Origin of the sequence: Micromonospora sp. DT44, assembly GCF_049841635.1 — a bacterium.
GTDB lineage: Bacteria > Actinomycetota > Actinomycetes > Mycobacteriales > Micromonosporaceae > Micromonospora.
Genome location: NZ_JBNCKS010000053.1, coordinates 1 through 47,346 on the forward strand (window position 1 = coordinate 1; position 47,346 = coordinate 47,346).

General features: G+C 71.8%; 42 protein-coding genes. 22 read left to right on the forward strand and 20 right to left on the reverse strand.

Features of this window, described 5'->3' with window-relative positions; translation table 11 throughout:
• Nucleotides 1-86: 86 nt before the first annotated feature.
• Nucleotides 87-944 carry a DUF1028 domain-containing protein gene (locus ACLQ25_RS25695; RefSeq protein ID WP_425733361.1) on the forward strand — a complete coding sequence of 286 codons (858 nt, stop codon included), beginning with the start codon at nt 87-89 and terminating at the stop codon, nt 942-944.
• A gap of 19 nt (nt 945-963) precedes the next feature.
• On the opposite strand, the gene ACLQ25_RS25700 is transcribed toward ACLQ25_RS25695, so the two are convergent.
• On the reverse strand, nt 964-1,851 hold the full coding sequence (locus ACLQ25_RS25700; RefSeq protein ID WP_425733400.1) for a phosphatase PAP2 family protein: 888 nt from the start codon (nt 1,849-1,851) through the stop codon (nt 964-966).
• 82 nt (nt 1,852-1,933) lie between these two features.
• Between ACLQ25_RS25700 and ACLQ25_RS25705 the strand changes: the two genes are divergently transcribed.
• Entirely contained in the window at nt 1,934-2,623 is a 690-nt protein-coding gene (locus tag ACLQ25_RS25705; protein WP_425733362.1) for a DUF3159 domain-containing protein, read from the forward strand.
• 284 nt (nt 2,624-2,907) lie between these two features.
• On the opposite strand, the gene ACLQ25_RS25710 is transcribed toward ACLQ25_RS25705, so the two are convergent.
• A complete protein-coding gene (locus tag ACLQ25_RS25710) occupies nt 2,908-5,814 on the reverse strand; it encodes a glycoside hydrolase family 48 protein (RefSeq protein WP_425733363.1) in 2,907 nt (968 codons plus the stop codon).
• An 841-nt stretch (nt 5,815-6,655) separates the two neighbouring features.
• Between ACLQ25_RS25710 and ACLQ25_RS25715 the strand changes: the two genes are divergently transcribed.
• Nucleotides 6,656-7,999, forward strand: a complete 1,344-nt coding sequence (locus ACLQ25_RS25715; protein ID WP_425733364.1) for a GH1 family beta-glucosidase — start codon at nt 6,656-6,658, stop codon at nt 7,997-7,999.
• A gap of 77 nt (nt 8,000-8,076) precedes the next feature.
• On the opposite strand, the gene ACLQ25_RS25720 is transcribed toward ACLQ25_RS25715, so the two are convergent.
• The 3 genes from ACLQ25_RS25720 to ACLQ25_RS25730 form a co-directional block, all read right to left on the reverse strand.
• Nucleotides 8,077-8,499 carry a roadblock/LC7 domain-containing protein gene (locus ACLQ25_RS25720; RefSeq protein WP_053652618.1) on the reverse strand — a complete coding sequence of 141 codons (423 nt, stop codon included), beginning with the start codon at nt 8,497-8,499 and terminating at the stop codon, nt 8,077-8,079.
• Nucleotides 8,496-11,039: a sensor histidine kinase gene (locus ACLQ25_RS25725; RefSeq protein ID WP_425733365.1), complete on the reverse strand. Its 2,544-nt coding sequence runs from the start codon at nt 11,037-11,039 to the stop codon at nt 8,496-8,498. The genes ACLQ25_RS25720 and ACLQ25_RS25725 overlap by 4 nt, the downstream gene beginning before the upstream one ends.
• Nucleotides 11,040-11,138: 99 nt before the next feature.
• Entirely contained in the window at nt 11,139-12,551 is a 1,413-nt protein-coding gene (locus tag ACLQ25_RS25730; protein ID WP_425733366.1) for an FGGY family carbohydrate kinase, read from the reverse strand.
• A gap of 263 nt (nt 12,552-12,814) precedes the next feature.
• Here ACLQ25_RS25730 and ACLQ25_RS25735 point away from each other — a divergent pair, with 263 nt between their 5' ends.
• Complete coding sequence (locus ACLQ25_RS25735; RefSeq protein WP_425733367.1) at nt 12,815-14,728, forward strand: anthranilate synthase family protein; 1,914 nt, start codon at nt 12,815-12,817, stop codon at nt 14,726-14,728.
• 97 nt (nt 14,729-14,825) lie between these two features.
• Here the strand turns inward: ACLQ25_RS25735 and wrbA are convergent, their stop codons facing one another.
• From wrbA to ACLQ25_RS25760, 5 genes are all read right to left on the reverse strand, one after another.
• Nucleotides 14,826-15,443: an NAD(P)H:quinone oxidoreductase gene (wrbA, locus tag ACLQ25_RS25740; RefSeq protein WP_425733368.1), complete on the reverse strand. Its 618-nt coding sequence runs from the start codon at nt 15,441-15,443 to the stop codon at nt 14,826-14,828.
• A gap of 339 nt (nt 15,444-15,782) precedes the next feature.
• Entirely contained in the window at nt 15,783-16,151 is a 369-nt protein-coding gene (locus ACLQ25_RS25745) for a DUF3037 domain-containing protein (RefSeq protein ID WP_357128287.1), read from the reverse strand.
• Nucleotides 16,148-16,906, reverse strand: a complete 759-nt coding sequence (locus tag ACLQ25_RS25750) for a HipA family kinase (protein ID WP_425733369.1) — start codon at nt 16,904-16,906, stop codon at nt 16,148-16,150. Before ACLQ25_RS25750 ends, ACLQ25_RS25745 begins: the two co-directional genes overlap by 4 nt.
• A 26-nt stretch (nt 16,907-16,932) precedes the next feature.
• On the reverse strand, nt 16,933-17,523 hold the full coding sequence (locus ACLQ25_RS25755) for a TetR/AcrR family transcriptional regulator (protein WP_425733370.1): 591 nt from the start codon (nt 17,521-17,523) through the stop codon (nt 16,933-16,935).
• A 185-nt stretch (nt 17,524-17,708) separates the two neighbouring features.
• Nucleotides 17,709-18,101 carry a DUF4190 domain-containing protein gene (locus tag ACLQ25_RS25760; protein WP_425733371.1) on the reverse strand — a complete coding sequence of 131 codons (393 nt, stop codon included), beginning with the start codon at nt 18,099-18,101 and terminating at the stop codon, nt 17,709-17,711.
• 124 nt (nt 18,102-18,225) lie between these two features.
• On the opposite strand from ACLQ25_RS25760, the gene ACLQ25_RS25765 reads away from it, so the two are divergent.
• Nucleotides 18,226-19,329, forward strand: a complete 1,104-nt coding sequence (locus ACLQ25_RS25765) for a winged helix DNA-binding domain-containing protein (protein WP_425733372.1) — start codon at nt 18,226-18,228, stop codon at nt 19,327-19,329.
• A gap of 60 nt (nt 19,330-19,389) precedes the next feature.
• On the opposite strand, the gene malQ is transcribed toward ACLQ25_RS25765, so the two are convergent.
• The 5 genes from malQ to ACLQ25_RS25790 form a co-directional block, all read right to left on the reverse strand.
• The gene (gene malQ, locus ACLQ25_RS25770; RefSeq protein WP_425733373.1) at nt 19,390-21,384 is read right to left on the reverse strand and encodes a 4-alpha-glucanotransferase; all 1,995 of its coding nucleotides are present in this window, start codon (nt 21,382-21,384) and stop codon (nt 19,390-19,392) included.
• Nucleotides 21,385-21,600: 216 nt separating this feature from the next.
• On the reverse strand, nt 21,601-22,788 hold the full coding sequence (locus ACLQ25_RS25775) for an ABC transporter ATP-binding protein (RefSeq protein ID WP_425733374.1): 1,188 nt from the start codon (nt 22,786-22,788) through the stop codon (nt 21,601-21,603).
• Nucleotides 22,789-22,798: 10 nt separating this feature from the next.
• Nucleotides 22,799-23,635, reverse strand: coding sequence for a carbohydrate ABC transporter permease (locus ACLQ25_RS25780; protein ID WP_425733375.1), 837 nt, complete (start codon nt 23,633-23,635; stop codon nt 22,799-22,801).
• A gap of 1 nt (nt 23,636) precedes the next feature.
• Nucleotides 23,637-24,620 carry a carbohydrate ABC transporter permease gene (locus ACLQ25_RS25785; RefSeq protein ID WP_425733376.1) on the reverse strand — a complete coding sequence of 328 codons (984 nt, stop codon included), beginning with the start codon at nt 24,618-24,620 and terminating at the stop codon, nt 23,637-23,639.
• Nucleotides 24,617-25,909, reverse strand: coding sequence for an ABC transporter substrate-binding protein (locus tag ACLQ25_RS25790; protein WP_425733377.1), 1,293 nt, complete (start codon nt 25,907-25,909; stop codon nt 24,617-24,619). Before ACLQ25_RS25790 ends, ACLQ25_RS25785 begins: the two co-directional genes overlap by 4 nt.
• 209 nt (nt 25,910-26,118) lie before the next feature.
• Here ACLQ25_RS25790 and ACLQ25_RS25795 point away from each other — a divergent pair, with 209 nt between their 5' ends.
• The gene (locus tag ACLQ25_RS25795; RefSeq protein WP_425733378.1) at nt 26,119-26,442 is read left to right on the forward strand and encodes a hypothetical protein; all 324 of its coding nucleotides are present in this window, start codon (nt 26,119-26,121) and stop codon (nt 26,440-26,442) included.
• Nucleotides 26,439-26,837: a hypothetical protein gene (locus tag ACLQ25_RS25800; protein ID WP_425733379.1), complete on the forward strand. Its 399-nt coding sequence runs from the start codon at nt 26,439-26,441 to the stop codon at nt 26,835-26,837. The genes ACLQ25_RS25795 and ACLQ25_RS25800 overlap by 4 nt, the downstream gene beginning before the upstream one ends.
• A 160-nt stretch (nt 26,838-26,997) precedes the next feature.
• Here ACLQ25_RS25800 and ACLQ25_RS25805 read toward each other — a convergent pair whose 3' ends face one another.
• A complete protein-coding gene (locus tag ACLQ25_RS25805; RefSeq protein WP_425733380.1) occupies nt 26,998-27,252 on the reverse strand; it encodes a flavin reductase in 255 nt (84 codons plus the stop codon).
• A 221-nt stretch (nt 27,253-27,473) separates the two neighbouring features.
• On the opposite strand from ACLQ25_RS25805, the gene ACLQ25_RS25810 reads away from it, so the two are divergent.
• The 5 genes from ACLQ25_RS25810 to ACLQ25_RS25830 all read left to right on the forward strand — a co-directional run bounded on the left by ACLQ25_RS25810 (nt 27,474) and on the right by ACLQ25_RS25830 (nt 30,384).
• A complete protein-coding gene (locus ACLQ25_RS25810; RefSeq protein WP_425733381.1) occupies nt 27,474-28,274 on the forward strand; it encodes a helix-turn-helix domain-containing protein in 801 nt (266 codons plus the stop codon).
• Nucleotides 28,262-28,450, forward strand: coding sequence for a DUF397 domain-containing protein (locus ACLQ25_RS25815; protein ID WP_425733382.1), 189 nt, complete (start codon nt 28,262-28,264; stop codon nt 28,448-28,450). The genes ACLQ25_RS25810 and ACLQ25_RS25815 overlap by 13 nt, the downstream gene beginning before the upstream one ends.
• 248 nt (nt 28,451-28,698) lie before the next feature.
• Complete coding sequence (locus ACLQ25_RS25820) at nt 28,699-29,400, forward strand: VOC family protein (protein ID WP_425733383.1); 702 nt, start codon at nt 28,699-28,701, stop codon at nt 29,398-29,400.
• A 187-nt stretch (nt 29,401-29,587) separates the two neighbouring features.
• Nucleotides 29,588-30,019: a hypothetical protein gene (locus ACLQ25_RS25825; protein WP_355052779.1), complete on the forward strand. Its 432-nt coding sequence runs from the start codon at nt 29,588-29,590 to the stop codon at nt 30,017-30,019.
• A gap of 47 nt (nt 30,020-30,066) precedes the next feature.
• Nucleotides 30,067-30,384: a hypothetical protein gene (locus ACLQ25_RS25830; protein ID WP_425733385.1), complete on the forward strand. Its 318-nt coding sequence runs from the start codon at nt 30,067-30,069 to the stop codon at nt 30,382-30,384.
• A 363-nt stretch (nt 30,385-30,747) separates the two neighbouring features.
• Here the strand turns inward: ACLQ25_RS25830 and ACLQ25_RS25835 are convergent, their stop codons facing one another.
• A complete protein-coding gene (locus ACLQ25_RS25835) occupies nt 30,748-31,458 on the reverse strand; it encodes an HAD family hydrolase (protein WP_425733386.1) in 711 nt (236 codons plus the stop codon).
• Between the two features lie 442 nt (nt 31,459-31,900).
• Here ACLQ25_RS25835 and ACLQ25_RS25840 point away from each other — a divergent pair, with 442 nt between their 5' ends.
• On the forward strand, nt 31,901-32,317 hold the full coding sequence (locus ACLQ25_RS25840) for a hypothetical protein (protein ID WP_425733387.1): 417 nt from the start codon (nt 31,901-31,903) through the stop codon (nt 32,315-32,317).
• A gap of 17 nt (nt 32,318-32,334) precedes the next feature.
• On the opposite strand, the gene ACLQ25_RS25845 is transcribed toward ACLQ25_RS25840, so the two are convergent.
• A complete protein-coding gene (locus tag ACLQ25_RS25845; protein ID WP_425733388.1) occupies nt 32,335-32,910 on the reverse strand; it encodes a TetR/AcrR family transcriptional regulator in 576 nt (191 codons plus the stop codon).
• 186 nt (nt 32,911-33,096) lie between these two features.
• Here ACLQ25_RS25845 and ACLQ25_RS25850 point away from each other — a divergent pair, with 186 nt between their 5' ends.
• Nucleotides 33,097-34,299: a low temperature requirement protein A gene (locus ACLQ25_RS25850; protein ID WP_425733389.1), complete on the forward strand. Its 1,203-nt coding sequence runs from the start codon at nt 33,097-33,099 to the stop codon at nt 34,297-34,299.
• Between the two features lie 13 nt (nt 34,300-34,312).
• Here ACLQ25_RS25850 and ACLQ25_RS25855 read toward each other — a convergent pair whose 3' ends face one another.
• Complete coding sequence (locus tag ACLQ25_RS25855; protein ID WP_425733390.1) at nt 34,313-35,188, reverse strand: RNA polymerase sigma-70 factor; 876 nt, start codon at nt 35,186-35,188, stop codon at nt 34,313-34,315.
• Nucleotides 35,189-35,345: 157 nt separating this feature from the next.
• On the opposite strand from ACLQ25_RS25855, the gene ACLQ25_RS25860 reads away from it, so the two are divergent.
• Together ACLQ25_RS25860 and ACLQ25_RS25865 are read left to right on the forward strand one after the other, a co-directional pair.
• Nucleotides 35,346-35,729, forward strand: coding sequence for a DoxX family protein (locus tag ACLQ25_RS25860; RefSeq protein WP_425733391.1), 384 nt, complete (start codon nt 35,346-35,348; stop codon nt 35,727-35,729).
• 40 nt (nt 35,730-35,769) lie between these two features.
• Nucleotides 35,770-36,138, forward strand: a complete 369-nt coding sequence (locus tag ACLQ25_RS25865; protein WP_425733392.1) for a hypothetical protein — start codon at nt 35,770-35,772, stop codon at nt 36,136-36,138.
• 238 nt (nt 36,139-36,376) lie between these two features.
• On the opposite strand, the gene ACLQ25_RS25870 is transcribed toward ACLQ25_RS25865, so the two are convergent.
• The gene (locus ACLQ25_RS25870) at nt 36,377-39,082 is read right to left on the reverse strand and encodes an MGH1-like glycoside hydrolase domain-containing protein (RefSeq protein WP_425733393.1); all 2,706 of its coding nucleotides are present in this window, start codon (nt 39,080-39,082) and stop codon (nt 36,377-36,379) included.
• A gap of 42 nt (nt 39,083-39,124) precedes the next feature.
• Here ACLQ25_RS25870 and ACLQ25_RS25875 point away from each other — a divergent pair, with 42 nt between their 5' ends.
• From ACLQ25_RS25875 to ACLQ25_RS25900, 6 genes are all read left to right on the forward strand, one after another.
• Nucleotides 39,125-41,068: an amylo-alpha-1,6-glucosidase gene (locus ACLQ25_RS25875; protein ID WP_425733394.1), complete on the forward strand. Its 1,944-nt coding sequence runs from the start codon at nt 39,125-39,127 to the stop codon at nt 41,066-41,068.
• A 137-nt stretch (nt 41,069-41,205) separates the two neighbouring features.
• Nucleotides 41,206-42,540: a glycosyltransferase family 4 protein gene (locus tag ACLQ25_RS25880; protein ID WP_425733395.1), complete on the forward strand. Its 1,335-nt coding sequence runs from the start codon at nt 41,206-41,208 to the stop codon at nt 42,538-42,540.
• Nucleotides 42,541-42,623: 83 nt separating this feature from the next.
• On the forward strand, nt 42,624-44,357 hold the full coding sequence (locus ACLQ25_RS25885; protein WP_425733396.1) for a serine/threonine-protein kinase: 1,734 nt from the start codon (nt 42,624-42,626) through the stop codon (nt 44,355-44,357).
• Between the two features lie 118 nt (nt 44,358-44,475).
• The gene (locus tag ACLQ25_RS25890; RefSeq protein ID WP_425733397.1) at nt 44,476-46,119 is read left to right on the forward strand and encodes a serine/threonine-protein kinase; all 1,644 of its coding nucleotides are present in this window, start codon (nt 44,476-44,478) and stop codon (nt 46,117-46,119) included.
• Nucleotides 46,120-46,222: 103 nt separating this feature from the next.
• On the forward strand, nt 46,223-47,032 hold the full coding sequence (locus tag ACLQ25_RS25895; protein WP_425733398.1) for a metal-dependent hydrolase: 810 nt from the start codon (nt 46,223-46,225) through the stop codon (nt 47,030-47,032).
• Between the two features lie 85 nt (nt 47,033-47,117).
• A partial coding sequence (locus ACLQ25_RS25900; RefSeq protein WP_425733399.1) for a hypothetical protein occupies nt 47,118-47,346 on the forward strand: 229 nt, incomplete at its 3' end.

A 47,346-nucleotide genomic window follows, 5' to 3' on the forward strand; every position in this document is an offset into this window, starting at 1 on the left:
CAACAAACTACCTAAAATAGACAGAAAGCGATGGCCGCCACGCCAGTGGCAGCCATCGTTTAACACCAGTCACCTAGTCTCGGCGGGTGACCTTCTCCCTCGTCGCCCGCTCCGCCGACGGCCGCCGCTACGGCGTCGTCGTGGCCAGCAAGTTCCTCGCCGCCGGAGCGTTGGTGCCGGCGGCCGCGGCAGAGGTCGGCGCGCTGGCCACCCAGGCGCACGTCAACCTCGCCTACCGTCCGCAGGGGCTCGCGTTGTTGCGCACCGGGGTGGCCGCCGCCGACGTGGTGGCCGGCCTGGTCGCCGCCGAGCGGCAGCACCGGCAGCTCGCCGTGGTGGGCGTCAGCGGGCCGGGCGCGAGCTGGACCGGGCCGGCCTGCCACCCCTGGGCGGGTGGACGCGTCGGCGACGGCTGGGCCGCGCAGGGCAACATCCTGGCCGGCCCCGAGGTGGTCGACGCGATGGGCGAGACGTGGCAGGGGGCCTCGGCGCTGCCGTTCGCCGAGCGCCTGGTCGCCGCGCTGCGGGCCGGCGACGCGGCCGGCGGGGACCGGCGCGGCCGGCAGAGCGCCGGCCTGCTGGTGGTCGAGCGTGGCGGTGGGTACGGCGGCACCAGCGACGTGGTCGTCGACCTGCGGGTGGACGACCATCCGGACCCGGTCGCCGAGCTCGGTCGGCTGCTGGCCGTGCACACCATGCTGTTCAGCCGGCCCGACCCGGCGACGCTGCTCGACCTGAGCGGCGCGGTCGCCGACGAGGTGGCGGCGCTGCTCACCGCGCTGGGTCACCCGGTGGGCGACGCCGGGCCGGAGGCGGCGCTGGTCTCCTGGGCGGGGCTGGAGAATCTGGAGGAGCGCCTGGTGCCGGGGCGGATCGACCCGGTGGTGCTCACCCATCTGCGTGGCGTCGCCCCGCACGTGCCCGCGCCCCGCCAGGGCGCCTGATCACCGGACGCGCGCCGGGTCAACCCTTCACGCGGGGTACCAGCCGGTGCACGACGGTCAGCGCCAGCGCCATGACCACCGCCATCGTCCCGGCGATGCCGGCGGCGCTGCCCGCGTACCCGGCGAACAGCGGTCGGCGGGCCAACTCCTCCGGGCCGGTCCCGCGCAGATCCACCAGCCAGGTGAGCGCCAGCCCGGAAGCGATCAGGGCGAGCACTCCGGCGACACCGAGCACGGCGGCGGCGACGCGGTGCGCGTCGCCGGACTCGATCTGGGCCTGTTCCCGTTGGGTGATCAGCAGGAGCAGCCCGGCCAGCGCCGCCCAGACACCCACCACCAGATAGGCGGCGACCGCGTCACTGGGCCGGTGCCAACCGGCGGAGAGGGTGGCCACCCCGGCGACGGCGGCGTAGAGCGCGCCGACGAAGGCGCCGACGGCCCGCACCTTGCGGGGCAGGACGAGCATCAGCGCGACCGCCACCGACGCGGCCACGGCGGTGTGCCCACTGGGGAGGCTGTTGCCCACCGCGGCCCGCTCCGGGTCGACGCCGAAGTCGGGCCGGCTCAGCCCGTACTTGAGCAGTTGGGTGGAGACGTTGGCCCCGGCGATGAGCAGGGTCGCGGTGACGGCCAGGGCGATCCGCCCCCGGATGAGCGCGATGAAGCCGATCATCGCGGTGGCGGCGAGCAGCGACACCACCGACATCGCGTTCAGGATCCGGTCCACCGGTCCGTCGATGCGGTCGTGACCGATCTCGTTGCCGGTGAGGGCGACCGTGTCGACCCACTGACCGATCTCGGTGTGCACGGCAACCCGCCACACGGCGAGGAAGGCGGCCGCCTGGACGAGGGCCAGTACGACCAACCAGACCGCGGTCCAACCCCGTGCCGTCGCGCGCATCCGCACACCGTAGCGGCCGGACCGGACCGGTCGTTCGGTGCCCCACCGGCTGTCGGCGGTTAGGTTGTGGCGGGGTGAGGAGGTCGCGGTGAGCGACACACCGGAACGCGAGTCCGGCCAGGTCGAGCCCGGCCCGGCGCGGGAGGAGTCCCTGGCGGATCTGCTGGGCGGACGGCGGGGCGCGGTCGACGCCACCCTGCCGCCGGTGGCGTTCGCCCTGGGCTGGCTGATCGGCGGCGAGTCGCTGTGGGCCGGTGTGGGCGCGGCGCTCGCCGTCGGCGTCGTCGTGGCCGGCGTACGACTGCGACGGGGTGACCGGCCGCGCTCGGTGCTGATCGGTCTGCTCGCCGTCTGCGTCGCGGCGCTGATCGCGGTGCGTACCGGCCGGGCCGAGAACTTCTTTCTGATCCAGCTGCTGTCGAACGCCGCGAGCGCTCTGGCATGGGCCGTCAGCATCGTCGTGCGGTGGCCGCTGCTGGGCGTGCTGGTCGGCGCGGCGCTGGGCCAGCGCGCCCGATGGCGAAGGGATCCCGCGCTGCTGCGCGGGTACGGCCGGGCCAGTTGGGTGTGGACGGCGACCTACCTGCTGCGGGTGGCGGTGTTCGTCCCGCTCTACCTGAGTGGACAGGTGCTCGCGCTCGTGGTGGCCCGGGTCGCGTTGACTTGGCCGCTGGTCGCGGCGGCGCTGGCCGTGAGCTGGGTGGTGCTGCGCCGGTCGCTGCCACCGGAACACCCAGGCTTGCGCCACCCGGTCCCCGCACCGCGATTGCGGGCATAAAAGTGGAGAGGCCGCCACGGGGGGAGCGGCCTCTCCGGTGACGTACGTTACTCCGTCAACGTCCTTGGTGTGATCCCGTGACAGCCGGAATTTCTGGGCTTTTTCGCGGCAGTCTTCAGTCCGGGCGGTGGGGTGGGCCGGTCGACCCGCTGCGTTGACCAGATGACCGGCCCACCCCGGCCTGACCGTGGGTGTCAGGCCGTCCGCCGGCCGGGTCCCGTCGTTCCCCCGGACCCGGCCGAACCCCGGGGTGGGCAGGGCACTCCACCCACCCCGGGTCGCTGTCAGCCGTTCGGGAACAACGTCCCGTAGTCGGCGTACGCCATGGCCACATCGGCCTGCGCCCAGAAGCGGTGGTAGTTGAACGTGGGCTCCGGGCCACCGTTCAGGTACGCCTGCACCTTCGGCCAGTCCGGGTCGTTCTTGTAGAACGACCGGATGTCCAGGAAGCTCTTCCCGGCGGCGATGGCGTCGCCGTTGGGCATCTTCCCGGTCCAGCCCGGCGGGACGTAGAGGCCCTGACCGCTGGAGGCGTCGTAGACGTCGTCGAAGCGCTTGTAGTCGCCACGCGTCTCGGTGGTGGAAACACCCTTCGAGTCACTGGCGGCGTCCAGCGCGTCGAGCAGACCCTTGGCGGTGGTCTTCGCCGCCGCGTTGCCCGACTTGGCCGCGTACGCGATCAGGATCCGGGCGTAGGAGGCGGCGACGCCGACGTCCTGGCCCTTGCTGATCACCTCGACGTGCAGGTTGGTGTTGGGCTGCGGGCTGCTCGGGTTCCACGTGGTCGGCTGGCCGGTCCACTTCATGTCCGACGGGATCGACCAGTTGGTGCCGACCGTGGTGTTGGCGATCGCCCACGGCACCCACTTGTCCAGCAGCGCCTTGGCCTTCGCGTTGCCGGTCTGCAGGTACAGCTCGGCGATCCGCTGCATCGACCACGCCTGCATGCCGAACCACTGGTTCGACGGCGGGTCGTTGTAGACCGGGTCGACGTCGTAGAACATGCCGTAGAAGGTGCTCGTGCCCGCCGGCGGCTGGGCGTAGCTACCGTCCCAGCTGTTGGTCGCGCCGCCGGCGATGCCGCCCTCGGAGGACTGGAGCCAGGTGTAGAACTCCAGCTGCCGGTCGAAGCTCTTGGTCCAGTCGGAGACCGCGGTCGACGACTGCGGCTTGAGCTCCGGCGTGTTGGTCAGCGCCCAGGCCGCGAACGGGTTCTGGTAGCCGAAGTGGTTGTGGCTGGAGCCGATCCGCCAGGACCAGTTCTGGCTGGTGTCGTACGCGCCACCCCAGGCGTAGTACCAGGACAGCAGGTAGTGCGCCGAGTCCCGGCCGCTGCCGGCGGGGCAGGTGCTGGCCCCGACGCAGTTGCCGATCTTCTTGAAGTACTTGTCGAACATCGCGTACCGCAGGTAGTCGCCCATCTTGGCGGCCTTGGCCACGGTGGCGGCGACGTCGGCCTGCTTGCCCTGCGCCTTGGCCCAGGTCAGCGCCCAGTAGGCGGCCTGCACCGCACGGGCGTCGGCGTCCGGGGCGTTGGTGTACTTCCACTGCTTGGCGGGAGCGCCGCTGTCCTTGACGAACAGGTCGAGGTAGCCGTACTGACCGCCGTGCTTGAAGGTGTCACAGGACGGCTGCGGAATGGTCTCCCACACCGACTCCTGGGTGCCCCGCTGGAAGGTGTTGATGTACGCCGGCTTGGTGGTGCCGTCGCCGCAGCGGCCGAAGCCGTACGTGTTGTCGACGTCCATCAGCCAGTGCATGCCGTAGATGTCGCCGGTGCCGTAGGTGGACTGCAGCTCCGAGCGCAGCGGGTCCTGCCCGACCGAGATGTTCGGGTTCAGGGCCGACGGGTACTGGCTGGGCAGGTTGTACTCAGCGGCGTACTGCGGGGTGCCGGCGGAGCCCGCAGTTGGCTGGTCTGAATGATTCGGAATTATATATTTTTCCATCACCGTCCAGGCGTTGTTGAACGGCGCCCAGTTCTGGGTGACGCGACCGTACTGGGCCTCCAGCCAGATCCAGAAGCTGAACGCCTCCGAGGTGGTCTCGTGGCCGTGGTCGGGCGCCTCGACGATCAGCGTCTCGACCGAGTGGTACGGCACGCCCTCGGGGCTGAAGTAGCCCGAGTTCTTGATCTTGCCGTACTGGGCGAGGAACTTCTTGATGTAGGCGTTGTCGCCGCCGGGGGTGTCGTTGTCGATCTCGGTGGCGGCGACCGCCAGCGAGGCGAGACCGGTGGCGGCGGCGGTGATGGTGGCGCTACCGCCGACGGTGTCGGTGTCCTCGGCCGCGGCGATCGTGACGGTGACCCCGGTGTTCCAGTTGCTGGGGGTCAGCGTGACGGTGCTCGGCGAGACCGTGATGTCGCTGTCGCCCGAGGGGGTGAGGGTGACCGGCACACTTGTCGTCGGCGCGGCGCTGAGCTTCAGGTTGAAGGTGGACGTGCCACCCTCGTTGACGCTCACCGCGGACGGCGTGGCGACCAGCGTCGGGCCGCTGGCGGCGCCGACGGTGAACGACTTCTCGGCGACTCCGATGCCGTTGGCGTTGTCGTACGCCTTGGCCTGCACGGTGTAGCTGCCGGCCGGCAGGTCCTCCTGCGTGTAGGAGTACGGCGCGGTGGTGTCGGTGTTGATGAGCAGGCCGTTGCGGTAGAACTCGACCTTGCTGATCGTCCCGTCCGGGTCACTGGCGGTCGCGGTCAGCGGCACGTCGGCGGGCGCGGTGAACGGCCCGGAGGGCAGGCTGAGCGAGACGGACGGCGGCTGGTTGGCCGGGGTGCCGTTGCAGGGGGTGCCGTTCAGGGTGAACGAGGTGGGCTTCGGGTTGCTCCCCGTGTGGGAGCCGTTGAAGCCGATGGTGGTGGAGGCCCCGGTACCGAGGTTGCCGTTGTACGACTCGTTGGTCGCGGTGACCTCGCTGCCGGACTGGCTGTACCGGGCCGACCAGCCCTGGGTGACCCGCTGTCCGCTGTTCGGGAAGGTCCACTTGAGCGACCAACTGCTGATCGGGTCGCCCAGGTTCTTGATGGTCACGTTGGCCGTGAAGCCGGTGTTCCAGTCGTTGGTCGCGTAGACCACGTCGCAGGCCGGTGCGGCCTGTGCGGCGCCAGCGGGCAGCATCACCCCGCCGCCGGCGAGCGCGGCGGCGGCGAGGATCGCCACTCGACGGCGTCGTGCCAGATGTCTCATGTGCGCGGTGTCTCCTCGGACCAGGCCGGGTGGTTCCCGGCGAGGCGCCTGCCCGCAGGTGGTGGTGGTACGCGGGGGATTCGAGGCGCCCGGGAAGGTGGTAGCCCCGGGCCCGGCCGGGGTGCGGCGATGCGGCCCGCGCGGGAGGGGGTCCCGCCGGCTCGCTCGGGTGCCGTGACCGGAGGCGGTGCTCCGGCTGCCCTCGGCGGTCCCGCGCCCACGCGATCTGGCTCCTGTCGCGTTGAATCGACAGTGTGCCATGGAAGCGCTCCCACAACAAGCGCGGAGGGGCCGAGAACACCCACTTGTTTCGATCTCGTTTTGGGTCTTTCACAAAGGCGTGACGGGCGTTACAGTCGCAACATCGGTCGATGGGAGCGCTTCCATCGACAAAGGTTCCAACTGGAAGATCGCCGGGACCGTCCTCGTGGCGGGCCCGGGGAACCATCCGAAGGCCGACGGCGGGCCAGCCCGGACGCCGCCGTCAGCCATCATCCCGCCACAGGGAGGGAGGTGGAACCAGAGCCACTCGCGTGGCCCGGCTCCCGCGCGACACGCACGGCAGGACCCAATTCCGCCCGTGTGTGTGCAGTTACGGTGGGGACGGGGGTTGCCCTCCCCCGTCCCCACACTAAACCCCCGTACACGATGGGAAAAGAGGCCGACGGGACAGGCGCGAAGCGCCGCCCGGTCGGCCTCGTTCGCTGTCCGGGGCCCTCACCCGCCTCGACCCGCCATCGTCGGCCGCCGTGACGGCCGGCTCACCGGGTCGAGCGCTTCTGGCCTATCCTGGGAGCGCTCCCGAATCTCGGCGGTGGCCCCGTATCCACGAGGAGAATCCATGTCGATACCTACCGGGCCCGCCGGCCCACTGCGCTTCCCCCGCCACTTCGGCTGGGGCGCGGCCACCTCCGCCTACCAGATCGAGGGCGCCACCAAGGAGGACGGCCGCGGCGAGTCGGTCTGGGACACCTTCAGCCGCGTCCCCGGTCGTACCCGCAACGGCGACACCGGCGACGTGGCCGCCGACCACTACCACCGGTACGTCGAAGACCTCGACCTGATGCGTGACCTGGGTCTGCGCAGCTACCGCTTCTCCATCTCCTGGCCCCGCATCCAGCCCGACGGCAGCGGTGCGCCCAACCAGCGTGGGCTCGACTTCTACCGTCGTCTCCTCGACGGTCTGCACGAACGCGGCATCGCCCCGATGGCGACCCTGTTCCACTGGGACCTGCCGCAGGCCTTGCAGGACGCCGGTGGCTGGGAGTCCCGCGACACCGCCCTGCGCTTCGCCGACTACGCCAACGCCGTCTTCAGCGCGCTCGGCGACCGGGTGCCGGTCTGGCTCACCATCAACGAGCCCAAGACCGTCGTACAGAACGGCTACCTCACCGGCCACCACGCGCCCGGTCGACAGGATCCGGAGGCCGCCTACCTCGTCGCCCACCACCTGCAGCTCGCGCACGGCCTCGCGGTGCGCGCGCTACGGGCCTCGGACAGCACCGCCCGGATCGGCCCCGCGCTCAACCTGCACCCCTGCTACCCCACCGACGACTCCGCCGAGGCCGCCGCCGCCGCGCACCTCTACGACGGCTACGAGAACCGCCTCTACCTCGACTCGGTGCTCAAGGGCAGCTACCCGCAGGACGTCCTGGCCGACCTCGGCCCGCAGAGCCGGATGGTCCGGGGCATCCACGACGGCGACCTGGCGGTGATCTCGTCACCGGTCGACCTGCTGGCCGTGCAGTACTACACGCCCATCTACGTCGCCGCCGACGGCAGCACCGAACACCGCTGGCCCACCTCCGAGGCCGGCTGGCAGCAGATCTACCCCGACGGGATGTACGACGTCCTGACCCGGGTCACCCGCGACTACGGCCCGATCCCGCTCACCGTGACCGAGAACGGTCTGCCCACCCCCGACACCCTGGCCGCGGACGACACCGTCGACGACAGTGGCCGGATCACCTTCCTGCGCGACCACCTGGCCGCCGCGCACCGCGCCATCGCTGACGGGGTGCCGCTGGAGAGCTTCCACGTCTGGTCGATGCTCGACAACTTCGAATGGGACGAGGGATACGAGCAGCGTTGGGGCCTGGTCTACGTGGACTACGTGACCCAACGGCGCGTGCTCAAGCGCAGCGCCCACTGGTACCGCTCCGTCATCGCCGAGGGTGGCTTCTGAACTCCTCGCCCGGACAGCCGGGCCCGGACGGCTCGGCTCGGGTGAGCCGGTGACCGTCCGGGTCACGGCCGGAAGACTCAGCGAGGCAGCGCCTGCTGCAACTCCGCTCGCAGCGCCGGGGTGAGCATCTCCCCCGCCTGCTTCGCCAACCGCGCCATCTCGTAGCCCACCACGCCGATGTCGGCGTCCCCGGCCGCGAGCGTGGCCAGGATGGACCCGTCGCGCACCTGCATCACCAGGAAATAGCCCCGGCCCATCTCGACCACCGTCTGCTTGACGATGTCGCCGTCGAACATCTGCGCCGCGCCCGCCGTGATGCTCATCAGCCCGGACGTCACCGCGGCGAGCTTGTCCGCGTGGTCGCGGGGCAGGTGGTCGGAGATCGCCACCAGCAGCCCGTCGGAGGAGACCACCACCGCGTGCGCCACGCCCGGCACCCGCTCCGCGAACGCGCTCACCAGCCAGCTCAGGTCACGTGCCTCCTGGCTCAACGTCGTCACTGTCGTCCTCCTTCGTCGTGCCCCCACGAGGGTGGCACCGCTATCTCGGTGGTGTCCTCGGCCTCGGCACGCCGTACCCCGCTGTAGAGCCGGGAAAGCATGCCGCCGACCGCGTCCGGGTCGAGGTCGGCGCGCCGTGGCGACGACTCCGGCTGGGCGGGGCGGGTGACCGCGGAGAGCTGCGCCATGGGTACGCGTACCGGAAGGCCCCGCTCGTTCGTGCCGGCCGTCACCGGAGTCGCGGGCGGCACGGGCTGGACCGGGGCCGCCGGCGCGGACGGCCCCTGCCGGGACCACCAGCCGCCGCCGTCACCGGCGGAAGCGGCGGCCGGAGCCAACACGTCCTCGGCGCGTACCGGCACAGGTCGGGTCTGGCGGGGCACGGCGGCGGCCGGCGGACGACCGGCCACCGGAAGGTCCAGCGGCGCGGTCGCTGTTCCGTAAACGCCGCCGGACGGGGGCGCACCCGCCCCACGCTGCGCCGCGGCGCCCCGGGCCGCGTTTGACGCCAGCATCCGGGCGGGCGCGGGCGGATCCAACTCGACCGGGCCGCCGGGCGCCAGCAGGGTCGCCGGCAGCACGAGCCGCGCGAGGAGGCCACTGTGGCGCCCCTCGAGCTGCACGCGCACACCGAGCCGGCTCGCCAGGTGACTGACCACGAACAGGCCCATCCGCTCGACCGCCGCGACGTCCGCGGCCGGCGGGCTGGCCAGCACCGCGTTCGCCTCGGCGAGCGCGGACGGGCTCATGCCCAGACCGTCGTCGACGATCTCGATGAGCGCGCTGGACGCCTCGACCCGGGCGGTCACCACGACGAAGGTGTCCGGACGGGAGAAGGCCGTGGCGTTCTCCAGCAGCTCGGCCAGCAGGTGCACCAGCTCGCCGACCGCGTGCCCGACCACGTTGACGGCACCCATCGACTCAAGCCGTACCCGCTGGTACTGCTCGATCTCGGCGGCGGCCGCCAGCAGCACGGTGCCCAGGCCCACCGGGCGGTTCCACCGGCGGGTGGAATCCGTGCCGGCCAGCACCAGCAGGCTCTCGTCGTTACGGCGCATGCGGGCGGCCAGGTGGTCGAGCTTGAAGAGGTTCTCCAACTGGTCCGGGTCGCTCTCCTCACGCTCCAGGTCGTCGAGCAGCTCCAGTTGCCGCTCCACCAGCACCTGGCTGCGGCGCGCGAGGTTGACGAACATCGCGTTGACGTTGCGGCGCATCAGCGCCTGCTCGACGGCGACCGTCACGGCGCTGCGGTGCACCGCGACGAACGCCTCGGCCAGCTCACCGATCTCGTCGAGCGAGCGGACGACCGCCGGGGACACGTCGATGGTCGGCACGCCACCGGTGACGGTGCGCAGCCGGTCCAGCGCGTCGGGCAGCTCCACCTGCGCGATCCGCAGCGCCTGGCTGCGCAACAGGCGCATCGACCGGGCGACCGAGCGCCCGACCAGCAGAGAGATCAGCAGGGCGACCAGCAGCACCGCCACGACGCCGCCGACCACCAGCAGGGTGGTCCGGAACTGGCCGCTGCTCGCGTCGTCGGCCTGCCGCACCGCGTCGTCGAGCACACTCGCCTCGACCTGCCGTAGCAGCTCCTGGCGTTGCTGGCTCGCCGACCACCACTGCTCCGAGGGCAGCACCTCCGGCGCCGCGTCGCCGAGCGGAAGACTGCGCTCCTCCAGGCGGGTGGCGACCTGGAACCCCGGGTTCACCGAGGTCTCGTCGTACCGGCGGATCTGGTCGCTGGTGGCGGACACCCGGAACGCGCCGAGCGCGGTGAGCTGTTGGGCACGCAGGTCGGAGAGGATCACCCGGTCCTCGGTGCCGTACCGGCCGGCCCGGCCGGCGCCGTAGAGCTGCGCCCGGACCCGGGAGGACAGCTCCTTGACCCGGGCGATCTGGACGTAGCGCAGCACCGCGTCGCTCAACCCCGGTCGGTCCTGGCCCGGTGTCGGCTCGGCGAGCAGGTCCAGCAGCGAGTCGACCGCCCGGTGGTAGTTGCTCAGGATGGTGTCGTTGCTGAGCACCGCCGGCGGGATGGCCGGTCGGATGTCGACGACCTGGTCGTACGCCTCGAGCACCTCGGAGTAGGCGACCCGCCAGGAGGCGTCCGCGTCGGCCAACGGCTCGGCCGCCCGCCGGAGGTCCTCGACGGCGCGGTCGGTGGCCGACTGCAACGGCCGCAGGGCGGTGGCCGCCGCCTCGCGGTCGCCACCGCGGCGCAACTCGCCCAGCTCACCCGCCGAACGGTCGCGCTCCTGCTGGAGCTGGTCGACCACGGCGGTGATCTGCCGACCGATGCCGACCTGCCGGGAGAAGTCGTTCAATGTGGCCGTCCGACCGACCAGCGCGCTGGTCTGCACGCCCGCCAGCACCAGGAACGCCATCGAGGGCACCAGCAGCACGGTGGCGAGCTTGGTGCTCATCCGCCAGTCCCGCAGCCGGAACGGCGAGCGGCGTCGATGCGGAACGACCCGGACGTCGAAGCGACGCCGACGGTGGTTCGACACCGCACCGATCGACGGGTCGGGACCTGCCGCCACCCTGCCTCCTCCGTCCTGCCGCGTCCACCGCGACCCGGGGAGCGGAGTCCATCCAACCAGGCTCGGTGGCGCTGTCAACGGCCCGGGCAGGGCGAAAGTTCAGGAAGGATACTGCGGGTGGGAACGTCCTGTCGTGGTCGGTGAGACCAGTTCGTCCGTCCGGCCGATGTCGGCGAGCGCCGCCGCCGCATCAAAGTGACCCAGGGCCACCAGTGCCGCTCCGGTGGCACCGATCTCCGGGTTGCGTTGGTGGGACACCGGTCGCGGCGCGAGCGCGGCGGCGAACGCCTGCCGCCACCACACCGACGCGGCCACCGCGCCGCCGCCCAGCACCACCCCGACCGGCTTGTCGACTGTGGACTCCAGCACCGCGAGGTCCTCGGCGACCAGCTCACACAACCCCTGCATGAGCCCGGCCAGGATGTCCACCGCCGTGGTGCTGAAACTCAGACCGCGCAGCTCGCCGGTGCCCGCCGGGGCCAACCCGGGCGCCCGGTCGCCGCCGAACCGGGGATCGGCCGGCCGGCCACCGCCGACCGGCACCAGCGCCAGCGCCGCGTCCAGTTCGTCCCCGTGGGGCAGCCGCAGTTCCCGGTCCGCCCAGGCGAACAGGTTGCCACCGCTGGAGTACGCCGCCCCGGTCACCACGTGGTCGTGGTCGACCCGGTAGCGCCAGAGGCGCTCGGGCAGCCGCGGCAGCGGCTCGCCGGCCGGGATGCGCTGCATGAGGCGTACCGCCGCGGAGGTGCCCACCGTGACGGCGGCCCGGCTCGGGTCGGCGCAGCCCGAGCCGACGTTGGACGCGCCACCGTCGCCCACCGGCGGCGCCCACCGGGCCGCAGCCAACTGCGGCCAGCGGCGGGCCCGGTCGGGGCGGAGCCGGCCGTGCCAGTCCAACTCGCCCAGCGGCGGCAGGTCGCGGGGCCGTGCGCCGGCCAGCGTCAGCGCCTCCTCGTCCCAGCGCAGGGTGACGAGGTCGAGCAGGCCCGTGCCGGAGGCCTGCGAGATCGACATGGGTGCCGTCTGGAGCAACTCGCCCAGCACGTATTCCGGAAGGCCGACGAACCGGCTGACCGGCGTCCCCGACTGGTCCCGCAACCAGGGCAGGCGCACCGGCCAGTAGGAGCGGTGCCACCAGCAGCCCGTGCGTTGGTGGAAGCCGTCCGGGTCGGCCGGGCCGGACGTGTCGCCGACCGGCGCGGGCCGGGTGTCCAACCAGGTGACGACCGGGCCCAGCGGGCTGCCGTCACGGTCGAGCGGGAGCACCGAGTGCCACTGCGCGGACGTCGCCACCATGCCCACGTCGTGCAGGTGTCCCGCCTCGGCCAGCTCGTCCAGACACTCGACGAGGCTGGCGAGGTAGTCGGGGCCGGAGAGGGTGCCCGTGCCGTCGTCCCCGATGGCGAGTTTGACCTTGCGCCGGGCCAGGGCGCCGGGCAGCGGCCGGGTTTCCCCGTCCAGCACCAGCCCGCGTACGGAGGAGGTGCCCAGGTCGAGCGCGAGAATGTTCATCGCCGGTCAAGTTACCCGGTGCCGGCCGCGCCGGGACGAGGGTCCGGCCCGGCACACCCGTACGCCGGAAGGGGTCCCGAGTGAGGCCTCGACCGCGTAAGGTGATGCGCATGCTCGCGCACCCAACCTCCTGGTGGCCCGCCGACCCGGCGGCCACCCCCCGCGCGTAGCTTCATCCACGCGGCCGCCACCGAGGCGGCCGCCGGATCTCCGGCCCGGATGGCCGCCCCCGCTGGCGGCGCCCGGCGCCCACGGAGACCACGATGACCAGCCAGAACCCCCTGACCGACCTGCTCGCCGCCATCTACCGGGGCGACGATCCCGGCCCCTTCGCGCTGCTGCGCCGCGAGGGCGCCGACGACCTGGAACTGTTCACCGGGCCGGTCGGCACCGTCGACCGGCTGGCGGACATCCCGCTGCCCCCGGGTGAGCCCGGGGCGCGGACGTTGGCCCTGGTGCCGTACCGGCAGATCGCCGAGCGCGGCTTCGCCTGCGTCGACGACGACGCCCCGCTGGAGTGTCTCCAGGTCCGCGAACACGATTGGGTCCCGCTGGCCGAGGCGCTTGCCGCGCTGCCCGACGAGCCGGTCCGCACCCGGGACGCCGCCTTCGACGTCAGCGACGAGGAGTACGCGCGGATCGTGCAGCAGGTGCTCACCGACGAGATCGGTCGCGGCGAGGGTGCCAACTTCGTCATCCACCGCACCCTGCACGCCACCGTGCTGGGTGCGCCGCTGGTGGCCGCGCTGGCCGCGCTGCGCCGGCTGTTGGTCGCCGAACGCGGCGCCTACTGGACGTTCGTGGTGCACACCGGCGCCCGCACCATGGTCGGGGCCAGCCCGGAACGGCACGTCAGCGTCGATGACGGGCTCGTCATGATGAACCCGATCAGCGGCACCTTCCGGCCCACCGGCGGCACCCCGGACCGGGCGGACCTGCTGCGGTTCCTCGCCGATCCGAAGGAGATCGAGGAGCTGTACATGGTGCTCGACGAGGAGCTGAAGATGATGGCGACCGTCGCCGAGCACGGCGGCCAGGTCATCGGCCCTTATCTCAAGGAGATGTCGCACCTGGCCCACACCGAGTACCTGCTCGCCGGCCGGGGCACCCGCGACGTACGGGAGGTGCTGCGGGAGACCATGTTCGCGCCCACCGTGACGGGCAGTCCGATGGAGAACGCCTGCCGGGTGATCGCCCGACACGAGCGCCGGGGTCGGGGCTACTACGCGGGCGTGCTCGCGCTGCTCGGCCACGACGACGCCGGCCGGCAGACGCTGGACGCGCCGATCCTGATCCGTACCGCCGAGATCTCCCCTTCCGGTCGGCTGCGGGTGCCGGTCGGCGCCACCCTGGTCCGGCATTCGACGGCGGCCGGTGAGGTGGCCGAGACCCACGCCAAGGCGGCCGGGGTGCTGGCCGCGCTGGGTCTCGGCCCGGCGGCGTCCACCGGCGAGCGCGGGCCGGTCGTGCGACTCGCCGACGACCCGGAGGTACGCGACGCGCTGGCCGCGCGTAACACGCCGCTGGCCCGGTTCTGGTTGGACCAGCGGTCGCCCGACGCGCCCGGGCTGCCCGGGCTGGCCGGCCTACGGGCCCTGATCGTGGACGCGGAGGACACCTTCACCGGCATGCTGGCGCACCAACTGGGCGCGCTGGGTCTCGCGGTCACGCTGCGCCCGTGGCACGCCGGCGGCCCGATCGACGGGTACGACCTGGTGGTGGCCGGACCCGGCCCGGGTGACCCGGGCAGCCCGGACGATCCGAAGATGGCGGCGTTGCGGGACCTGCTCGGCGAGTTGCTGGCGACCGGTCGACCCACCCTCGCGGTCTGCCTGGGGCACCAGGTGCTGGCCGGCCTGCTGGGGCTGCCCCTGCACCGCAGGGACGCGCCCTACCAGGGGCTGCAACGGGAGGTCACACTGTTCGGCCGGTCCCGGCGGGTCGGCTTCTACTCCTCGTTCACCGCCCGCGCCCAGGCGGACCGGCTGGACACCGCGTACGGGACCGTGGAGCTGGCCCGGGACGTCCGCGACGGGTCTGTGCACGCCCTGCGCGGGAAGGGCTTCGCCGGGGTGCAGTTCCACCCGGAGTCGGTGCTCAGCCCGGACGGATTGACCGTGCTGACCGAGATGCTGACCGACCTGCTGCCGGCGTCGCGGCCGGTCGGCCAGGGTTAGCTCCCGGCCACGGCATGGTTACCGTCGTCGCGGGGTAGGGCTGGTGCGACCGGTGGCGCGAGCGGGTCGAGAGCCCCCGTCCGCGCCACCGGTCGCCTCAACCGCCCAGGCCCTGCTTGAGCGCCGTGCCGATCAGCACCGCCCGGCGCGCGGTGAGGGCGCAGGCGCCCAGCGCCACCGCGTCCGGGGCGATCTCCCCGTTGTTGCTGGTGTGCGAGGCGCCGTACGGGTTGCCGGCGATGAACTGGCTGGAGTCGGTGTAGCCGGGAGGGACCACCACACCACCCCAGTGGTAGAAGACGTTGAAGAGCGACGTCAGCGTCGTCTCCTGACCACCGTGCGACGTCGCCGTGGAGGTGAAGGCCGCGTACACCTTGTTGGCCAGCGCGCCCTGCGCCCACAGCGGGCCGGTGGTGTCGATGAACTGCTTCAACTGCGCGGCGATCATGCCGTACCGGGTGGGCGAGCCGAAGATCGACACGTCGGCCCAGGCCAGGTCGTCGATCATCGCCTCGGGAACGTCCTGGGTGTCCAGATGGTGCGCCTGCCAACCGGAGTTCGAGCGGATCGCCTCGTCCGGCGCGAGTTCCCGTACCTTGCGCAGGCGCACCTCCGCGCCGGCCTCCCCGGCGGCCTCACACGCGGCCTGCGCCATCTGGTAGGTGATGCCGGTGGCGCTGTAGTAGATCACCGCCACCTTCGTCTGGGCAGCCATCAGAGTTGTCCCCTTCTCGTCTCGGGTCAGCTCCCGCGACTACCCGGGCGGTGCGGAGACAAACGACGGATCGCGGTGTTCCGGTCGTCCGGGCTCAAGTTTTCCGCAAGTTCCCGGACGTTCCGATCCGGTCGCCCGCGCGGACGGCGATCCTGATGCCATCCGGTGCCGGCGTGCGATCCTGCCGCCCCCTGGCACCGGCGCCTGAACGGGGGATCGCGCTCCGCCGGCAACGGCGCTGGCGCAGCGCGATCAGGGGTCCGGCGCTTTTCCGGCCACCCGGCCGCGCGGGCCGCCCAAGCCGCCCGGCCTGCTCAGACCGCTCAGCCCACCGCCCGCTCAGCGGACCAGCATCGTCATCAGCCGGTCCAGCTCGGCCGCCGGGTCGGCGGTGAGGCCGGTGTGTACCGGACCGGCCTGGATCATCGTGCTGCGCGGCGCGACCAGCCAGTGGAAGCGCTCACCGAGCCGCATGCGGGTGGCCGGCCCGTCGCCGGAGCAGGTCCGGTCCAGCGACTCCAGCACCGCGGCGACGGCCGGCAGGTCGACATCGGGCGCCAGGGCGCGCGCCCGGTCGGCGTCCAGGTGCGTCCGCGCGGCCAGGAAGTCACGCTGCTGGCAGTAGAGCAGCACACCCACGTTGATCTGCTCTCCGCGCTCGACGCGGGGCACCAGCCGGATGACGGCGTACTCGAAGGGATGCCTCACGCCGCGCCCCCCGCCGGCAGCCAGTCCGCCGGGCGGGCGACCCGCCGCGACAGGTGCGACACGTACGCCTCCCGCGCCTCGTCGGCCGAGTCGAAGTCGGCCGCGGTCAGCCACTGGGCCGGCACCAGCGCCAACACCTCCCGGAGGAGGTCGGGGGTGACCCGGGCGGCCAGCTCGCCGTTGGCCTCGGCGACCCGGTCGGCGTACGGCGCGAGCACGTGGTCCCCGGCCCGGTAGGCGCGGTGCACGGCGGCGTCGGCGCGGGGCCAGTTGTGGTGGAAGTACAGTGCGGCGCCGTGGTCGATCAGCCACAGCTCGCGGTGCCAGATGAGCAGGTTGGGGTTGCGCCAGCTCCGGTCGACGTTCTCCACGTACGCGTCGAACCACAGCACCCGGGAGGCCAGCAGCGGATCGACGGGGTGCGCCACCGGATCGAAGCCGAGCGCGCCCGGCAGGAAGTCCATCCCCAGGTTCGCGCCGCCGCTGTTGCGCAGCAGCTCCTGCACCTCCTGGTCGGGCTCGGCCCGCCCGATCACCGGGTCGATGTCGAGGACCACCAGCGGCGGCACCCGCAGGTCCAGCCGGCGGGCCAGCTCGCCGCAGATCACCTCGGCGACGAGCGCCTTGGGCCCCTGCCCGGCGCCGGTGAACTTCGCGACGTACGTGCCGAGGTCGTCGGCCTCCACGACGCCCGGCAGTGAGCCACCCTCCCGCAGTGGGGTGACGTAGCGGATCGCGGTGACCTGGCGGAGCACGCCGCCCACCCTACTGTGATCTCCGGTCACCGGGAGCGCTGGAGGCCGCGCAGCAGCAGGTCGACGAGGCGGCGGGGGTCGTAGTCCGGGTCGTTGTCGCGACTGACGCAGAGGTTGCCGATGCCGCGCATCAATTCGTACGGGCGCGTGCCGGGGGTGATCTCGCCCGCGTCGACGGAGGCGTCGAGCAGTTGCCCGCAGACCGGCACGAGACGGTCGACGAACCAGGCGTGCAGCGTGTCGAAGCCGCCAGCGTCCGACTGCAGCGCGCTCGCCAGGCCGTGCTTCGTGACCAGGAAGTTGGTGAAGAGGTCGACCCACTGGCGGAGGGCCGCCAGGGGAGAGGCGGCGTTCGCCAGCAGGGTCGGTCCCGCTTCGGCGCAGGCCTCGACCTGGTGACGGTAGACGGCGACGACGAGGTCCGCCCGGGTCGGGAAGTGCCGGTAGATCGTCCCGATGCCGACCCCCGCACGGGCCGCGATCTCCCGGATCGGCGCTTCGACGCCGGAGGTGACGAAGACCGCCGCGGCGGCCGCGAGGAGCGTCTGCTGGTTGCGTACGGCGTCGGCCCGTCGGCCACGGGCCGGCACTTCCGGGGTCTGGCTCGTCGCCGACACGGTTCTCCTTCAGACACGCGACTGGTAAACGGATCAGCGTTCCGTATACTAGTGGAACGGCGATCCGCTTCGACTCTAGCGGAGGCAGGGCCACCCCTCCACGACGCCAGCCGTGCCGCGTCCGCACCCCGGGAAGGCCGGTGTGGGGCCAGCGACACTCCGCTGGCCCCGATCCCCGGCCGAGGTCAGTCGAGCTTGTCCCGCAGGTCGTCGACCTGGTTCTGAAGGCGGTCCACCGCGCCCTTGTTGTTGACGAAGGTGGTGATGCCCGCGGCGAGGCCCAGGCCGATCAGGACCGCCAGGATGCTCAGCACCAGGCCGCCGATGGACACGCCCCGGCCGGTCACGCCCGGCCGGCGGGCCATCTTCAGCCCGACGATGCCGAGGACGATGCCGATGATGCCGAGCACCAGCCCAACCCAGGCGAGGATGGCCGTCAACACGCTGAACAGGCCGGCCACACCGAAGACCAGAGCGAAGGTGGCGGCCGCGCTGGTCTTGACCCCGGTGGACGCCCGATGGGCCCGAGAATCGGCCGGTACGCCGGCACCGCGGGCCGGTTGGCTTGCGGCAGTCATGGGACTCCCTTCCGTACGCGCGGCGCGCGTACTTCCGGCCGGCCGCATTCCCACCGGCGCGGCGGTTAACCGTGCGTGTCGGTCCTCGGGCCTAGGCTGCGGCGGAGCGACCGGAAGGGGTGCGATGACTGCCGACCTCAGCGCGGCCGAAGCGCTGGCACTGCGGATGACCAGCCTGCTGCTGCGCCCGCCCGTCGGGCCGGGCACCGTCGCCGAGGTCGTCGAGTGGTTCGGGGCGATGCAGGCTCAGGACCTGGCGAGCGGGCTGTGGTCACTCGGCGCCCGGCTGCCGGGATGGACGGTGACCGACGTGCAGGCCGCGCTGGAACGCCGCGAAGCGCTGCGCACCTGGCCGATGCGGGGCACCGTGCACCTCGTGCCCCCCGCCGACGTGCGGTGGATGCTGGAGCTGACCGGCGTACGCTCGCTGGCCGGCGTGGCGAGCCGCCGGGCGCAGCTCGGCCTCAGCGAGGCCGACGCCGACCGGGCGGGCGATGTGCTGGGCGCGGCGTTGGCCGGTGGCGGCCGGCTCACCCGCGCGCAGTGTCTCGCCACCCTGCGCGAGGCGGGGCTCGGCACCGACGGCCAGCGCGGCTACCACCTGCTCTGGTACGCAGCCGTGCGCGGGGTGACCTGCGTGGCGCCCACCATCGGCACCGAGCAGACGTTCGCCCTGCTCGACGAGTGGGCGCCGGAGCAACGCCGCCCGGAGCGGGACGAGGCGTTGGCGCTGCTCGCCCACCGCTACGTCCGCGGCCATGGGCCGGTCACCGACCGCGAGTTCGCCGGGTGGAGCGGCCTCACCCTGACCGACGCGCGGCGCGGCCTGACCGCCGCCGCCGGCCTGCTGAGCACGGTACGCGTCGACGGCGAGCCGATGTACGTGGACGCGGCGCTGGCCGACACCCCGCGCGCCCCGGCGGCCGAGGTGCTCGCGTTGCCGGGCTTCGACGAGTACCTCCTCGGCTACCGGGATCGCACGCTGATGCTCGACCCCGCGCACCGGGCGGCCGTGGTGCCGGGCAACAACGGCATCTTCCAGGCGACCGTGGTCCGCGCCGGTCGCGTGGTGGGCGTGTGGAAGCGCAAGGTCGGCCGGCAGGCCGTCACCCTGACGGTACGGCCGCTGACGCCGGTGCCCACGGGCGAGAGGGCCGGCGTCGAGCAGGCGCTGACCCGGTACGCCGACTTCCTCGGGCTACCACCGCGCTTCGACTGGCCGGCCTGACCGGGCGGACTACTGGCCCGCCGGGTCGAGCGGCCTACTGGCCGGGCGGGGTCGGGCGGCCTACGGGCCGGCCGGGTCGGGCGGGGTCGGCCGGGGGCGGGCTGCGGTGAGCAGGTCGACGATCCGGGTCACGCCGGGGTCGGTGCGGATCTGCGCCACGCTTGCCGGCAACGGCAGCCGCCAGTTCGGGTACTCGTCGACCGTGCCCGGCATGTTGGGTTGGCGCACCTCCCCCAGCACGTCGTAGAGGGACACGCCGAGCAGTCGTGCCGGGCTGGCCGCGAGCGCGGCGTGCATCGCCACCACCACGTCGCCGTCGTCCGGCTCCTCGCCGGCCTCCGCATCGGCGTCGGGCGGCTCGGGCAGCAACGACTCGGCGCGCAGCATCGCCAGCAGCCGCTCGCGGTCGGCGGCGGCCCGGGCGCGTTCGACGGCCACGTCGGTGCCGAGCAGCTTCAACTCGTCGCGCACCCGCACGTGCTCGCCGGTCAGGAATCCGGGGGCGGTCGGCAGGTCGTGGGTGCTGATCGTGGCGAGGGCGTTCGTGGGCCAGCGGGCCGGTGGGGTGAACTCGCCGTCGTCGTCCCGGGCGAACCACAGCACCGTCGAGCCGAGCATGTTGCGCTCGCGCAGCCCGCGCGTCACCGCCGGCTGGACCGTGCCCAGGTCCTCGCCGACGACCACCGCGCCGGCCCGGTGCGCCTCCAGCGCCAGGATGCCGAGCATCGCCTCGGCGTCGTACCGCACGTAGGTGCCCTCGGCGGCCCCGGCGCCCGGCGGCACCCACCACAGTCGCCACAGCCCGGCGACGTGGTCGACCCGCAGGCCGCCCGCGTGCCGCAGGGTCCGCCGCAGCATGTCCCGGTACGCCGCGTACCCGGTCTCGGCGAGCCGGTCCGGTCGCCACGCGGCGAGGCCCCAGTCCTGGCCGAGCTGGTTGAAGTCGTCCGGGGGCGCGCCGACCCGTACGCCCTGGGCCAGGACGTCGGCGAGCTGCCAGCCGTCCGCGCCGCCCGGGTCGATGCCGACGGCCAGGTCGTGCACCACGCCGACCGGCATGCCGGTCGACCGGGCCGCCGCCGTCACGGCGTCGAGCTGCTCGTCACACAGGTGTTGCAGCCAGGCGTGGAACGCCACCCGGTCGGCGAGTTGGCGACGCTGCTCGGCGACCGCCGGGGCGTCGGGGTGGTGCAGTTCCGCCGGCCACGCCCGCCAGTCGTTGCCGTGCCGCTCGGCCAGCGCGCACCAGGTGGCGAAGCTGGTCAGCGCCGGGTCCGCGTCGAGGTCCACCGCCGGGGCGTACGGGTGCAGCAACTCCAAGGCGTGCCGCTTGGCGGTCCACACCTCGTCGTAGTCGATCAGGTCCCCGCGATCGGGGCGTAGCGCGTCGACCACCGCGCGGGTGGCCGGGTCCGCCGCCGCGTACGCGGTGGTGTCGCTGACGCGCAGGTAGAGCGGATTCACGAAGCGTCGGCTGGCCGGCGAGTACGGCGACGCGGCCACCGGGTGGGCCGGTCCGACCGCGTGCAGCGGGTTGAGCAGCACCAGCCCCGCGCCTGTTCCGCCCGCCCATCCGGTGAAGTCGGCCAGGTCACCGAGGTCGCCCATGCCCCAGGACCGCTCGGAGCTGAGCGCGTAGAGCTGGAGCATCCAGCCCCAGGTGCGGGGCGGCACGGGCAGCCGTCGGGGCACCACGACGAGGGTCACGTCCCGCCCGTCGCAGGCCAGCCGGTGCCAGCCCAGCGGCAGGTCCCCCGGCAGCTCCGCGTCGACCGTCCGGCGGCCACCGTCCTCCAGGGACACCACGCCCGGGCCGGGCAGCGCGTGCGTCGCGCCCTCGGGCAACACCAGGGTCGGCGGCAGCGCGGTCCGGTCCACCGCGCGGGCGGCGGCAAGCGCGTCGGCGAGCGCGGCGGGGCTGGTGGCGTCCACGCCGAGCAGCCCGAGCACGCCGACGACGGTCTCCGGCGCCACCTCGACACGGCGGTGCCGCCAGTCCTCGTACCAGGTGGACACGCCGTGCGTGGCGGCCAACGCGACAAGTCCCCGATCCATCACCAACCCACCCTGCCACGCCCACCCCCACCCCGCACCCCGCCCCGCCCCGCCCCGCCCCGCCGCGTCCCTCTCCCCGCCCCGCCCCCGGTCCGCGTCGATCTTGCACTTTCTGCTGCGACATAAAGGACCTGCCGCTCTATGTCGACGACACAAAGTGCAAGATCGACGAAGGCGGGGACGGGGACGGGGACGGGCCGGGGGGTGGGGGCGGGGTTAGTGGGCCTTGTCGAGGGTCAGGTTGCGGCCTGTGTTCGGGTCGAAGAGGTGGATCTTTTCCAGGTTGAACCAGGCTCGGCGGGGCTGGCCCTCGGTCGCGCCGGACTCAGCGGACAGCCGGGTCACCAGGTTGCCGCCGGCACCGGCGAAGTCGCCCGCACCCGCGTCCGCGGCCAACTCCTCCAACTCGGCGGCGCTGGCCCGCTCACCCTCCACGGTGAAGTACACGTACTTGTCCGAGCCCATCGACTCGACGATCTCCACCGGGGCCTCGAACTCCAGACCCCGGCGGCGGGTCTCGTCGTCGACCAACTCGGCGTCCTCGAAGTGCTCGGGCCGGATACCGAGGATCAGTTCGCGGGGCGCGTCGGCCGCCTCCAGCTCCCGGCGCAACCGGTCGCCGAGCGGCACGTCGCCCAGGGCCGTCCGCAGGCTGCCGTCCTGCACCGCCGCGTGCAGGAAGTTCATCGACGGCGAACCGATGAAGCCGGCCACGAAGAGGTTGCGCGGGTGGTCGTACAGCTCCTGCGGCGGGCCGACCTGCTGCACCGCGCCACCCCGCATGATCACCACCCGGTCACCGAGGGTCATCGCCTCGGTCTGGTCGTGGGTGACGTAGACGGTGGTGGTGCCGAGCTGCTTCTGCAACCGGGACACCACCGTGCGCATCTGCACCCGCAGCTTCGCGTCGAGGTTGGACAGCGGCTCGTCCATGAGGAACGCCTTGGGCTGGCGGACGATCGCCCGGCCCATCGCCACCCGCTGCCGCTGGCCACCCGAGAGGTTCGCGGGTTTGCGGTCCAGCAGCGCGGTCAGCTCCAGCACCTTGGCGGCCTCGTCGACCTTGGAGTTGATCGTCTCCGTGTCCAGCTTCGCCAGCCGCAGCGGGAACGCCATGTTCTCCCGCACGGTCATGTTCGGATACAGCGCGTACGACTGGAACACCATGGCGATGTCCCGGTCCCGGGGGGCCTTGTCGTTGACCCGCTGGCCGCCGATGCGCAGCTCGCCGGAGCTGATGTCCTCCAGCCCGGCGATCATGTTGAGGGTGGTGGACTTTCCGCAGCCGGAGGGTCCGACCAGGATCACGAACTCGCCGTCGGCGATCTCCAGGTCGACGTCCTGCACGGCGACGGTCCCGTCCGGGAAACTCTTGCTCACCTTGTCGAGCACGATGTCAGCCATGACTACCCACCTATCCCTTGACTGCGCCGGAGGTCAGGCCGGAGACGATGCGGCGCTGGAAGAAGAGAACGAACAGGATGATCGGTACGGTGATCACCACGGCGGCGGCGCAGATCGCCCCGGTGGGGTCCTCGAACTGTGACGCGCCGGTGAAGAACGACAGCGCCGCCGGCACCGTGCGGGACCGCTCGGTGGAGGTCAGCGAGATGGCGAACAGGAAGTCGTTCCAGCAGAAGATGAAGACCAGGATCGCCGTGGTGAACAGGCCGGGCGCGGCCAGCGGGGCGATCACCCGCCGGAACGCCTGGGCCTGCGTGGCGCCGTCCATCTTCGCCGCCTTCTCCAGGTCCCAGGGGATCTGCTTGAAGAACGCCGACAGCGTGTAGATCGCCAGCGGCAGCGCGAAGGTGATGTACGGCAGGATCAGCCCGGGCCAGGTGTCGAAGATCCCGAGCTGCCGTTCGATCTCGAACAGCGGCGACACCAGTGACACCTGCGGGAACATCGCGATCAGCAGGGAGATGCCGACCAGCAGCTTCTTGCCGGGGAAATCCAGCCGGCTGATGGCGTACGCGGCCATCGCACCGAGGACCACCGCGATCAGCGTGGCGATCAGCGCGATGCCGATGGAGTTGACCAGCGCTCGGACGAACTGGTCGGTGTCGAAGATCGTCCGGTAGTTGTCCAGTGTCCACTCGCGAGGGATGAACTTCCCGTCGGTCAGGGTGGCCGGCGTCTTGAACGACAGCGAGGCGATCCACAGCACCGGGACCAGCGCGAAGACGACCACGAGGACGTCCAGCAGGCCCCAGCGCAGCTTGGCCCGGGTGGTGGTTTCGACAGCCATGTCAGCGCCTCTCCCCGTCGTCGCTGCCGGGGGCAGCGGTACCGAACAGCTTCACGAAGACGAAGGCGATGATCGCCACGGTGAGGAAGACCAGCACCGACATCGTCGAGCCGATGCCGAGGTTGAGACCCCGCAGCAGGTTGTTGTAGGCGAGCATCGACACCGACGAGGTCTCGTTGCCGCCAGCGGTCAGCACGAAGGTGTTGTCGAACACGCGGAACGCGTCGAGCGTGCGGAACAGCAGCGCGACCAGGATCGCCGGCTTCATCACCGGCAGCATCACCTTGGTGAACTTCTGCCAGGCCGTCGCGCCGTCGGTGGAGGCGGCCTTGAGCAGGTCGTCGGGCACCAGGGCCAGCCCGGCCATCAGCAGCAGCGCCATGAACGGCGTGGTCTTCCAGATCTCGGCCAGCATGATGATCGCCAACGAGCTGGCCCGTTCGGTGAGCGGAGCGCCGTCGCTGAACAGGTCGGCCAGATAGCCGGTGCCGGGTGTCCAGGCGTACCGCCAGGAGAAGGCGGCGACGACCGTGACGATGCCGTACGGGATGAGCGCCGCGGTACGGACGATGCCCCGCCCGACGAGCGTACGGTGCATGATCAGCGCCAGCCCCATGCCGAGCACCAGTTCGACGACCACGGTGACCACCGTGATCAGCGCGGTCACCCCGAACGCCGTCCACCAGAACTCGTTGGTGAGCACGGTGACGTAGTTCTCCAACCCGACGAACTCGCGCTGGTCGGGAAAGCGCAGGTCGTAGCGCTGCAACGACAGCCAGAACGAGTAGATGATCGGGTACGCGGTCACCAGGACCATGACCAGCGCGGCGGGCGCGCAGAGCAGCCAACCGAGCCGGCGTTCGGCCTTCTTGTTCTCGCTCAGCGGCGCCTTGCCGCGGCCTCCGCGCTGGGTGGGTACGACGGCGCGCTGGCCGTCGGTCCCCTCGGTCGCCTCGGTCGATTCAGTGGTGGCGGGCCGGGTCATGGCAGCACCCCCTTCGATTCCAGGGCGTCGGCGATGGCGTCGCGCAGCTCGTCGGCGGTCTGCTGCGGGCGGATCCCGGACGGCGGCGACAGGATCGCCGACATGACGGTGGAGATGCTCTGGTAGGCCGGGGTCAGGGGGCGGGTCGCCGGGTCCTTCAGCTCTTCCAGGATGGTGTCCTTCATCGGGTACGCCTCGGCCATCTCCGGCTCGTCGAAGACGGCCTCGATGGTCGGTGGCACGCCGTCGTTGATCGCGGAGAAATTCTGGTGCTCCGCGCTGCGCAGGCACCGCGCGGCCTCGAACGACAGTTCCGGGTGCTTCGAGTACGAGCTGACGGCCAGGTTCACCCCGCCGATGGTGACCTTGCTCGGGGTGCCCTCGTCGACGCCCGGCACGCGGGCCCAGCCGACCTGCTTGGCCAGCTCCGGGTTGGCCTCCTGAAGGGCCGGGTAGACGAACGGCCAGTTCACCTGGAACGCGCCCGACCCGGACTGGAACTCCAGCCGGACCGGGTCCTCGGTGGCGTTGCTGAACGACGGCGAGGTGACGCCCGACGTGGCGAACTTTTGCAACTGTTCCAACGCCCGGACCGTACCGTCGTCCATCACGGCCTTCTTGCCGTCGTCGGAGAGGACCTTGCCTCCCGCGCTCTCGGCCAGGGTGTTGTAGAGGACGACCAGGCCCTCGTACTGCGCGCCCATGGTGAGCACCTGGTACGGCTTGCCCTGGTCCTTGAGCTGCCGGGCAGCGGTGATCATCTGGTCCCAGGTGGTCGGTGGCTGCGGCACCAGGTCCTTGCGGTACCAGAGCAACTGCACGTTGGTGTTCTTCGGCGCGGCGTAGAGCTTGTCCTCGTACCGGGCGGTCGCCAGCGGCCCGGCGAGGGTGCCCTGCTCGACCTCGGCCTTGTCCTGGCCGGTCCACTCGCGGATCCAGTCGGCGCTGGCGAACTCCTGGGTCCAGGTGACGTCCAGGCCGAGGATGTCCATGCCGGTGTCCTCGGCGGCGAGCCGGCGCACCATCTGCACCCGCTGGTCGTCGGCCTGCCGGGGCAGCACCCGGTAGGCGATCTTGTACCGCCCCTGGGCCTGCGTGTTGCAGTCGTCGACGACCTTCTGCAGGTTCTGCTCGGGCGGGTAGTACAGGTTGAGCGTCGGTGGGCCACCGTCGTCGGATGCGCCGCACGCGGCGAGCGGCGCGACCAGCGCCAGCGCGGCGGCAGCCGCCCCGACCCGGGCGATCGGCCGGCGTCGGTGTCGGTGTCGGGCCGTTTCGGGGTCCGTCATCGCCTTCCCCCTCTCGTGCACAACGGACCGGGGGAGGCATCCGTGCCCCGGCGCACGGTGAGCTGGCTCCGAGCCCAGGAGCTGCGAAAACGCCCCGCTCGGATACTCCGTGCGGCTACACTGCCCCACTCACCACATCGCGAAACCTGCCGGCAACACGGCGTGCCAGGCTCCCACCTCCGGGCGTATGACAGAGGTAAGCTACCCGTATGACAGATGCTCCGCGCCGCTTCACGATCTCCGTTCCGCCGGACGTGGCGCAGACCCTGGAGAGCCAGGGCAACCGGCTGGTCAGCGCCTACGTGACCGAGTCCGTGCGCCGTCGCCGGCGGGTGGAGGAGCACAAGGAGCTGCTGCTTGCCGCCGGCATCCACATCAGTGAGCAGGGGGTCGCCGAGGCTCGTGCCCGCCGGTTGGGCGTGGAAGCCGAGTGGTCCGCCCAGCGATTCGAAGCCGAGCGCGCCAGGATCCGCGCCGCCATGGAGGCCGAGATGAACGGCGACGACGACGCTCCCCGCGCCGATGCCGCATGACCTCGGAGATGATGCCGCCGGTCCGACTGATCCTGGACCGGTCGGCGCTGCTGGGATACGCCGTCCTCCGGACCGTGCACGTGGGTGAGCCCGTCCATGAGGTGATCGAGGACGGGGTGCGGTTCGGGGTGCCGGTGGCGGCAGCCGCCGAAGCGCTGACCATGGCGACCGGCAAGGATCTGGCCCTACTTCACAAGCTGCTGGCCCTGCCCGCCTGTGCGCTGCTGCCCGAGCGCGCAGAGGACCTGCCGGAGCTGACCTTCTGGCAGCGCCGCACCCAGCGCTTCGACCTGGCCGCCGCCGCCGTGACGGCCCTGACAAACGAAGCCGCAGTGCTCACCGCCGAGGGACCGGGGTACGGCGAAGGGCTGCCACTGATCCCGTTCTCGGGCTGACCCGCGGCGGGCGGGCACCGGCAAGCGAACCCCCCCACCCCACCCCCACCCCTCTCAGCCCCGGTGATCAAGAGGTTTGCGTCAGGAAAGACATTTTTCCTGACGCAAACCTCTTGATCACCGGGAGCGGACGGGGTGGAGCGGGCGGGTGGGGCAGTCGTCAGCCCCTCGCCCGCGCCCAGGAGAGGAAGCGCTCGGTCATCCGGGCGGGCGGGTGGTCCGGGTGGAGCTGGGTGAGCTGCTGGGTCGCCTCGTTCATCAGGGTGCCGAGATAGATCAGCAGTCCGATCCGGTTGGTCCGGTACTCCGTCAGCAGGGCGAGCTTGGCCGGCTGGCAGGGCCACTCCCGGCCGCAGTTGCGGCACCGCCAGAGCGGTCGCATGGCGACGTGCGGAACGGGCGGACGGACGACCATCACCGCCTCCGCATGGGATCGCCCGGTTCAGGATGGAACCCGGCTCGACCGTTGCTGCCCATGTGCTGTCCTCCACTCGCGCCACCGTGTTCGGTCCGTGACAGTGTGGTGACAACCCGACTAACGTCGATACGCGCTCGTGCCAACCGTGCAGCTCACGCGACCAGGTGAGCAGCCGCGACCGACACGCCCACCCGGGTTGGGCGGAGATTGGGGAGTCGATGGGGACAGTGACCGACTACGTGCTGGAGGAACTGCGCCTGCTGCGGGCGGAGACGGGGCTCAGCCAGGACGACTTCGGCCGGAGCATCGGCTACTCGGGCTCGCATGTCAGCTCGGTGGAGACGGGCGGGCGACCGCCCACGAAGGAGTACATGCGGGCCGTCGACAACCACCACCGCACGGGCGAGCGCTTCCAGCGGATGCTGGAGCGGTTGGGCCGGCTCGACGCCGAGCCGGCCTGGCTGCGCGAATGGATCGAGTTCGAGCGGGAGGCGACCACGCTGCGCTGGTTCGAGTTGGCGTACGTGCCGGGCCTGTTGCAGACCGAGCGGTACGCCCGCGCCACGCTGGCCGGCGGGCGGTTCGACGCCGAGGACGTCGACCGGATCGTCGCGTCCCGGCTGGAGCGGCAGGCGATCCTGCGCCGCCCGCGTCCGCCGCAGCTCATCGCCGTGCTGGACGAGGCGGTGCTCCGCCGGCCGGTGCTCGACCAGCCGGGCCTCATGGTCGAGCAGTGCGAGCACCTGGTGGAGCTGGCGGCGGCCGAGCACATTCAGGTGCATGTGGTGCCGGTGGATGCTGGCATGTATCTGGGGATGGGCGGACAGTTCATCATCGCCGAGATGCCGGACGGCGAACGGGTCACCTACGCGGACAACCAGCTCACCGCGCAGATCGTCGACACGTCAGCCGACGTCGCTAAGCTGGCGAAGACGTGGGAGATCGTCCGCAACGAGGCGCTCCCCCGCCGGCCGTCAATCGAGCTGATCAAGGAAGTGGCGAAGTCATGGACACCCTGACCCCACGGTGGCGCAAGTCGACCCGGTCCGGCGGCAACGGCGGCGCATGCGTCGAGGTCGCCGACAACCTGCCGCACGTCGTGCTGGTGCGCGACACCAAGGACCGCGACGGCGGCACCCTGCACATCACCCCAACGGCCTGGAAGGCCTTCGTCAGGTACGCCAAGCACCGCTGACCAACCCCGCACACGCCCCCGCCCCGCCCGGCCGGGTCGATCTTGCAGTTTCGGTTGTCGAAAAGCCTGGAATGCCGCCTATGCAGGCACAGAAAGTGCAAGATCGCGGCCAGGCCCCGGCCGATCATGGAGTCCTGGCGACTTTGTCACCCACCACAACTCCTTGATCGACGAGGCTTCGGGCGGCACTCACCCCGTCACGCGACGCTTGCCCCACGGTCGACCCCCGGAGCGGGCATGCTGGGGCGGTGATCGCTCGCTTCAAGGACCTCTGCCTGGACGCCGCCGACCCGCTCGCCCTGGGCGGCTTCTGGGCGCGGGTGCTCGACGCCGACCTGGCCGACGCCGGTGACGGCGACACCCGGATCGACCCCCGATCGGCGCGCTCGGACGCGGAGTCGATCTGGGTGAACCGGGTGCCCGAGCCGCGGGTCGGCCGTACCCGCGTACACCTGGATCTGCGTTTGGCCGACGCGGACCCGGCGGCGCTGCTCGCGGCCGGCGCGCGGTCGGTGCGCGAGCCGGACGGCGACGTCGAGCGGTGGGTGCTGGCCGACCCGGAGGGCAACCAGTTCTGCGTGCTCCCGGCCGGCGACGAAGCCCGGCCGGGCCCGGTCGAGCTGGTGGTGGCCGCCGTCGACCCGGCGGCGCAGGCGGCGTGGTGGGCCGGCCTGCTGGGCGGCACGACCGGGGCCGGGCCGAACACTGCGTCGCTGCACGACGCCGCCGGTTTCCCCTGGCAGGCGTGGGTGTTCGACGGGGTCGACGAGCCCAAGACCGTGAAGAACCGGATGCACTGGGACGTCAAGATGACGGCCCCCGAGCCGACCGCGCTGCTCGACGCGGGTGCGACGCTGCTGCGTGAGCCGGTCGACGGGGCGCGCTGGTGGGTGCTGGCCGACCCGGAGGGCAACGAGTTCTGCGCCTTTTCGCCGTCGACCACCGGGTGAACGACCGACTACCGAGCGCGGGCGCGGTGCACTAGCGTCTTTCCCAGCGCCGCAGCCAGCGCGTTCGCCGCCGCCGTCGACACGCCTCCGGCCGACCCAGCCTGCCCGATCGGTTGGTTATCGCGGGAACGCCCTTCCGCCACTGCACCGGTTCGGCAGGATCGTCCCCAATGAGGGAGGTGCCGCCGTGCAGGACACCCGCGCTCTCGCCCTGACGTTCGAGGTGAGCGGCCTGCCACCGGTCAAGACCGAAGCGTTGTCCATCTTCGCCGCCGGGCATCGGCAGGCGACGAGGGTCCGCACCCTGCTCCAGGCCGCCCTGGGCGCGGCCCAGCGCACCGGCTGGACGCCGTTGCCCGGGCCGATCGAGGTGGACGTGGTTCTGCGGTGCCCGCCCGGGCACCGTACGTCCGACGCCAGCACGCTGCTCGGCGGCGTCTGCGCGGTGCTCCAGGACAAGAAGCGCGTCGCCACCATCGGCCTGGCGCATCTCGGCGTCCTGGTGGACGTCGCCCTCTACGACGACGACCGGCAGATCCGCCGGTTGTCGTACCAGGAGGAACCGGCGGAAGACTTCTCCTACCAGGTGCGGGTCGCCGCCGTACCGACCGGAGTTTGACCGACGGCCGCGGTGGGGTATCGCGGACGCCGACGAAGGGAGCACCGATGTCGGAGCCACATGTCACGCTCGACCCACGCGGGCTCGATCCTGTGCAGCAGAAGCTGCGTGGCCCGTTGGAGGAGCAGCTGACCTCGGCTCTCCAGGCGGCCACCGACCGGATCCGCGCCAGCTACGCGGGCGAGCCGGTCGAGCAGGTGTGCCAGCGGCTGTTGGACGAGACCCGCTCCGGGTTGCACCCCGACATCGCGGCCGGCTTCAACCCGGACATGGACGAGTTCTGCCGCGTGGCGATCTCGATCGTCCGCGGCGGCTCGGACGAGGCGGACGCCCACCACGCCGGCGACGGCCGGCACCGCGCCTAGGCATGTGACACAGGGACTGGCCGGGTCAGGACCGGGTCCGCAACTACCCGGCCCTGACCCCCGGCCGTCCGACGGGGAGCGGACAGCTCCGGCATTCACCACGCGCGTGGGCGTGGCACGACGCCACGCGGCTCGGTGGGGAGGCCCGGCCGCCCTGCACTCAGCTCCACGGTGCCCACCTGTCGGACGCCCGTGCGCCCCCGGCACACCCCGAAAGGCCGCGAACGCCGGCTCAGGCTAGGCGGATCGCGCCGGGCCGGACAAGCGCTGCCGGGCCCGCCGCGACGTGACTGATCTCAAGGGCGAAAAGCGGCAGGTACGCGTAACGCGACCATGATCGTCGACGCTGTTCGGATTCGACGGTCAGAAGTGGTCCAGCAGGTCCCGGAAGGCCGCGAGCCGCAGCACGCCGGTGTCGGTCGGGTCCAACTCGTCGTTCTCCAACACCCAGGTGTTCTCGTTCGGGATGAACACCGCGTTCAGCCCGGCCGCCCGCGCCGGCAGGATGTCCGACTTCGGGGAGTTGCCGATCATCCACGCCCGGGCCGGCTCGAACCCGTGCTCGCGGACCAGCCACCGGTACGTGTCGACGTCCTTCTCGGCCACGATGTGCGCGGCCCCGAAGTGGTGCAGCAGGCCGCAGGCGTCCAGCTTGCGCTGCTGCTCAGCCTGCTCCCCCTTGGTCAACACCAGCAGCTCGTGTCGACCGGCCAACTCGTCGAGAGCGTCGGCCACGCCGGGCATCAGCTCCACCCGGTGCTCCACCAGTGCCAGAGCCAGCCGGTCGATCTCCTTGCGCTCGGCGTCGGTGGCCGGCCGCTCGCGCAGCCGCTCCAGACAGTCGCCCAGGCTGCGCAGGAAGACCTTGCTGCCGTACCCGTGGGCCACCGTGTTGGCGCGTTCGATGTCGTCGAGGATCGTCCGGATCTCCACGCGGTCCAGGGTGGGGTGATCGAGCCAGCCCAGGAAGTCGTCGATCACCCGCTCGAAGACGACGTTGTTCTCCCACAATGTGTCGTCCGCGTCGAAGATCAGCACCTGCGCCTGCCGTCGAGACGTTTCGCTGGCAGCCATCCCGTACCCTCCTCATGTTCCTCACGGCCGAACTGAGCGATCAGGATAGGCGCGTGATCACGACGGCGTGGTCCCGCGCCCGGGGGGTGCGTCCGCCGGTGGAATTCGCGCACCGCGGACAGTCGTGAGGGATGTCGACGTGATCGTGCGACGCGGCGTCCCATCGGGCAGTCCCCGGCCGATTGGCTCGGGCCAGAAGCTTCAGGAGCACGGCATGATCACGGTGAGATGGTGGGCGGGCGCCGCGATGCTGGCCTGCGTCGGGACACTGCTGGGGTGCGGTGACGGAGAAGACGACCGGGTGCCAGGTGCCACAGCGGGGACGCCGACCCCGTCCGCCGCGGCACCCTCGAGTCCGGCACCGTCGAGTCCGGCACCGACGCGCCCGGCGGCCCCGGCCGATCCGCTCCTGTCCGGCAAGCGGGAGATCAGCATGGTGCGAGTGCGGGGGTCCGGGAGCGAACTGGAACTCAGCGGCCGCCTCGTGGAGGGCGGCGACACCGGCGGTCGGGTCCTGTTCGTTCCGGTCCCGATCGGAGACGACCGGTACGTGATCAGGGCGTACGGCACCGCCGACGGTCACCCCGCCAACGACGACCCGTCGTGTTGGCAGGTCAACGGCCTGGACATCGAGCCGGAGCTGACCATCCAGGCCTCCACCTGCGACGCTGACGACCCCATCCAGCGGTTCACCATCATTGCCCAGGGCGACGGGACGTACGTGATCGGCAGCGAATCCCGGACCCTGCAACACCTGCCCGGCAACGGACTGGTCCTCAAGGAGCGCGGCGACGCCCCGCCACCCACCACGTTCCGGCTCGTCGACAAGGGCCCCTTCAAGCGCGAGCCCCTCAACTGAGGCGGTACGGCAGGCGATCAGGGCCATCTCAGCAGGCCTTCCGCGATCATCGCTTCCCGCTCCTCCTGCGCCTCGGGGCGCAGGCGACCCCCACGGGTGAGCATGACGACGCCGTGCAGCAGGCTCCAGCCCAGCTCGGCGAGGGTGTCCGGGTCACGGCCCTGGGCCAGCGGGAGCAGGGCCGCCCGCAGCGCGGCAAAGACGGCCCGTGGCGCCGCCGGCACCCCGGCCGCGCCGAGGGCGAGGTCCGGGGTCAGCGCCAGCATCGCGTCGTAGACAGCAGGATTGGCGTACGCGAAGTCGAGGTACGCGCCCGCCATCACCGCCCACGCCCGTTCGGGGTACGGGTTGTCCGCGTGCGCGGCGGTCAGCGCGGCGGCCAGGTCGGCGAAGCCGTGCACCGCGACAGCGGCCAGCACCGCCTCCTGGTCCGCGAAGTGCCGGTAGAGGTCGCCGACGTTCGTGTTGGCCCGTTCGGCGACCCGACGGGCGCTCAGGCCCAGCCAGCCCTCGGCCTCGGCCAACTCGCGGGCAGCGGTGACGATGAGGAGTCGCCGGTCCTGCTCGGTGGCCTCCTCGGCGGGTACGGACACCGGCCGAGCGTAACGACCAGCACTGTTCGCATCCGCCTCGTGACGGATTGGTGACTAATCGCTCGTTGCGCAGGTCGTGACGCTGTTCGCTGCCGTACCCGATGGTCGTTCGTTAGGTGTTCAGGTCACTGCGACGGGAGGGCACGTGGTCGTTCGACGGCGTCCGCCCGCCGAGGTGGTCGGCGGGTGAGGCAGATCCCCGGCGGAGGGTTGGTGCGGGGCGCGGGCGCCCGCGAGCGGGCCACCTTCCTGGAGCTGTTCCTCGATCTCGTCTTCGTCTTCGCCCTCACCCGGATCTCTCTCCGACTGATCGACGACTTCACCGGGGGTGGGCGTGGCGAGTTCGCGGGCCTCGGTCAGGCGCTGGTGCTGCTGCTGGCCCTGTGGGCGGTCTGGACGTTGACGGTCTGGTCCACCAGTTGGCTCGATCCCGAGGCGATGATCGTCCAGACCGTCATCGTCATCACGCTGGCGGGCGCGATGACGATGGCGGTCGCGGTGCCCGACGGATTCGGCGCGCGGGCCTCCCTCTTCGCCATCACGCTCGTGACCCTCCAGGTCGGCCGGGTGGCGTTCTTCCACATCGCCGGCCACGGCCAGCCCGATCCGCGGCAGTCCATCCGGATCCTGTTCTGGCTCGGCCTGAGCGCGCCGTTCTGGCTCATCGGTGGGCTGGTGAACGACGGCACGATCCGTGGCTGGCTCTGGGCCCTCGCCGTGCTGCTCGACCACACCGGGTCGTACCTCGGGTGGCCGACCCCCCGACTCGGCGCGCAGCGGCTCGGCGTGCAGGGGATCGCGGCCGAGCACCTGGCCGAGCGGTACCAACAGTTCCTGCTCATCGCGCTCGGTGAGGCCATCTTCGTCATCGGGCTCGCGTTCAGCGGCAGCAGCTTCCACGCCGCGCAGACGGCCGCCTTCGTGCTCGCGTTGGCGACAACGGTCCTGCTGTGGCGGATCTACTTCCACCTGGCCGGCGGGACGCTGGACACCGCCATCGGCAGCTCCCGTGACGCCGCCCGGCTCGCCACGCAGATGGCGTTCGCGCACCTGGCGATGATCGCCGGGATCGTGCTGACCGGCGTGGGGATGGAACTTTACATCAGCGAGCCGTTCGGCCACCTTCCGGCGGCCTGGCTCATCGCCATCCTCGGCGGCCCGGCGCTCTTCCTCGCCGGACGGGCGGCCCTGGAATACCAGGTGTTCGACCGGATCTCCCGATCGCGGGCGGTCGGCCTGCTGGCCCTCGCCCTGCTGGTACCGGTGACACTCCCCTTGCGCCCGCTCGCCGCCGGCACGGCCGCCGCCCTGGTGCTGCTCGGCGTCGCCGCCGTGGACACCCGACGGTCCCGTGACCGGCCCCGCGAGGCCTCCATGCCACCGTTCTGACCCGCATGGTCGTTCACCGGCGCAGCGCCGTGGCCTGGCGCATGTGCGACAGCTTCTCGGGATTGCGAACGGCGTACAGCCCCGTGACGATTCCGTCGTCGAGACGCACCGTCAGGACGGTGTCGAGTTCGCCATCGAATCGGACGATCAACGCCGGGCAACCGTTGACCTCGGCCGGGTGCAGCGACAGCACGGCGACCTGCACCTGCCGCGAGGCCAGCAGACGGGCCACCTTGTCCGCGCCGACGACGGGCCGCAGCACCGCCTGCTTGATGCCGCCGCCGTCGCCCAGCAGGACGACGTCGGGCGCCAGGATGTCGAGCAGACCCTGCACATCGCCCAGGTCGACCGCCCGCCGGAACGCCTCCAACGCGCGCCGCGCCTCGGTCGCCGAGACCACACCACGCGGTCGGCGCGCGGCGACGTGCGCCCGTGCCCGGTGGGCGATCTGGCGGACCGCCGCAGGGCTCTTGTCCACGGTCGTGGCGATCTCGTCGTAGTCCACCTCGAACACCTCCCGCAGCACGAACACCGCCCGTTCGGTCGGGCCGAGCGTCTCCAGCACGAGCAGCATCGCCGTCGACACGTGCTCCGCCAGCTCGACGTCGTCGGCGACGTCGGGCGTGGTCAGCAGCGGCTCGGGCAGCCAGGAGCCGACATAGGACTCCCTGCGCCGGCCGATCGTCCGCAACCGGTTGAGGGACTGGCGAGTGGTGATCCGGACCAGGTACGCGCGCTCGTCCCGGACCGCCGCGTGGTCGGCGTCCGCCCACCGCAGCCAGGTCTCCTGGAGTACGTCCTCCGCATCGGCCGCCGAGCCGAGCATCTCGTACGCCACCGTGAAGAGCAGGTTCCGGTGTGCGACGAACACGTCCACGGCGGCATCCACCCGCGACTCCTGTCCTCGACGTCGGTTCACCACCATCCGACACCGGTCGACCGTCACCTGTGACACCACGGGCCTGTGCAGCACATCACCCACCGGAGTGAGTCACGGTCAGCGGGCCGGCGGTGTCTCCTGGTCGACCCAACCGAAGGGAACGTCCATGAACATCGCGCTGTGGATCGCGGCCGGACTGCTGGCCACGGTGGCGCTGGCCGGCGGCATCACCAAGACCTTCGTACCCCGCAGGAAGCTGGCCTCGCACCGCGGCGGCGGGTGGACCGGGGACGCCAGCGACGGCTTCGTCAAGACCCTGGGCGTGCTCGAACTCCTGGCCGCCGTCGGCCTGATCCTGCCGGCCGTGCTCGACATCGCCCCGGTCCTGGTGCCGGTCACCGCCATCTGCTGGATCCTGCTGATGATCGGCGCGATGATCACCCACCTGCGCTACGACGAGGCGAGGTTCGTCGCGGTGAACGCGGTGTACCTCGCCCTGGCCGCCTTCGTGGCCTGGGGTTGGCTCGGCCCCGAGCCGTTTACCGGCTGACGTTCACTGGACCTCCACACCGCCTCGCTAGCCTGGCGCGATGACATCGCCTCGACGCCTTCTCCTGGCCGGGCTCGGCGTCGTGGGCCTGCTGGCCTGCGGTTGGGGCCTGTGGTTTCTGTCGCTGTGGGCGTTCGGCGACGAGGGATCGTTGCCACCGAAGTGGCGAATCCCGGACGTGCCCGCCGGGGCGACAGTCGTCGACGAAAGCGAGACGTGCGCCTCCGGCGGGTGCTCGTGGCAGGTGACGGTCGCGCCCCCAGCCGGCCAGTCTCCGGAGGAGTTGGCCGAGACGATGGGCCTCTCCGAGCAGCAGGACCTGCCGCCGAAGCTGCTCGACCCCGGGTCGGTCTACGTGGTGGCAGAACCCCAGAACGGCCAGTTGATCATCCACGTCGGCTACGAGTAATCCATACGGTCGTGCCCCGCCCCCGGAGTGATCGCGCTCGATCCAGGATGTAGTGGCCTCCCGCGTCGAGGACACCACTACAACAAGGATCGAGCACGATCATGTCGCGCCCGCGCCCGCGCCCGCCCCGCGCCCGCATGATCCGCACACTTTCGGTGAAGTTGCTGCCTCCAGCCGCCGTGATGCAGCAGCATCACCGAAGTTGCGCGGATCTTGGGGGCACGGGCACGGGCAGGGGTCAACGGCGCAGGGTGAGGATCAGGTCGGCGACCAGCGCCGTCCAGCCGGTCTGGTGCCAGGCGCCCAGGCCGGCGCCGTTGTCGCCGTGGAAGTACTCCGGGAAGGCGATCAGATCCCGCCAGTCGGGGTGGGTCTGGAACAGCCGCGCCGCGCCGTAGATGGGTCGGCGACCCCAGTCGTCCTGGGTGAAGAGCGAGATCAACCGGGCTGACAGGTCGTCGGCGATCTCGTCCAGCGAGAGCTTCACCCCCGAGCGCGTCGGATACTCCACCTGGAGGTAGTCCCCGAAGAACGCGGCGTAGTCGCGCAACGCGCTGATCAGCAGGAAGTTCGTCGGCATCCAGATCGGCCCGCGCCAGTTCGAGTTGCCGCCGAACAGGCCGCTGGTCGACTCGGCCGGCTCGTAGCCCACCGAGAACTCCTGCCCGCCGAGGTTGACCGAGAACGGCTTGTCCAGGTGTGCGCGGGACAACGTACGGAGGCCGAAGTCGGAGAGGAACTCGTCGGTGTCGAGCATCCGGGCGAGCAGCCGGACCACCTGCTCCTGGCCGACCATGGACAGCAGCCGCTGCTGGCGGCCGTCCGGGCCGATCCGTCGGGTGCCGATGACCTCGGCGTACTCCGGGCGGTTGGTGAGGAACCAGCGCAGCCGCGCGCCCAGCTCCGGCAGGTGGTGCAGGGTCTTGGCGGTGAGGCGGGTGGTGGCGGCCAGCGGCAGCAGCCCGACCACCGAGCGGACCTTCAGCGGCACCTTCGTGCCGTCGGCGAGCCGCAGCACGTCGTAGAAGAACGCGTCCTCGTCGTCCCACAGCCCCTGCTCGTACGCGGCGGCGGCGATGTAGAGGAAGTGCTCGAAGAACTTGGTGGCCGTGTCCACCCAGGTCCGGTCGTGTTCGGCCAGCACGATGGCCATGTCGAGCAGGTTGAGCGCGTACATGGCCATCCAGCCGGTGCCGTCGGACTGCTCCAGCACGCCGGCCACCGGCAGCGCCGCCGAGCGGTCGAACGGTCCGACGTTGTCCAGCCCGAGGAAACCGCCCTCGAAGACGTTGTTGCCGCCGGTGTCCTTGCGGTTGACCCACCAGGTGAAGTTGAGCAGCAGCTTGTGCATCACCCGGCCCAGGAACTCGAAGTCCTTACCGCCGTCGATCTCGAACACCTTGAGGGCCGCCCAGGCGTGCACCGGCGGGTTCACGTCGCCGAACGCCCACTCGTACGCCGGGATCTGCCCGTTGGGGTGCAGGTACCACTCGCGCAGCAGGAGCAGGATCTGCTCCTTGGCGAAGCCCGGGTCGACCCGGGCGATGCTCACGCAGTGAAAGGCCAGGTCCCAGGCCGCGTACCAGGGGTACTCCCAGGGGTCGGGCATGGAGATGACGTCGAAGCTGGTCATGTGCCACCAGGCGCTGTTGCGCCCGTGTCGACGCCCGGCCGGCGGCGTCGAGCCGGGGTCGCCGTCCAGCCAGCGTTTGACGTCGAAGTGGTAGAACTGCTTGCCCCACATCAGCCCGGCGATGGCCTGCCGGGCCACCAGCGCCTCGTCGGCGGTGGCGGCCTCGGGGATCACGTTGGCGAAGAAGCGGTTCGCCTCGGCCCGACGGGCCCACACCACCGACTCGAAGCCGTCGCGCAGGTCCGCTGGCGGCGGTGGGCCGGCGGCGGGAGGTGACGCGGTACGGGTCAGCCGCAGCCGGATCTGGCGTTGCCCACCGGCCGGCACGTCGAGCACGTAGTGCAGCGCGCCCTTGGTGCCCTCGCGGGCCGGGTTGACGGTGGGCGCGCCGTTGACGACGTGGTCGTTGATGCCGTCCTTCGGGTACGGCGAGCGGCCCGCCAGGCCCCAGAGCCGTTCGGCGTTGGTGTCGTTGTCGCAGAGCAGCGGCACCGGGCCGCCGTCGCCCTCCAGCAGCAGTTGCCCGAGCACCCGGTGCTCACCGACGAGTCGGGTGCCGTCCCCGGTCAGCCGGGGAATCCGGTCGCCGCCGGGCAGCCCCCAGGCCCAGGTGTTGCGGAACCACAGGGTGGGCAGCACGTGCAGGGTCGCCGCCTCGTCACCCCGGTTGGCGACGGTGATCACCATGCACAGGTCGGTCGGGGACGCCTTGGCGTAGTCGACGGTCACCGCCCAGTACCGGTCGTCGTCGAAGATGCCGGTGTCCACCAGCTCGTACTCGGTGTCGTCCCGGCCGCGCAGCGCGTTCACCGCGACGAGTTCGTCGTACGGGAAGGCGGCCTGCGGGTAGTGGTAGCGCCAGCGCATCCAGGAGTGCGTCGGGGTGCTGTCGAGGTACCACCAGTACTCCTTGGCGTCCTCCCCGTGGTTGCCGCTGTCCCCACCGAGGCCGAACATCCGCTCCTTGAGGATCGGGTCCTTGCCGTTCCACAGCGCCAGGGCGAACGCGAACGTCTGTCGGTCGTCGCAGACGCCGGCCATCCCGTCTTCATTCCACCGGTAGGCTCTGGACCGCGCATGGTCGTGTGGGAAGTAGTCCCACGCCGTACCGTGCTCGCTGTAGTCCTCCCGCACCGTCCCCCACGCCCGTTCGGACAGATAGGGACCCCATGCACGCCAGTCCTGCTCCCCCGAGTCGGCCTGGGCGAGCCGAAGCCGCTCAGCGTCGGGTGGCGAGGCGTCGGAGGACGATCCGTCAGTGATCACGTGCACATCTTTGACGCCGCCGCGGTACTTCACCACAGCGGCCATTCTCGCCGTGGCGTGTTACACCTCGACGGCGGTGGAGGAAAGTTGATCGACATCATTTTCGGACCGCAGGTCTGCGGCGACCTGACCAGCGCGTCCAGCCGGGAGTGGCTGGTGCCCGACGGCCTCGGCGGGTACGCCATGGGCACCGTCGGCGGGTTGCGGACCCGCCGCTACCACGGCCTTCTGGTGGTGCCGGGTGATACGCCGGCGTCCCGCCAGGTGGGACTGGTCAGCCTCGACCCGGCCGTCACCCTGCCGTCCGGGGCGCGGGTACGCCTCGGCGCGCACGAGTGGTCCTCCGGCGACGTCGATCCGCGCGGCTTCGAGCTGCTGGAGCGCTTCGAGCTGGTCGACGGGCTCCCCCGCTGGCGGTGGCGGATCGGCGCGGTCGTCATCGAACGCGAGCTGGCGATGCTGCCCGGCCGCACCTGCGTGGCCGTGGTGCACCGGCTGGTCGCCGGCGGTCCGGTACGGCTGGAGCTGTCCGCCGCCTGCACCTGGCGCGACGCGCACGGCGAGCGGCGGGCCGACGGCCCCACCCCGCAGGTCGAGTCGGTGGCCGACGGCGCGGTGGTCGAGGGCGCGTACCGGCTCGCCGGCCCCGGCTGGACGCCGGAGGGGCAGTGGTGGCTGGGCGTGCACCACCGCGAGGAGGCCAACCGGGGCCTGCACCCGGACGAGGACGTCTGGTACGCGGGCCGCTTCGCCGGCGAGCTGGAACGCCCCGGTGACACGGTGTCGGTGCGGGCCTGGGCCGCTCCGCTGGACGAGGAGCCGCCGTCGGCCGTCGAGATCGTGGCGACGGCCCGGCGACGCAACCGGCAGGTGGTGGCGACGGCGAAGCCGGCCGACGACGTGGACGCGACGCTGGCGCTGGCCGCCGACGCGTTCGTGGTCCGTACCCGGCAGGCGGCGGTCGACGTGGTGGCCGGCTACCCCTGGTTCGGGGCCTGGTCGCGGGACACGATGATCTCGTACGAGGGGCTGTTCCTCTGCACTGGTCGGGCCACCGAGGGGCGGGAGCTGCTGCGGGCGTACGCGGCGACCCTCTCCGAGGGGATGCTCGCCAACACGGCCGACACCGGCCGGGTGGAGTACAACACCGTCGACGGCACCCTGTGGTTCCTGCACGCGGTGAGCCGGCACGTGACGGTTACCGGCGACACCGATCTCGGCGACGAGCTGCTGCCCGCGCTGCGCGGGGTCGTCGACGCGCACGTCGCCGGCACCCGGTACGGGATCGCCGTCGACCCGGCCGACGGGCTGCTCACCCAGGGCGCCCCGGGCGCTGCCCTGACCTGGATGGACGCCCGGGTCTACGGCGTACCGGTCACCCCGCGCACGGGCAAGCCCGTCGAGGTCAACGCGTTGTGGATCAACGGGCTGGCCGGGCTCGCCGAGTTGACCGAGCTGGCCGGGCAGGACGCGGGCGAGCTGTGGCGACTGCACGGGCGGGCCACCACCTCGTTCCGGGAGCGGTTCCCGTCCCCGACCGGGTGGCTGCACGACGTGCTGGACGCGCCCGCGCCGGCGTACCCGCTGGGTGGGGCCGCCCTGCACGACGACGACGCGCTGCGCCCCAACCAGTTGCTGGCCTGGTCGCTGCCGTTCGCGCCGCTGGAGCCGGACGAGGCGACGCTGCGCCGGGTCGCGAACGGGCTGCTCACCCCGCTCGGGCCGCGCAGCCTCGCCGAGGATGCGGCCGAGTTCGTGGGTCGCCACCGGGGCGGCCCGGCCGAGCGGGATGGCGGCTACCACCAGGGCACGGTGTGGCCGTGGCTGCTCGGGCCGTACGTGGATGCCACTCGCCGGGGCAAGATGTCAGTCGATGACGTATTGATTGGTATTGAGTCCCATCTGACCGAATATGGACTAGGCTCGGTAAGTGAGACGGCCGACGGTGTCGCGCCGCACTCCGCGACCGGCTGCCCGTTCCAGGCGTGGTCGGTGGCCGAGTTGCTGCGGGTACGCCGAAAAGGCCAGTAGCGCTTTACACGACCGCAACGGCGGTGTCTCCGCTGGTTATCTCGGCCCCGGCAGGATTGGCCCCGATCCAGACGCGACGGCGGCACCGACTCCGGTGTCGGTCGGCGCGCGCCCGGGGACAACTCAAAGGGGGCCGCATGTCACCCGATGCCCACGTGATCGACATCAACCCCGCCCGCCAGCTACGGGTGCTGATGCTGTCGTGGGAGTACCCGCCGGTGCTCGTCGGCGGCCTCGGCCGCCACGTCCACGCCCTGTCCGTCGCCCTGGCCGCCGCCGGGCACGAGGTCACCGTCGTCACCCGCCACGCCGAGGGCGCACCCCTGGAGGAGTACGTCGACGGCGTGCGCATCCTGCGCGCCCCCGAAGACCCCGTCGCCTTCCCCCTGGCCACCGGCTCCCTCCTGGCGTGGACCATGGCGTTCAACCACACCCTCACCCGCACCGCCCTGCGCGCCACCCAGGCCGGCGCCTACGACGTCATCCACGCCCACGACTGGCTCGTCGCGCACACCGCCGTGACCCTGTCCGAGCATCTCGACCTGCCGCTGGTCACGACCATGCACGCCACCGAGGCCGGGCGGCACCAGGGCTGGCTGCCCGAGGAGATGAACCGCACCATCCACGGCGTCGAACACTGGCTCAGCGGAGCCTCCACCCGCGTGATCACCTGTTCGGGTTACATGCGCGACCAGGTCAGCGCCCTGTTCGACGTACCGGGCGGGCTTGTCGACGTGGTCCCCAACGGGGTCGACGACCGGGCGTGGCGGGCCCGACCACGCGCGGTCGCGTCGGCCCGCGCGCGGTTCGCCGCGGACGGTCCCCTCGTCGGGTACGCCGGCCGACTGGTCTACGAGAAGGGCGTCCAGCACCTCGTGCACGCGGTGCCCCGACTGCGCGAACGGCACCCCGGGCTGCGCGTGGTGATCGTCGGCGACGGCCCGTACCGCCCCGAGTTGGAGGCCGAGGCCCGTCGCCTGGCGCTCGGCTCGACCGTCCGCTTCACCGGCTTCCTCGACGCCACCCAACTGCCGGCGGTGCTCGGCGCCACCGACGCGACGGTGGTCCCCAGCCTCTACGAGCCGTTCGGCATGGTGGCCCTGGAGGCCGCGGCGGCCGGAGCACCCCTCGCGGTGGCCCGTACCGGCGGTCTCGCCGAGATCGTCGAGCCCGGTGTCACCGGCGTGACGTTTCCGCACAGCGACCCGGTCGCCCTCGCGGGCGCGGTCGACCGACTGCTCGGCGACGAGGTCTTCGCCCGGCGGGTCGCCCGACGGGCCCGGACCATGGTCGGCGAACGCTACGGATGGGCCACCATCGCGGCCCGCACCGCCGCCAGCTACGCCGCCGCCCGGCGCGAACACGGCCCGCTCCAGGCTCGCCGGGCCGCCGCCCGACTGGCCGGCGGACGGAACCGGATCGCCATCCCCGAGGGCAATCTGCTCGCCGCCGCCGACCACGTCGCCTGCTGAGATTCGTCGGACGACCTATAGGTACCTTCCGATCCGCTGGTTAGGGTGTACACCGGACAGCGGCTGAGGAGGAGCGTGCGCAGGTGCTGATCGCCGGTCGGTACCGGTTGCTCGACCTGGTCGGCCGCGGGGGCATGGGTCGGGTCTGGCGAGCCCGCGACGAGATGCTGCACCGCGAGGTCGCGGTCAAGGAGGTCGTACCGCCGAACTGGCTGGCCGACCACGAGCGGGCCGAGCTGCGCTCGCGCACCCTGCGCGAGGCGCGCACCGCGGCCCGGCTCAACCACCCCGCCGTGGTCCGGCTCTACGACGTCGTCCAGGTCGAGGGCAGTCCGTGGATCGTGATGGAGTACGTCCCGTCGCGCACTCTGCAGGACGTCCTCGACGCCGAAGGGCCCCTGGAGCCGGCCCGCGCCGCCCGGATCGGCCTGGCCCTGCTCGACGCCCTGGAGGCCGCGCACACGGCCGGAGTGCTGCACCGCGACATCAAGCCGCAGAACGTGCTGGTCGCCCACGACGGCCGGGTGATGCTCACCGACTTCGGACTGGCCACCTTCGACGGCGGGGACGGCGCGATGACCCGCCCCGGGATGGTGCTCGGCTCCCCCCAGTACGTCGCGCCGGAGCGGGCCGCGGAGGGGGTGTCCACGGTGGCCGCCGACCTGTGGTCCTTGGGCGCCACCCTGCACGCCGCCGTGGAGGGCCGCTCCCCGTACGCCCGCAGCAACGCGATGGCCACCCTCAGCGCGCTGGCGGCCGGCCCACCGGACCCGGCCCCACACGCCGGTCCGCTCGCGCCGGTGCTCGACGGGCTGCTGCGCCGCGACCCCCACGACCGTCTCGACCACGGCGAGGCCCGCCGGCTGCTCACCGCCGCCGCGGGCCCGACCGGCATCTCGTCCGCTTCCGGGGAAGTCGCGCACTCCACCACCCCGCAGCCCGTGCCCGACCCGATCGACTCCGGCGTCGACCCACCCGGAGACGCTCCCCTCGATGATCGCCCGAGCGTCGACCCGGATGTCCGGTACCCGCAGGACGCCGCCACCAGCACGACGGGGCGAGCGGCCCGCCGGCCAGCGGCCCGGCGGGCCGCGCTGGTCGTCACGGCACTGCTCGTGGCGGCGGCCGCCGGGGTGGGCACCGCGCTGGCCGTGGCCGGTGACACTCCGACCGACACCGCCGGGCCGACCACCAGCCCCACCACCAGACAGGTGGACGACGGTCGAGGGCCGGACGGGGAGTACGGCGACGACCGGGGCGGCCCGCACCGCGGCGGCCCGGGTCGGCCGCCGCCCGGTGGCCGCGACGTGCCCCCGCCGCCGTTCCCCTGCGTCCGCCCGGACGTCGTCGGCACGCCGGTCACGGTCGGGTCACCCGCTGCAGGCGAGCGGTTCCAGCCGCCACCGGGATGGGTATGGCATGCCGACACCACCGGCTTCCGGGTCTCCGTCCCGGCGACCTGGTACTACTCCCGGGAGGGCACGGTGGCCTGCTTCCAGGACCCGGCAACCGGCCGGGCGTTGAGCGTCGCCGAGGGCGGCGCGGCCGACCCGATGACCCGATTACGAGCGGCCCGCGACGAGGCCGCTCGGGCCGGCGCGCTGCCCGGCTACGACGAGATCCGGCTCGCCCCCGTTGACACCGGGGCGGAGTGGGAGTGTCGGTGGGACGCCCCGGACGGTCCGCGGATCCACGCCCGGCAACAGATTGTGGGTGAGTCACGCTGGACGTTGGGTTGGATCACTGAGGACCGCGACTGGAACACCGCGGACGGGGACTGGGCAACCCTGCGAAAGAGTTTCCGACCACCCCGCTGACCTGCGCCGTATGGCCGTGCCCGGCCCTCCGTCCGGCGTGGATCGAGGCCGCTCAGCGGATGAGAAAATCGGCGACGGTGGCTATCGTGTAACGCAGGGTGACCGAGGGGGAGCGACCGTGCAGCAGTTGCTGATCGCGGGTCGGTACCGGCTGCTCGACCTGGTCGGCACCGGCGGGATGGGCCGGGTGTGGCTGGCCCGCGACGAGATGCTGCACCGGGACGTGGCGGTGAAGGAGGTCGTGCCGCCGGCCTGGCTGGCCGAGGCCGAGCGCGCGGAGCTACGGCTGCGCACGCTCCGCGAGGCGCGCACCGCCGCGCGGCTCAACCACCCCAACGTCGTCCGGCTGTACGACGTGGTGCACGACGGCGAGAACCCGTGGATCGTGATGGAGTACGTGGCATCCCGGTCGGTGCAGCAGATCATCAACGACGAGGGTCCGCTCAACCCCACCCGCACGGCCCAGATCGGGCTTGCGGTGCTCGCCGCACTGCGGGCCGCGCACACCGCCGGCGTCCTGCACCGCGACGTGAAGCCGCACAACGTGCTGGTCGCCGACGACGGGCGGGTGGTGCTCACCGACTTCGGCCTCGCCACCTTCGACGGTGGCGACGGGGCGATGACCGGACCGGGCCTGGTACTCGGCTCCCCACAGTTCGTCGCACCAGAACGGGCGCGCGACGGCGTGTCGGACCCGCGTACCGACCTGTGGTCGCTGGGCGCGACGCTCTACGCGACGGTCGAGGGGCAGTCCCCGTACGCCCGATCCAGCGCGATGGCGACGCTCAGCGCGCTGGCCACCGAGCCGCCGGATCCGATGCGCCGGGCCGGCCCCCTACGCCCGGTGATCAGCGGCCTGTTGCAGCGCGATCCCTGGCGGCGCTTGACCGCCGCCGAGGCCGAGCCGCTGCTGCGCGCGGCAGCGGCGGCAGCGGCGACCGACCACGACCCGCCCTCGCCGGCACGATCCAGCGCGGTGGCGGCGGTCCGCGGCGCGGCCCGGGCCGCCGCGTCCGCCCCGGTCCGCGCCGCGGATGCCGCGCCGGACGCGGCGACGTCGGTCCACCGCCCGGCGGACCGCGCCGCGGGCCGACGCGGACGGGTCATCGCATGGGGCGGCGCGGCGACCGCGGTGGCCCTGCTCGTCACCGGTGGCGTCACGGCGGCGCTGCTGCACCGCTCGGACGACCGCACGCCACCCTCCGGCTCCGGCGGCGGCGCGACCACCACCCGACCGGCCGCGTTCGCCTGCGCCACGCCCCCGCCACCGAAGGCCACGCCGGTGCCCTCGACGCCACCACCAAAGGACGCGCGGTACGGGCTACGGGACGGCTGGACCTGGCACAACGACCCGACCGGCTTCCGCATCGCCGCCCCGGTGGGCTGGGCACGCTGGACCGAAGGGGCGGTGACCTGCTTCCGGGAGCCCAGCGGGGCGCGCGTGCTCAGCGTCGAGGCGGGACCGGCACGGACCGATCCGCTGGCGCACCTGAGAGCCCAGGAGGAGCGACTCGTCGCCGCCGACGCGCTCCCCGGCTACCGCAAGCTGGACATCTCCGCGCTGGACGTCTTCGAGGGCGGTGCCCTCTGGGAGTGCAGTTGGGAGAACGCCGCCGGCGAACGGGTGCACAGCATCCGGCTGCTGGCCAACACCTCGGCCGGACACGCCTACACCGTCTCGTGGTTGACAAAGGAGTTCGACTGGCAGGTCAACGCGGCATACTTCGTGATGATCCGGCAGAGCTTCACGCCCACCCTCTGACACTGTCCGTTGTGGACGGCTCAACTGACGCCCCTGCGACACCGGTGCTGGCTACAGTGGCGTAGTTTTGGCGCTCAAGATCCCTGGGGAGGGTGAGCCGAAGATGATGGGACCGTCGCACGCGCTGTCCGGCGCGGCGGTATGGCTGGCCGGGTCCTGGGCGCTGGACCAGTTCGCCGACTACCACCAGTCGCCTCTGGCGCTGGCGGTGGGTACGGCGGTGTGCGCGGGTGGGGCGCTCTTTCCCGACCTCGACCTGTCCGGCAAGGTGACCCGTAACCAGGGCGGCGCTACCGTCGCCCGCACGTTCGGGGTCTTCTCGCTCTTCGTGGCCGAGGTGATGGAGAAGATCTCACTCGGCGTCTACTACGCGACGAAACTCAGCAAGGACCCGCGTCGCAACAACGGGCACCGGACGCTCACCCACACGCTCCCGTTCACGCTGCTGGTGGGCTGGGGCACCACCGCGCTCTGCGCCGCGTACGGCAAGTGGGCGGTGATCACGATCCTGTTCTTCATGTTCGGCCTGGCCCTGCGCGGCCTCTTCGACGAGTGGGCCGAACGGGCCGGCTGGGTGATCGTGACCCTCGCGTCGGCCGGGACCGCCTGGTTCACCTTCGCCAACCTGCCGGGCGGACGGGGTTATCCGCTGATCGGTACGGCCGTCGGGGTGGGATGCCTCGTGCACATCCTCGGCGACATGATCACCCGGGCCGGGGTGCCGATCCTCTGGCCGATTCCGATCCGTCGCCGCATGTGGACGATGATCGGCCTCCCGAACAGCATCGCGCTGCGCACCGGCAGCAAGACCGAGGTCGTCGTCCTGCGCGCCGTGCTGACCGTGGTCGTGGTGCTCGCCACCGCCGGCCTGATCGCACCCTCAGTCCTACAACGCCTCAACATCGACGTATAAAACCCCACCCGCACCCCACCCCGCCGCACCCGCCCGGCCACACCCCGCCGCGTTCGCCGCGCCCGGCGTGTTCACCGCGCCCGCCGTGCCCGCCGCGTTCGCCGCGTTCGCCGCGTTCGCCGCGTTCGCCGCGTCGATCTTGCACTTGCGGATGTCGATCCGTCCTGCTTCGCGATTTATGTCGCCGCAGAATGTGCAAGATCGACGCGATGAGGAACGTCGCCGACGCCAAGATCGCGCTCGATCCAGGAGCTTGTCTCATCCTGTTTGGGCTGTTCAGGAGTGGTTGACAGGTCTTGTTGGTGTGGTGGGGT

Bases quoted from the DNA above. Each gene is read 5' to 3' on its own strand.
- ACLQ25_RS25730 (WP_425733366.1), bottom strand. From the start codon at position 12,551: ATGAACATTCTCGCGCTCGACCTGGGCACCTCCTCCGTACGCGGGCTG.
- ACLQ25_RS25775 (WP_425733374.1), bottom strand. From the start codon at position 22,788: ATGGCTGACATCGTGCTCGACAAGGTGAGCAAGAGTTTCCCGGACGGG.
- ACLQ25_RS25800 (WP_425733379.1), top strand. From the start codon at position 26,439: ATGACCTCGGAGATGATGCCGCCGGTCCGACTGATCCTGGACCGGTCG.
- ACLQ25_RS25870 (WP_425733393.1), bottom strand. From the start codon at position 39,082: ATGGCCGCTGTGGTGAAGTACCGCGGCGGCGTCAAAGATGTGCACGTG.
- ACLQ25_RS25830 (WP_425733385.1), top strand. From the start codon at position 30,067: ATGTCGGAGCCACATGTCACGCTCGACCCACGCGGGCTCGATCCTGTG.
- ACLQ25_RS25710 (WP_425733363.1), bottom strand. From the start codon at position 5,814: ATGAGACATCTGGCACGACGCCGTCGAGTGGCGATCCTCGCCGCCGCC.
- ACLQ25_RS25715 (WP_425733364.1), top strand. From the start codon at position 6,656: ATGTCGATACCTACCGGGCCCGCCGGCCCACTGCGCTTCCCCCGCCAC.
- ACLQ25_RS25835 (WP_425733386.1), bottom strand. From the start codon at position 31,458: ATGGCTGCCAGCGAAACGTCTCGACGGCAGGCGCAGGTGCTGATCTTC.
- ACLQ25_RS25815 (WP_425733382.1), top strand. From the start codon at position 28,262: ATGGACACCCTGACCCCACGGTGGCGCAAGTCGACCCGGTCCGGCGGC.
- ACLQ25_RS25765 (WP_425733372.1), top strand. From the start codon at position 18,226: ATGACTGCCGACCTCAGCGCGGCCGAAGCGCTGGCACTGCGGATGACC.
- wrbA (WP_425733368.1), bottom strand. From the start codon at position 15,443: ATGGCTGCCCAGACGAAGGTGGCGGTGATCTACTACAGCGCCACCGGC.
- ACLQ25_RS25880 (WP_425733395.1), top strand. From the start codon at position 41,206: ATGTCACCCGATGCCCACGTGATCGACATCAACCCCGCCCGCCAGCTA.
- ACLQ25_RS25895 (WP_425733398.1), top strand. From the start codon at position 46,223: ATGATGGGACCGTCGCACGCGCTGTCCGGCGCGGCGGTATGGCTGGCC.
- ACLQ25_RS25865 (WP_425733392.1), top strand. From the start codon at position 35,770: ATGACATCGCCTCGACGCCTTCTCCTGGCCGGGCTCGGCGTCGTGGGC.
- ACLQ25_RS25760 (WP_425733371.1), bottom strand. From the start codon at position 18,101: ATGACTGCCGCAAGCCAACCGGCCCGCGGTGCCGGCGTACCGGCCGAT.
- ACLQ25_RS25735 (WP_425733367.1), top strand. From the start codon at position 12,815: ATGACCAGCCAGAACCCCCTGACCGACCTGCTCGCCGCCATCTACCGG.
- ACLQ25_RS25795 (WP_425733378.1), top strand. From the start codon at position 26,119: ATGACAGATGCTCCGCGCCGCTTCACGATCTCCGTTCCGCCGGACGTG.
- ACLQ25_RS25785 (WP_425733376.1), bottom strand. From the start codon at position 24,620: ATGACCCGGCCCGCCACCACTGAATCGACCGAGGCGACCGAGGGGACC.
- ACLQ25_RS25810 (WP_425733381.1), top strand. From the start codon at position 27,474: ATGGGGACAGTGACCGACTACGTGCTGGAGGAACTGCGCCTGCTGCGG.
- ACLQ25_RS25790 (WP_425733377.1), bottom strand. From the start codon at position 25,909: ATGACGGACCCCGAAACGGCCCGACACCGACACCGACGCCGGCCGATC.
- ACLQ25_RS25860 (WP_425733391.1), top strand. From the start codon at position 35,346: ATGAACATCGCGCTGTGGATCGCGGCCGGACTGCTGGCCACGGTGGCG.
- ACLQ25_RS25805 (WP_425733380.1), bottom strand. From the start codon at position 27,252: ATGGTCGTCCGTCCGCCCGTTCCGCACGTCGCCATGCGACCGCTCTGG.
- ACLQ25_RS25780 (WP_425733375.1), bottom strand. From the start codon at position 23,635: ATGGCTGTCGAAACCACCACCCGGGCCAAGCTGCGCTGGGGCCTGCTG.
- malQ (WP_425733373.1), bottom strand. From the start codon at position 21,384: ATGGATCGGGGACTTGTCGCGTTGGCCGCCACGCACGGCGTGTCCACC.